We start from the raw sequence: 57,319 nt of genomic DNA, 5'->3' as shown, positions 1-57,319 counted from the left end.
CGACGGGATGGAGTACGGGAACAGCGCCGACGCCATCGCCCCGGTGGCGAACAGCCCGCCCAGCAGGCCCAGCGAGAGCCCGTAGACCTGGAAGAAGTCCGACCACGGGCCGATGAACGCCGCGGTGCCGACGACGACCAGCGTCACGTACGGCACGGCCACCAGCGCCAGGGTCAGCGCCCGGGCCCGCAACTCCTCGAAGGCGTCCCGGGGGGTGGCGATCGTCGAGGCCACCATCCAGAACGCCGAGGTGTCCTGGCCGAACTGGTTGTACATCTGCAGGCCGAGCAGCGCCGACGCGGAGAGCGAGGTGTAGATGCTGCCGTTGCCCTGCGCGGCGTAGAGGATCGGCACCAGCAGGCCGAAGCCCAGGGACATCGCCCAGGACATCTTCGACTTCGGGTCGCGCCAGGCGTAGCGCAGCGTCCGCAGCATGACCGTGCCCGTCCGCCCGCCGGGCAGCAGCCGGGCGAGCCCGCGCTCCTCGCCGCCGGCCCGGCGCGCGCTGTCCTTCTCCACGGCCTGGAGGGTGGAGGAGTCCGGCGCGGTCATCAGGGTGGTCAGGGTCCGCTGCCACCACCACAGGAGCAGCCCTAGGGCCAGTGCCGTCAGCGCCAGGCCGGCCGCCGCGCGCCCGTAGGCGCCGTGCCCGACGTCGTCGACGGCGCCCAGGGCGGCGGCCGGCGGCACCCAGCGCAGCACCCCGCCCATCGGCTCCAGCACGGACAGGCCGTCGGGGCCGCCCAGCCGCTGCGCGACGATGTTGATGCCCTGGAAGCCGAGGGCGACGAAGAGGCCGCCCAGCACGGCGAGGTCGCGGCCCCGGCGGCTGGTCAGCAGCCGGACCGAGGCGGTGGCCACGGCCCGCGCCAGGGCGACGCACACCAGCACCACCAGGACGACGGCCAGGACGCCGACGAGCGCGGCCGCCGTCCCGTCCGCGACGGCGACCACCGCACCGGTCACCACGGCGAGCGTGCCGAGCGGGCCGACGCCCACCAGCGACGTCGCCAGCAGCGCGCCGATCAGCGGGCGGGGCCGCAACGGCAGCATCACCAGCCGGGTCGGGTCGAGGGTCTCGTCGCCGCTGGGGAAGAACAGCGGCATCACCGCCCACCCCAGGGTGAGGAGCGCGGTCAGGATGACGGTGAGCGCGCCGGCGTGCGCAGTGCCGCGCAGCGCCACCAGGCCGAGGACGACGCCGGCGGTGAAGAGCAGGCCGAAGACGGCCGAGACGACGTAGGCCACGGTGCGCCCGGTGGACTGGCGCAGGCCGTTGCGCAGCAGCGTCAGCTTCAGCCGGACGAAGACCGGGACCAGCGAGGGGGGAGCGGCGGCGGTGGCGTGGGTGCTCATCGGGCGCCGCCGCCCAGCCAGTCGAGGTTCTGCCCGGCGGCGCGGCCGCGCGCGCCGACCAGTCCGAGGAACGCGTCCTGGAGGGAGGGGGCCTCGCCGCGCACCTCGGCGAGCGGGCCCTGCGCGCGGATCCGGCCGGCGGCCATCACCGCGACCCAGTCGCAGAGCGACTCGACCAGCTCCATCACGTGACTGGAGAAGATCACCGTCGCCCCGGAGGAGGTGTAGCGCTCCAGGACGCCGCGGATGGTCTGCGCGGACACCGGGTCGACGCCCTCGAAGGGCTCGTCCAGGAAGAGGATCTCCGGGTTGTGCAGCAGCGCGGCGGCCAGGCCGATCTTCTTGCGCATGCCCGTGGAGTAGTCCACGACGAGCTTGTGCTGCGAGCCGGCCAGGTCCAGCACGTCCAGCAGCTGGGCGGCGCGCTTGTCCACCTCGGCGCCGGGCAGGCCCCGCAACCGGCCTATGTAGGCGAGGAGTTCGCGCCCGGAGAGCCGCTCGAACAGCCGCAGGCCCTCGGGAAGCACCCCGATCCGGGACTTGACCGCCACCGGGTCCCGCCAGACGTCGTGCCCGCCGATCTCTACCAGCCCGGAGTCCGGCCGCAGCAGGCCCGTCACCATGGACAGGGTGGTGGTCTTGCCCGCGCCGTTGGGGCCGACCAGCCCGATGAAGTGGCCCGCGGGCAGCGTCAGATCGATGCCGTGGACCGCGGTCTGCTCGCCGAACCGCTTCCACAGGCCCTCGATGCGGACCGCGGGCGGGCCGGTGACGGCACCGCCCGGGGTCGCGGACGACCCTTCCTGCTCTTGCTTCTCTACCGGTTCGCTGGCCACGGCCTGCCCTTCGACGTCCCCGCAGGGGCCTGGTCCCGGCCCCCGTCCAGGCGTCCCACGATACGGGCAGGCGCTGACAAACCGGCTCGGCCGCGCGTCAGCGGGCGCGCAGCGCCGCCGCGTCGCGCGCGCAGGCGTACGCCAGCGGGCTGATCAGCTCCTCCGCGTCCGGCAGCCAGCGGTTGCTCGCGGTGGGGCGGCGCGCCCACTGCACCGCGCCGTGCGGGCCCACCCGGGTCGGCGGTGCGGCGATGTACTCGCCCTCGCCGCGGCAGATCAGGTCGAGTGCGGCCGGGGCCCAGCCCAGGGTGCGCACCAGGTCCGGGACCTTCGCGGCGGCGCCGGGGAGGACGAGGAAGAGCATCCGGCGGTCGGGGGTGCGGGTGACCGGGCCGAGCGTCACGTCCAGTCGCTCCATCCGGGCCAGCGCCAGGCAGCCCGCCGTCTCGGGGACGTCGAGCGCCTCGAAGGTCCGACCGGTCGGCAGCAGGATCGAGGCCCGCGGGTGCTTGCCCCACATCCGACGGAGCGCCGTGGCGCTGCCGGTGGCCGTGCCCGCCCAGCCCGGTGCGGTCGGATGGGCGCCCGGCGACGGGCAGTTGACGGCGCTGCACGAACAGCGCGGGCGGTCGCCGTCGTGCTCCAGCCATGCGCCGGGGAACACCTCCCAATGGCGTTCCTCGGCGTAACGCACCGCAGTGTCGATGAGCTGCTCGCCGCGCTGTTTGGGGATCTGCGGGGCTCCTGTGACTCCGATGGTCTCTTCCACGCAGAGGACAACTCCCCTTGTCACCAAGGGTTACGGCCGAACGGGTGACAGCCCCGGCGCATCGTTCCGGCACGTGGGGCGCATGGATGCACCAGTGGGGGCGCGTGTGCGGATGGGGCCCGGGGAGCGGGTAGCCACCTGCGTGACGGGCGGAGAGGCCGCCCGACGGTCGGCCGCGGAGCACCAGGGGAGCCCTGCGCCGCGGCGCCGTGACCGGTGCACGGACACCGCACGCCCCCTTCTCGTGAACCAGCCCTTCGCGGTGCGGACTTCGGGACGCCGCGCCCCGCACGACGATGCACGGGCATCGGGCACATCGCACGCATCCCGGGCATCCACTGCGAAGCGCGTCCCTCACTCCGTACCACGCATATCCGGGATTTCTCGGATATCCGGGATATGTACGGGGAATTGATCGCGGGGACGGCGTTCGCCGGTGAACGTGCAGCAGCAGTACAGGGGGTACCACCATGGCCGCCAGGCCACTCGTCGCGCGCCAGCCCAACGAACGGCTGCAAGCGCTCATCCAGGAAGCCGGCTGCTCCAACGCGGGGCTGGCCCGCCGCGTCAACATGTGCGGCGCGGAACACGGACTCGACCTGCGCTACGACAAGACCTCCGTGGCGCGCTGGCTGCGCGGGCAGCAGCCACGGGGCCGCGCGCCGGCCATCATCGCCGAGGCGCTGGGCCGCAAGCTCGGCCGCACGGTCACCATCGACGAGATCGGGATGGCCGACGGCAAGAACCTCGCCTCCGGGGTGGGGCTGCAGTTCTCGCCTACCGTCCTGGGCGCCATCGAGCAGGTCTGCGAGCTGTGGCGCAGCGACGTGGGGCGGCGGGACTTCCTCAGCGGGTCCACGGTCGCCGCCTCCGCGCTGGTCGAGCCCAGCCGGGACTGGTTGATCACCGGCGCGGACAGCCAGGTGTCCCGCAACGCCGGTGCCAGGGTCGGCGTTTCGGACGTCGCGGCCGTACGGGCGATGACCTCGGCGCTCAGTGAACTGGATCACCGGTTCGGCGCCGGGCACGTCCGGCCGGTCGTCGTGCACTACCTCAACAGCGTCGTCTCGGGCCTGCTGGCGGGGTCGTACCGCGAGGCGGTCGGCCGGGAACTCTTCGCCGCGGTGGCCCGGTTGACCGAACTGGGCGGTTACATGGCCGTCGACACCGGCCAACCGGGCCTGGCGCAGCGCTACTACATCCAGGCGCTGCGGCTGGCGCAGGCGGCCGGCGACCGCGGGTACGGCGGTTACGTGCTCGCCGCCAGCATGAGCCACCTGGCCGCCTCCCTGGGCAATCCGCGGGAGATCGCGCAGCTCGCCCGGGCCGCCCAGGAGGGTGCGCGGGGGCAGGTCACGCCCCGGGCGGAGGCGATGTTCTTCGCCGCTGAGGCGCGCGGTCACGCCCTGTTGGGCGACGCCCGGGCCTTCCAGACGGTGGCGGGCCGGGCGGTCTCCGCGATGGAGCGTGCCGAGGCGGCGGCCGACACCGGTGACGACCCGGACTGGATCGGTCATTTCGACCCGGCCTACCTGGCCGACGAACTCGCGCACTGCCATCGCGATTTGGGCCAGTCGGCGCCGGCCGCCCAGCGGGCGCAGGAGGCGTTGGACGGCCATCCGGCGGGCCGGGCGCGGCGCCGCGCCATCGGGCTGGTGCTGCTGGCCAGCGCCCAGGTGCAGCAGCGGGAGGTCGAGTTGGCCTGCCACACGGGCACGCGGGCGATCGAGCTGTTGGGTGGTCTGCGTTCGGACCGCGGTGCGGAATACCTGGAGGACTTCCGGCAACGCCTGGAGCCGTATCAGGACGAACCCGTCGTAAGGGAATTCACCGCACGGATGGAACTCCGCGCCGCAGCGTGAGCAATGCCTCAACCGACGCCTCAAGGGGCATGCCGACGGTGTCCGCCGGTGGGGGAAAGGGGGAACGGGCCGAGGTGCGTTCGGCCCTGTGGCGCCGGGGCGGGCCGGGTTTCCGGCCCGCCTCCCGCGCGTTCGGCGGCGCCGACGGCGCTCGGTGTCCGGGGCCGGCGCGGTGACCTGGACACATGGTCGAACGTTGCTGCGAACCGGTAGCGTGCAGCCGACGATTCCGTAGGTCTGCACGATGGTAGGAGTCCCGGTGACGCAGAGCGGACAGGGTCACGACCCGCAGAATTCTGCGGCCGGACCGGCCAGGGAGGGCATAGTGCTGCCCGCCGGCGGCGGTGACGCATGGGCGCCCGACCAGCAGGCCGCGCCGCCCGCCGGGCAGCCGTGGGGCCAGCCCTGGGGGCCGGGCCAGCAGCTGCCCGCGCAGCAGCCCGGCGCCGCGCCCGGCGGGCCGCAGACCTACGGACAGGGAGCGGGCTACCCGGCCGCGCAGTCGCCGGCCCCGCAGGGCCCCGCCCCGTTCCAGCAGCCCGCCGCGCCGCAGCCGCTGCCCCCGCAGGACCAGGGCTTCCCACCACAGGACCAAGGCTTCCCACCACCGGCGCAGGGCTTCCCGACGCCGGCCCACGGGCAGCCGCCGATGCCGGCCGCGCCGCCCTCGATGCCGCCGCAGGCGCCCCAGCCGGGCGCGCCGGCCGCCGGGCCGCTGCCGCCGATCGCCACGGCCCCCGAGGCGCCCACCGGCCTTCCCTTCGGCGGCCAGCCGGGCCAGCCGGGCCAGCACGGTCAGCCCGCGCCCGGCGCCCTGCCGCCCCAGCAGACCCCCTACGCCGAGCAGCCCACGGGCCCGTCCGGCGAACTGGTCCGCGCGACCCCGCAGACCGGCGCGCCGCTGCCGCCGGTCGCGAACGCCTCGGAGGCGACCACGGTCCTGCCGCCGGTCTCCGGGGGTGCCGCCCCGCCGGTCGGTGACGCGGCCACCCAGATGCTGCGGCCGATCAAGGCCCACCAGGGGCCGCCGCGGCCCGGCCAGCCCCTGCCGCAGCAGTCCCAGCCGATGCCCGGGGCCGACGGTTCCGAGGCCACCCAGCTGATACCGCCGGTCGGCGGTGCCGCGGGCGCCGGGATGCCCACGCCGCCGCCCGGCGGGCCGTTCGGCGGTCCGCCCGGGGCGCCCGCCGACAGGCCGACGCCCGCCGAGTTCGACGGGCTGTTCCGCGACGGGCCGGGCGTCCCCGGTGCCGTCCCGGCGCCCGACGCCACCGCCCAACTGCCGCGCTTCGACGACCAGGCCCGTCCGCCGTACGGCGGGCAGCCCGGCCCCGGTGGCCCGTTCGCCCCCGCCGGCGGGCAGGACCAGTACGCCTCCTACGACGACGGCGGCGGCCGTCGCAAGCTGCCCCCCGCCGCGATCATCGGGGGGATCGTGGTCGTGCTGGCCGGTGTCGGACTCGGCGTCGGCTGGGCGCTCAGCGGCGGCAGCGACGACGGCGGGCAGAAGAAGGACGCCGGCACCAGTGCCGCCAAGTCGGCCAAGGACGGCACCTCCAAGCCGGCCGGCAACCCGGCGGGCGACCCGGCCGAGGGCCAGGCCAAGGGGCTGGACGCGTTGCTCGCCGACAGCAACAACAGCCGCTCGGCGGTCATCGGCGCGGTGCAGAACATCAAGACCTGCACCAACCTCGACGGCGCCGCCAAGGACCTGCGGTCCGCCGCGGGGCAGCGCAACGACCTGATCAAGCGGCTCCAGCAGCTGCCCGTGGACCAGATACCCAACAACGCCCAGTTGACCGCCGCGCTGACCAAGGCGTGGCAGTCCTCGGCCGCCGCCGACAACCACTACGCGGCCTGGGCCGACAAGACCGCCGGCAAGGGCGGCTGCGACAAGGGCCACGCCAAGGGCGGCAAGGAGCCCGCCCAGGGGAACGCGGCCAGCGGCGCGGCCACCCAGGCCAAGCAGCAGGCGGCCGCCCTGTGGAACCCCCTCGCGCAGAAGTACCACCTCCGGGAGCACCAGCCCGAGCAGCTGTGACCGCCGCCGGCGGCGGTGCGGGCGTCACTCGTCGTCGGTGCGCCGCCGTTCCAGCGTCGTGGTGACGTCGACGAACCCCTCCTGGGCGGCGACCAGTTCGCCGTGCCGGACGACCTGGTACGTCACGTCCGCGTTGACGATCCGCGGGAAGTCCGCGACGGCCAGCATGTCGTCGTCGCGCCAGCGCAGCTTGGGCGTGAGGCCGCCGGTGTCGATGGCCTGGTCGCCGCGGTCCAGGGCGGCCTGAAGGGCGTGCGCGGTGACGTCGGTCACGCCGGCGTCGGCCAGTTGCTGCACCACCGCGTGCAGCACGGTGTAGGCGATCCAGGTCGTCTGGACGCCCTGGTCGGCCGGGTCGAGGCGGGCGTCGTCGAACGCCTCCTGGGTGATCACCTGGCGCATCGGCCGCCACCGCGGATCGCTGGCCACCGGGTACCAGCCGGTGACGTCCGCGCCCTCCAGCGGGCCGGAGGCCCCGCCGCTGCGGTTGACCATCGACTGGTCGACGCTGCCCAGGACGGACCCCAGCTGCACCCTGGGGCGGGACTCCTGGAGGCGCCGGAACGCGTCGAAGAAGGTGTCGGTGCCGTCGCCGAGCGAGGCCGCCACACAGGAGCCGGTCGCCTGCCCGCCGGTCCTCGCCGTCCCGTAGGCGGCGGGATCCGCGCCCACCGCGTCGAGGGCGGCGGCGACCTGCGGCGAGTAGTCGGTGCTGACCTCGGGCGCCTTGACGTCGGCGGCGCCCTTCCGGCCCCCGCCGTTGAGCCCGGCGTCGAGCAGCCCGGTCATCTGGTCGCCCTGGATGGTGTCCGGACGGACCAGCGCGACCCGCCGGCAGTCCGCCGCCAACTGGCGGCCGTTCCCGGCCAGGAGCGCGGCCTGGCCGCCGTTGACCGGGTAGGAGAGCGGGCTGGCGAACTCCTCGGCGGAGGCGCCGTACCCGCCGATGAACGGGATGCCGGCCACCTCCAGCGGGGACATGAACGAGCGGCCCCACTGGCTGTACGAGCCGACCACCGCGACCGCCCCGGCGTCCACCGCGCGCTGGGCGCACTTGGTGGCCTCCGCCGAGTCGTTGTGCTCGTTGCAGGTGAGGACCTTCAGGGGGTGGCCGGCGAGGCCGCCGCGGGAGTTGACCCAGCGGGCGTACGCCTGCGCCATGGCCGGCATCCCCGGCATGTTGGTCGTGCGGGTGCCCTCCGGGGCCCACGTCATCACCGTGATCGGCTCCTGCCCCCCGGCGCCCGCGCCGGGGAGGGAGCCGCAGCCGGACAGCAGCGACGCGAGGACCGCCGTGCACGCCGCCGCGGCGGTCGCGGAAGCGCGTGGGAAGGGGCGGGGGGAGGAGCGTCGCCGTCCGGTCATGGCCCCGCAGCCTTCCGCTGCGGCCGGAACGGGTGCGTGACGGGGGGACAACGGATGGTGACGTCGCGGTGAACTCCGGGGGGCCGATCGAGATCAATCGGGAGGAACGTACGATCGCTTGCTGTGCAAGGTTCGGAGAAGTCTTCCCGTCGCGGCCGCCGCTCGACCACCATGGACGGCATGCCGTTCTCTGACATGCCGTGGTGGCGCTGGCGCAGCAACGTGCGCTCCGCGCTGCACATGCTCTCCGACCCCGCCTTCCAGCAGCACACCTGGCTGACCGGCCGGCCCGGGTACGGGGACGTCACCGACGCCGTCTACCGGCTCGTCGAGGACACCTGGTTGGACAACTGGTCCGCCGAGAAGTACGTCGGCACGATCTTCCGCGACGCCCAGGAGGCCCAGCTGGTGGACCTCGCCGTCCTCCGGGTGCTGCGCATCATGCACCAGGTGGGGGCGGACGCGCCGGTCACCGCCTATATGGCGCACCCGGGGTGGCCGGACGCCGTGCGGGCCGCCCGCGAGGCGCACGTCCACCTGGCCACCGCCGACGGCGAGGACCCGGACACCGCCCCGCACTCCCTCGACGCGCTGGCCGCCCTGACCGGGGGACCGTCGGCCCCGGCGTGAGCGCGCCCGGGGGCCGCCCTGGTCCGACCTGCCCGGCGGATATGGGACCCTATGAGGTCATGAGCGAGTCGCAGCCCACCCAGCCCGATCAGCGCGATCGGAACGATCAGTACGTCCTCACCCTGTCCTGCCCGGACAAGAAGGGCATCGTGCACGCGGTGTCCAGTTACCTCTTCATGACCGGCTGCAACATCGAGGACAGCCAGCAGTTCGGCGACCGGGACACCGGCCTGTTCTTCATGCGGGTCCACTTCACCGCGGAACCGCAGGTCGACGTCGAGAAGCTGCGGGCCAGCTTCGCGGCGGTGGGCGACTCCTTCGGCATGGACTGGCAGATCCACCGGGCCGACGAGAAGATGCGCGTCGTGCTGATGGTGTCCAGGTTCGGGCACTGCCTCAACGACCTGCTCTTCCGCTCCCGGATCGGCGCGCTGCCGGTCGAGATCGCGGCCGTGGTGTCCAACCACACCGACTTCGCCGAGCTGGTCGGGTCCTACAACGTCCCGTTCCACCACATCCCGGTCACCCGCGACACCAAGGAGCAGGCCGAGGCGCAGCTGCTGGAGCTGGTGGAGAAGGAGCACGTCGAGCTGGTGGTGCTCGCCCGCTACATGCAGGTCCTCTCCGACGACCTCTGCAAGGCGCTGGCCGGCCGGGTCATCAACATCCACCACTCCTTCCTGCCGAGCTTCAAGGGCGCCCGCCCCTACCACCAGGCGCACGCCCGCGGTGTGAAGCTCATCGGCGCCACCGCGCACTACGTGACCGCGGACCTCGACGAGGGCCCGATCATCGAGCAGGAGGTCGAGCGGGTCGGCCACGACGTCACCCCGGACCAGCTCGTGGCGATCGGCCGCGACGTGGAGTGCCAGGCACTGGCGCGGGCCGTGAAGTGGCACAGCGAGCGCCGGGTGCTGCTCAACGGCACCCGCACGGTCATCTTCGCCTGACGCGGGCGACCGCGTACGGCCGCGGCGCGGGGCGCCGCGGCCGGCCCGGCGGCGTCCCGTCTCACAGCCGGGACAGCGCCGCCGTGGCGAACAGCACCTCGCGGATCGCCTCGCGCTCGCCGGTCTGACCCGCCGCGGTCTCCTCCGGGGAGATGTGCCCGGCGGCCAGCTGGCAGAACTCGTCGCTGTCCAGCGCGATGTGGGCGACGGTGTACTCCGGCGAGCCGACCGCCGCCGGCGAGTCCAGGGCTATGTACCAGTCCCCGCCGCCGCTGCCCTCGACCTCCAGGTGCAGCGAGCGGCCCGGTGCGCCGGCGGCGACCAGCCCGTGTGCGGGTGCGGCCAGCCCGGCCTGCCGGCGCTGGGCGAGCGTGCTCGGCAGCAGCCGGGCGGCCAGGTCCACGAGCCGGTGGAGGTGGCCGGCGGCGGGCGGTCGGTACGGGTAGTCCACCGCTTCGGCGATGTCCCCGGCGTGCACCCACGTCTCGAAGGCGCGGTCCAGGAACGCGTCGCGCAGCGAGAGGCTGAACCTGCCGTAGGGGACGGAGAGTTCGGCCACCCCGCCGCCGGCGAACGACGCCGTCCTGATCAGTGCCTGACCCTGCTCGCGCCACGGGTCGTGCGGTGCGTGCGGGTCCGCGTCCTCGCCCACGGCCTGCCAGTACGCCTCGGTGCGGCGGCGCGGACCGGGGTGTTCCGGGGCGGCGGTGCCCAGCGGGTCGGGCAGCCCGAGGGCCGTCGCGGCCATGCCGTCCACCGCCATCAGATGGCCGATCACCCCGGCGACCGTGGTCGGGTGCTCGACCGGCTCCCGGCCGTCGAACCAGCGCAGCCGCACCGGGGCCCGCCACTCCGCCTCGCCCATGTCGCGCAGCAGGGCGTCCAACTTGGCGGTCTCGGCGTCGTACGGCGTCACCCAGTCCGGCACCGGGATGCGCGCCGGCCGGCGGCCCAGGCACCCCTCCAACACCCGCGACCGCAGCAGCGGATCGAGGTCGAGGCTGTCGGCGGGGTGCAGCAGGCCCACCGCGTCGCGCAGTCGCAGCGCCTCGTCGGCGCAGGCGGCACAGTCCGTCAGGTGCTCCTCGACGGCGGCGGTCTCCTCCGGCGAGCACGCGGACAGCGCCCAGGCACCCAGCAGCGACTTGAGCACCTTGTGGGACGGGGCGGCCGGTGCCGGGTGGCGCCGGCCGGTGTCGTCGCCGGTCACGGGGGCGTCATTGCTTTCGTACTCCGCGGGGACGTGGTGGGGCGGGGCGGGATCCGGGACGGTGCCGGGCGGGTCGGTGCGGACGCGGGCGGCGGACGGGAGGTCCGGGAGCGGGCCGTGGTCCTCCGCGGCGGGGCGCGGGCCCGGTATCCGGGGGCGCTCGCCGGAGCCGCCGGGGCGCCCGCGGTCGTCCCACTCGTCGGGGCCCCTCACAGCGACCGTCCGTGGCCCGGGCCGGGCGGGGCGGAGTGCGGCGGTCGCGGGGCGTGCGGCCCCCGGGCGGCGCGGCGCATGGGGACCGCCGGGAGGGCCTGGTGGTTGTGGGCGGTGGACAGCAGTTGGAGGCCCAGGCGGAGCCGGCGGCGCGCCTCGTCCTCGGTGACACCGAGGTCGGCGGCGGTCTGGCGGTAGTCCCGGCGCTGGAAGTACGCCAGCTCCAGGGCCTCGCGCAGCGGGGCGGGCATGGAGGTGACGATGTAGTCGGCGCGGGCTGCGGTGGACGCCTCGTGGATCTTCCGCTCCAGCGCGCGCTCCGACTCGGCGGTCGCGGGGCCGTCCGTGCCGTGGTCGCGGGCGGAGTCGGACTCGGTCTGGCGCAGCCGCTGGACGGCCTGGTGGCGGGTGATCCCGGCCACCCAGGAGCGCAGCGAACCCTGCTTGGGGTCGTAGGAGTCCGGGTGCTCCCAGACGTAGGCGAACACCTCGCGGGTGATGCGGTCGGCGGCGTGCTCGTCCTCCAGGACGCGGTAGGCGAGGCTGTGCACGAGCGAGGCGAACCGGTCGTAGAGCTCACCGAGCGCGGCCGCCTCGCCGCGGGCGAGCCGCTGCTGCATCCGCCTGTCCCAGCGCGGTGGTGCGTCGTGTGCCATGGGACCCCCATCCCTGCCCGTCGCGGCCGGGCTCACACCTCGGCCGGCGCTCTGCCGGGACCCCGGCCGCGCGTCGTACGACGGCCCCGGTCCCTCCGGGGCCGCGCTCGGTCGGGCCCCGTGCTGTCACTCCCGCCCACTCTCGTACCCTTCCGTACCCCTCCGCTCACGATCGCCGGGCCGTCACTCGATCCGGCGGTCGCCGTGCGGACGGTGTGACGCCGGACGTGCGCACGCCGTGACGGGCGCCGTGTTCTCGAATGTAGTGGGCGGGTCCGACAACACAGGCACCTTTGCGGCAAAGCTGGTCGGAACGGTGTTGCGGATGGTAAGGGCGGCATGACGTTGTGGCGGATCTGGTGACGCTTCCCGCTCGAAGTGGACCGGTGCGGACCGTTCGTGCCTGTATCGACGCATGCGTTATGCGGGTGTGACCGGTTGCGGGCGAAAACTCGCCGCGCTCTGGGCATAGCCTTGGGGAGGGTTGGCCCGCCGCGCCATGGAATCGAAAGCGTTTCACGGGGGAGAGGCCGGGCAGTCGAGCCGGGAAGGGTGGGTTCCGTATTGCAACCGGGACACATCCGGTCCGAAAGCGAGCGAAAGGCTTCGAGCGCGTGTCGTTGAAGGTGGCAGAGGACGAAAAGGGCCCCTGGGCCGTACTCCAGGTCTCCGGAGAAATGGACCTGGTCACATCGCCCGCGGTGCGCCAGCACGTGCACGACGCGGTGGCCGACGGCCGGCGGTCCCTGGTGCTGGACCTGTCCGAGGTCCGGTTCTGCGATTCCAGCGGGGTGGGCGTGCTGATCGCCGCCCGCCGCCTGATGCGTTCCTGTCAGGGGCGGCTGAGACTGATCCTGCCCGCCCAGGGCGCCGTCGACGGCTCGCACGTCAACCGCGTGCTCGCCGCCCTGGGCGTGCGCCGGCTCTTCGAGGTCTACCCGGACCTGTCCACCGCGGTGGACGAGGCGGCAGCGCCCCTGTCGGCCTGAGGCGGCCGGCGCCGGCCGGTCGCGCGGTGCGCGGGCCCACCCCGGCCCCCCGCAGCGGTGCCCCGCCCTCACCCCGCCCCGTACGGCAACTCCGCCCGTACGACGAAGCCCCCTTCGGACGTGGGGCGCGCCTCCAGCGTCCCGCCGAGGCTCTGCGCCCGTTCGCGCAGCCCCACCAGCCCGTGCCCGCCGCCGGGCAGTCCCGGTACCGTCGCCGTCGCGTCCGGCGGCCCGTTGCGGATCTCCACCCGTAGCCCCTCCCGGGCCCGCTCCGCCGCGTCCGCGCCGGCCGGTGCGCCCAGTTCCACCGCGTCGACCCGGACCCGCACCCGCGCGCCCGGCGCGTGCTTGCGGACGTTGGTGAGCGCCTCCTGGACGGTGCGGAACGCGGCCCGCTCGACCGTCCTGGCGCCGCGCGACCGGCCCGCGCCGGACCCGCCGTCGTGCGCCGCGGCGAGCCCCTCGTACGTCACGTCCAGCGCGCTCATCTCGATCAGCCGGGGCAGTTCGTCCAGGTCGGGCTGCGGGGCCAGTTCGCCTGCCACCCGGGCGTCGCCGCCGGCCGCGCGCAGGACGCCGACCATGTGCCGCAGCTCCTCCAGGGTGCGGACGGACAGCTCCCGGATGGTCCGGGCCCCGTTGCGCGCCGCCTCGTCCTCGGTGCTGACCTGCACCGCCCCGGCCTGCAGGCTGATGAGGCTGACCTGGTGGGCCACCACGTCGTGCATCTCGCGGGCCAGCCGGGCCCGTTCGGTGGCCTTCACCCGCTCCGCCAGCAGCCGGTCCTCGCGCCGCATGCTGCGGGTCAAGTCCTCGACGCGGGAGGCGAGTTCGCGACGGGTGCGGACCAGCAGGCCGAGCGCGATCGGCGCCGCGGAGGTGACGCAGGCGTCGATCAGGACCAGGGTGTTCTCGCGGTACGCGGTCGGCTCGAAGTCCGAGATCGGGTACGGCAGGAAGTGCGCGGCGACCAGCAGCAGCGCACAGACCCCGAGCCGGGCCGGACCGGGGGCGCACCGCCACCGCACCGGTCCGGCGGCGGGGGAAGCGGCGAGGGTGTACAGGGCGATCATCGGCGCGAACCAGATGTAGCCGATGTAGAGCCCCGGCAGGGTCACCAGGAACACCAGCAGCGGCCAACGGCGCCGCAGCAGCAGGGCGGTCGCCGCGACCACCGAGACGCCCAGCTCCAACGCCATTTCCAGGCCGTTGACCAGCAGCGCGTCGGCGATCGCCAGCAGCACCGGCACCACCACCGGGACGATCCGGCGCAGCCGGCCGGCCAGCGGCGTGCGCAGCAGCCGGCGGACGCCCCGGCCCGGCCGCGACCGGGCGGCGGCCCGGCCGGGGTCCGTCGCGTCCCGTGCCGCGCCGCCCGGGCCCGCCTCGCCGTCGGATCTCACCCGGTCCCCCGCGGGGCCCCGGCCACCAGGCCCGCCCGGTCGGCGACGATCGCCGCCTGCACCCGGTTGATCCCGCCCAACTTGGCCAGGAGCGCCCGCACGTGGTCCTTCACCGTGCTGGGCGCCAATCCCATCCGCTCCGCGATCTGCGCGTTGCCCAGCCCCTCGCCCAGCAGCGCCAGCACCTGCGACTCGCGCGGCGTCAGCCCGCTCACCGCCCGGGCCGCCGCGGCCTGGTCCTCGGCCGTCAGGTAGCCGCCGATCACGGCTCGGGTGACGCCGGGGTCCAGGACGCTGCCGCCCGCCGCCAGCGTCCGCACCGCCCGCACGAGTTGTTCCGGGTCGGAGTCCTTGAGCAGGAAGCCGGCCGCGCCCTCCCGCAGCGCCGCCGTCAGGTACTCCTGGGCATCGAAGGTGGTGAGCATCGCCACGGCCGGCGGCTCGGGCGCGGCGCGCAGCTGGCGCAGCACGGTCAGCCCGTCCACGTCCGGCATCCGGATGTCGAGCAGGACGACCTCGGCCGCGCACCCCCGTACGGTCTCCGCGGCCTCCGCGCCACCGCAGTCCGCCACCATCTCGATGTCCGGGGCGGTCCCCAGGATCATCCGCAGTCCGGACCTGACGAGCCGCTCGTCATCCACCACAGCGACACGGATCACCGGCCGCCCCTTTCTTCCACACACCGTCCGAGCCCGGAACCGCCCGGCGCTGCGCGACTCCGTTCCCCTGCCGCCGGGTCCCCCTCCAGAGGGTCCCGCACCCCCGCCGACCGGCGGGGGTCCTCGCCCGACCTGCGGACGATGGTGCGGGGCGGACCCCGCGGGCAGAGTGGTTCTCATGCTGCACCACTGAAGAGGCCACAAGCCCGAGAGGCGTTGCAGTTCACATCGACGGCCGCCGCGGCCCCCACACGCGGCGGACGTCCCCGGCGTGCGGGGGCGGCCCGGCGGGAGACCTCTCCCGGCCGGTCGCGGGGGCCTACGAGGCCCCGTCGCTGCCGCCCTCGCCGCCGTCCTTCCGCCCCGCCGGCCCGTCCGCGTGCCCGGCCCCCTCGGTCACCTCGACCGTCTCCGTGCCCTCCGCGCCGTCGCGCCACCGGTACTCCGCCAGCAGGTCCCCGCGGGACTCCGCGACCCGTACGGCGTCCCGCAGCGCCGTGCTGAGCTGCGCCGACAGGAACCGCAGCTGTCCCGCGTCGGCCGCCGGATCGTCGATCAACGGCTCGGCGTGTTCCAGCAGCCCGAGGCCCATCGCCAAGTGCACCTCCTCCACCTGGTCGGCGTGGCGGGACACGCGCCCGGCGCCCGCGCGGTCGGTGAGCAGGTAACAGGTCTGGCCGTCGGGCCCGGTCCAGGGCAACAGCCGGGCGACGGGGCGGTCGGAGAGGTGCGACACGTGGCCTGCCTTCGTGGGGTGGGGTGGGAGCGGCCGGGGCCGGGGCCGTCGTCCTGACGGGCCAACACGCTAGGCGGCTGCGGACCGCGCGGACAGGGACGTCCCGTGCCACTTCGCCCCGGGGGTAGGACGCCGCGTCCCACCCCCTGAGCGGGGCTACGCGTCGAGGTCGAGGCGGTCGGCGAGCTCCGCCAGCGGTGAGGTCCGCCGCCGTTCCCGCCCGCGGAGTTCGGACACCAGGCGCAGGCTGGTGGAGTGGTACCGCATCCACTCCGGGGCGGTCCGCTCGGCTGTCAGCAGGGCCGTCACCGCCGCGTCGTCCTGGTTCAGGTCGGCGTGGGCCAGGGCCCGGTCGACGTGGAACCGGGCACGCCAGGTGGGCGGCAGCGCCCGCAGCTCCGGTACGGTCCGCGCGGTGCGCAGGGCCTGCGCGCTGTCCGCCATCTCCACCAGGAAGTTGACCTTCGCCACGCCCACGTTGGTGGGGCCGAACGGCGTGGCGTAGTCGATCCGGTCCGCCCCGAGGCCGGCCGCCGCCGCATCCGTCAGCGTGAGCAACTGCCGCACGGTGTCGTGGCGCTCCCTCCGGACGGCCGCCGTCGCCGCGCGGAGCAGCAGGATTCCCCACAGGGCCAGTTCCACCGGCGGGGAGCGGAAGCCGGGCTCGATGCGCTCCGCGGTGCCGAGCGCGACCCGTTCGGCGTCGGCCAACCGGCCCTGCTTGGTCAGGACCCAGGCGAGGCTGGCGAAGCCCACCGTCTCCAAGTGCGGGTCGTCCCCTTTGGCCGCGGCCGTTCGCGCCCGTTCGAGCGCGGTGAACGCGGCGTCCTCCTTGCCCAGCGCGGCCAGTGTCGTCGCGGCGATCTGGTACGCCTCGGCCAGCACGGACTGGGCGGCGGACGCCGTGTCGCCGGTGGAGGCGTGCGCCACCGCCTTGGCGTCGCGGATCAACTGCGGGAGCAGCGTGCCGATTTCCGCCATGCGGCCTTCCCGACGGATGCGCTCCGTCGAGTGCAGGGAGGCCCGCAGCGACGCGAGGTCCGGCGGCTCCTCGGGGTCGGGTTCGTCCCCGAGGAGTTCGGACACCGGAGCAACGGCCTGACGCAGCGCCAGTACGGACGGCTGCTCGCCGTCGCTGCGCACCTCGAAGGTGGCCGGCTTGCCGACCAGCGTGGACGTCTCCACGTCCAGCGCGGCGGCCAGGGCGTTGAGCGTGCTCAGCCGCGCCGTCCGGCGCACGCCCTGTTCGAGTTTGCGCACGATGTCGACGGACAGCCCGGCCCGCTCGGCGAGCCCTTCCTGCGTCAGCCGGCGCCGTGCGCGCAGCCGGGCGATGCGCTCCCCGATATCGGGCTCCTCGTGGAACAACTCCATGGCCACCCCCGCGAGACGGACGTATCGACCACGCTACGCCTGTGGGCGAACGGGCGCGGCATCACGGAGCACGGTCGTCGGCGGGGACGTCGTCGCCCCGCCCCGCCCCCGTCCCCATCACCAACACCACCGCCGACGTCATCGTGGCCAGTTCGAAGGCCGTGGTGGCCATGGAGAGCGCGCCCTCGGGGGTTTCGAAGGACTGGTTGAAGAAGTCGGTGACGGTCAGCCAGACCACGGTGCGGACGGTGAGGTACAGCTCGACCGACGCGAAGACCAGCAGCGCGCCGCGGACGTCGCGGCGGGCGCGGAAGGCCAGCACGCCCAGCACGAGGAAGCCCAGCACCGAGCCCAGGGTGGTGAACTCCGTGGACGCGGCCAGGTTGAGGGTGCCCAGCACCGAGCCGTCGACCGCGCCGCGGAGGTAGCGGGCGGTGTCCATGCCCGCCGTCGTCAGGTCGCGGACGGTCCAGGCGAGCCGGGCCAGCCCCATGACGAGGAAGAGGACGCCGCAGATGCGGGACAGCCGCCGGTCCCGGGCGCACGGCGCGGGGTGGGGCGCGGCGGGGGCGGACTCCGCGCGCCGGCGCCGGCGGTGCTCGGCCGCCGGGAACATCGTGGTCAGCACGGCCACCGCCACCACCAGGCCCAGCACCCGGGTGGCCAGTGCCCACCCGCCGAGCGGGTCGGTGGCGTACTGGTCGCGGTAGGCCGCGTCGAACAGGCCGACCGCCTCGCGCAGCGAGACGGCCAGCAGGAAGCACCCGGAGAAGAGCGCGGCGCTGCGGGCCGCGCGCCGGTGGGCGACGGCGAGTCCGGCGGTCGCGAGGAACGCGGCGGCGAAGGCCCACTCGTAGGGGCCGACCAGTTGGGAGGCGGGGGAGGCGCCGGGGTTGAAGAGTCCCTCGACGAAGTCCCAGAGGGAGCCGTCCCCCTGGACGATGCCGTAGACCGTCCAGGCGGCGAGCGCGGACGCGTAGAGCGTCAGGAAGAACGCGGTGGTGTGGTACGCGCCGTGGTCCTCGGGGGCGGCGCGGGAGGGGGCGCCGCCCGGACGGACGTCCAGCACGTCGCCGTCCCGCATGACCATGCCCGATCCCCGTTTCCGTGCCGCTCGTCGCCGTGGCGGAGTCGTCGCCGGTGCCGCCGCCTCACTGTGTCAAGGACGGGTCCGGGGGCGGGGGAGGTTCCGCTCCGTGTGTCGCGAGTTGATCAAGATCCGTGCGGGGGCTCACGGTACGCGGTGCGGCGGGGCGTGGATCCGTTCCGGGCGGGCCGCGGTCACCGCACGCGGCGGGCGGTGACCGCCACGAAGTCGCGGATGCCGCGGCGGGTGGCGTCCCGCAGGGTGGTGAAGGCGGCGAGGTCCGGGGCCCAGTGGATCTCCGTCACCTGCTCCAGGATCTGTTCGCTGCATTCGAGGACGGCCGGGTCGTCGGAGACCATCTGGGCGCGGAACATGGCTTCTTGGGCCGCGCACCGGGCCTTGTAGACCTCCTCGCGCAGCTCCACGGTGTCCTCGCCGCAGCGGCCCTCCTCGTGCCGCACGAACCAGCGGTGGACCAGGACCCGCCGGTACTCCAGGAGCGCCGCCGCGTACGCGCAGTACGCGTCCATCCGCTCCTGGCGGAGCCGTTGCGCGCGGGCGAACTGCTCGCTGCGGTCGGCGGACCGCCGCTGGAAGTGGTGGGTGGTGGCGGAACCCAGCAGGGTCCCGAAGACCGCGACGACGCTCGCTATGACTGCCTCCATGACAGCCAGTGGATCACAGGGGAGGGCGGTTCCCGGCCGATTTCGCCGCCGGCGCAGGTGGGGCGGGGGATGCGCCCACATGGTGGTAACGCGCGCTGACAGGTGCGGAGTTGGGGCGTGCGCGGGGCGGGAGCCGCCCCCGTCCGCCCGGTGGCCGTGCGGCAGGATGTGGCCATGGGGATCTTCGGGGGAGAAGGCCGACTGATCGGTGACCGGTACCGGCTGGAGATACGTCTGGGCCGCGGCGGCATGGGCACGGTCTGGCGGGCCACCGACGAACTGCTGGGCCGTCACGTGGCGGTCAAGGAACTCAACGTGGACGACCTGGTGGCGGAGCCCGAGGCGCGGGTGCAGCGCGACCGGGCGATGCGGGAGGCACGCACGGTCGCCCAGGTCAAGCATCCGCACGTGATCGTGGTGCACGACGTGGTCGAGCAGGACGGGCGGCCGTGGATCGTGATGGAGCTGGTGGAGGGCCCGTCGCTGGCCGACCGGCTGGCGTCCGGCGGACCGCTCCCGCCGGCCGAGGCGGCCCGGATCGGGCTGGCGCTGCTGGGCGCGCTGCGGGCCGCGCACGTCCGGGGCGTGCTGCACCGCGACGTCAAACCGGCCAACGTGCTGCTGGAGCGCGGCACGGAACGGGTGGTGCTCACCGACTTCGGGATCGCCCAGGTGCCCGGCGTGACGACGTTGACCGATGCCGGCGGCTTCGTCGGCTCGCCCGAGTACACCGCCCCGGAGCGGATGTCCGGACGCGGCGCCGGCCCGGAGGCCGACCTGTGGTCCCTGGGAGTGCTGCTGTGCGCCGTCCTCAGTGGCGCGACGCCGTTCCGCCGGGACTCGATGGCCGGGGTGCTGCACGCCGTGGTCTACGAGGACATCGAACTCCCGCCGACCGTCGACCCGTTGGCGGACGTCGTGCGGGGCCTGCTGGAGCGCGATCCGCGGCGGCGGCTGGACGTCGACGCGACGGAGCGGCTGCTCGGCGGTGCCCCGCCGGTGGCCGGGGCCGGGCCGGTGGCGGCGCCCCGCTCCGCCGAGGGCGACCCCTTCCGGCCCGCCAGCACGCCGGTGGTGCCGACGCCGGGCGCCGGAGCGGGGACCGGCACCCCCGGGGTTCCGGCAGCCCCTGGTGCCGCAGGCGCCGCAGGTGCCCCGGGCCGTCCCGTCCCCGACCGTCCCGCGTCCGCCGGTGCCCCCGCCGACCGGGCGCCGGGCGCCGCCCGCCCCCAGGCCCGCCGTACCCGCCTCGCCCTGATGGTGGCCGCCGCCGCGGTCGTCCTCGCAGGGGCCGCGGCGGGCACGGCCGCCTACCTGGCCGACGGGAACGGTGCGGGCACCACCGACGCGTCGACCGCCCCGCACCGCGGCGCCTCCGAGCAGGCCGGCGCCCACAAGGGCAAGAAGGGGCAGCGCGACCCCCAGGGACCGGCGGACCCGCAGGGCAGCGCCCCGGACGGCCCCGCCCCCACGGTCACCGTCACCACGTCGATCGCCCCGGGCGGCGACGGATCCGCACCGCCCGGATACCGGACCGTCCACGACCCGGCCGGCTTCAGCATGGCGGTCCCGACCGGCTTCACCCGCTCCTACGAGAACGACCGGGTCTACTACTACTCCGAGGGCAAGCGCTTCCGGATCGGCGTGCAGCTCCAACAGCCGGTGCCCGAGGGCCCGATCGGCGCGATGCGCACGGCGGACGCCAAGGGGCCCACCACCTACGACGGCTACCGCGACGGGCGGGTCGTCGAGACCACCCACAACGGACACCGAGCCGGTCGCTGGGAGTTCGTTTGGGACGGCAGCGCCCAGGACGGCGACGCGCGCTACACCTACGACCTGAGCTGGAACGAGGGCGGCCGGATGATGGACGTCTGGATCTCCTCCCCGGTCGCCTCCCGGACCGAGGCCGAGCGGCAGTTCGACGCCGCGATCGCGTCCTTCCGGCTCGCCGGGCGGTGACCGCCCGACGCTCGGCGCTCCCCGACGTGCCGCGGCCGTCGAGGGCGGCCCGTTCCCGGCCCATCCCCCCAGACCAGCCCGGTTGCGGCCAGCAAACGCTGGCGCGATTGTGCGTAGCCCGTGAAAACCTGTTACTCCCGGGTACACAAAGCGGTCCCGGGCGCATACGCTCGCCCGCATGACGGACTCGCAGGACACCGGTACCGCCTCCGCCACCGACGAGGCCCCCCAGGACGCCCCGGAATCCCCGGCGGCCCCTCAGGCCGCAGCCGGGGACACCTCCGGCCCGGGCGCAGACGAGCGCGCGGGAGGCAACCCGGTGGTGCGCGCCGCGCCCGGCACCCGCACCGCCGCCGACGTGGTCCCCCCGGAGGTGGCCGCCCGCCTCACCCGGTGCGTGGTGGCTGGGGGAGGGCGCACCGCCAACCACACCCCGTTCACCGGGGAGAAGCTGGCGGACCTGCCCGAGTCCAACCCCGAGGACGTCGCCACCGCCTTCGAGCGGGCCCGCGCCGCGCAGGAGCGCTGGGCGAAGGTCCCGGTCCGGCAGCGCGCCGCGGTCCTGCTCCGCTTCCACGACCTGGTCCTGCGCCGCCAGGCCGAGGTCCTCGACCTGATCCAGCTGGAGACCGGCAAGGCGCGGCTGCACGCCCACGAGGAGGTGCAGGCGGTCGCCGTCGCCGCCCGCCACTACGGCCGCAAGGCCCCCGCCTACCTCCGCCCCAAGGGCCACACCGGCGTCGTACCGACCCTGACCAAGGTCACCGAACTCCGCCAGCCGCGCGGCGTGGTGGGGCAGATCGCCCCCTGGAACTACCCCTTCGAGCTGACCGTCGGCGACGCCCTGCCGGCCTTCGTCGCCGGCAACGCCGTGGTCATGAAGCCCGACACGGAGACCGCGCTGACCGCCCTGTGGGCCCGGGAGCAGCTGATCGAGGCCGGGCTGCCGGAGGACGTCTGGCAGGTCGTGATCGGCGAGGGCCCGGTCGTCGGCCCGGAGGTCGTCAAGCACGCCGACTACGTCTCGTTCACCGGCTCCACCCGCACCGGCCGCGAGGTCGCCCAGGGCGCCGCCGCCCGGCTGGTCGGGGTCTCCCTCGAACTCGGCGGCAAGAACGCCATGGTGGTGCTGCACGACGCCGACCTCGACAAGGCCGCCGCCGGCGCCGTCCGCGGCTGCTTCTCCTCCGCGGGCCAGCTGTGCATCTCCATCGAGCGGCTCTACGTCCACGAGTCGATCGCGGACGCCTTCGTCGAGCGGTTCGCCGCCCGGACCAAGGCGATGCGGCTGGGCAACGCCCTCGCCTACGGCGCCGACATGGGGTCGCTGGTCGGCGAACGCCAGTTGGAGACCGTCACCCGGCACGTCGAGGAGGCCGTCGCCAAGGGCGCCCGGGTGGTCGCCGGCGGCCGGCCCCGCCCCGACGTCGGCCCGCTGTTCTACGAGCCGACGATCCTCGAAGACGTCGAGGCGCCGATGGCGGTCTGCGGCGAGGAGACCTTCGGCCCGGTCGTCTCGATCTACCGCTTCCGCGACGAGGACGAGGTGGTGACCCGCGCCAACGCCACCCCGTACGGCCTGAATTCGAGCGTCTGGACCAAGGACGGCCGCCGCGGCCGGGCGATCGCGGCCCGCCTGCGCACCGGCACCGTCAACGTCAACGAGGCGTACGCCGCCGGCTACGGCAGCGTCCAGTCCCCGATGGGCGGGATGGGCGACTCGGGCCTGGGCCGCCGGCACGGCTCCGAGGGCATCCTGAAGTACACCGAGGCGCAGACCGTCGCCCAGCAGCGGCTGATGCCGCTGGGGCCGGCCTTCGGGATGGACGACGAGAAGTACGCGGCGTTCATGACCCGCAGCCTGCGCGTGATGAAGGCGTTCCGCCTGCGCTGAGCCGCACGACGCAGCCGTCCCGGGGACCGGTGGCCCCCGGGACGGCGAACAGCCAGCCCCTCCGGCGTTTTTGAGGAGCGGGGTCCGGGGCGGCGCCCCGAACACGGATACGGAGGTACCGGTGCCACAGGAGAACTCTGCCCACCACCACGCCCCGACCGAGGAGAGCGGCATCCCCGACGCGACCGCCCCCGACGGCACCGCGGCCGACGCGACCGCCCCCGACGACGCCGGCTACGACTACGACGTCCTCGTCATCGGCTCCGGCTTCGGCGGCGCGGTCTCGGCCCTGCGGCTGACCGAGAAGGGCTACCGCGTCGGCGTCCTCGAAGCCGGTCGGCGGTTCACCCGCGAGACCCTGCCCAAGAACTCCTGGGACCTGAAGAACTACCTGTGGGCCCCGGCGCTCGGCCTCTACGGCATCCAGCGCATCCACCTGCTGGGCAACGTGATGGTGCTGGCCGGCGCCGGGGTCGGCGGCGGCTCGCTCAACTACGCCAACACCCTCTACGTCCCGCCCAAGGCGTTCTTCGACGACCCCCAGTGGCGCGGGATCACCGACTGGCAGCAGGAGTTGACGCCGTACTACGACCAGGCCCGGCGGATGCTCGGGGTCCGGCTCAACCCGACGATGACCCCGTCCGACGTCCACCTGAAGGCGACCGCACGGGCCATGGGCGTCGGCGACTCCTTCCACATGGCACCGGTCGGGGTGTTCTTCGGGGACGGCAGGGACGCGATCGCCGACGGCGCGGCCGGCGCGGCCGGTACGGACGGCCGGGACACCGAGGACGCCGCCGCGGGGGCCGCCCGGCCGGTGACGGCGCCGCCCGGCGGTGAGGTCCCCGACCCGTACTTCGGCGGCGCCGGCCCGTCCCGCCGGGCGTGCACCGAATGCGGTGAGTGCATGACCGGCTGCCGGCACGGTGCCAAGAACACCCTCAACGAGAACTACCTCCACCTCGCCGAGCGGGCCGGCGCGGTGATCCACCCGATGACCTCCGTCGTCGCCGTCACCGAGGACTCCCGCGGCGGCTTCGCGGTCCGCACGCTGCCCACCGACAACAAGAAGAAGGGCGCGGGCCGGACCTTCACCGCCCGCCGGGTCGTCCTCGCCGCCGGCACCTACGGCACCCAGACCCTGCTGCACCGCATGAAGGACAGCGGTCTGCTGCCGTACCTCTCGGCCCGGCTCGGCACCCTGACCCGCACCAACTCCGAGGCCCTGGTGGGCGCCCAGACCACCGGCCGGCGCTACCGCAAGGCCCACGGCACCGACCGGGTCGACTTCACCAAGGGCGTCGCGATCACCTCGTCGATCCACCCGGACGAGAACACCCACATCGAGCCGGTCCGTTACGGCCGGGGCTCCAACTCCATGGGGAGCCTGACGATCCTCCAGGTCCCGTACCGCCCGGCCGGCCGGGTCCTGGGCTGGGCCGGCAACATGGTCCGCCACCCGGTGCTGGCGCTCCGCTCGCTCTCCAACCGCCGCTGGTCCGAGCGCACCATCATCGGCCTGGTGATGCAGTCCCTCGACAACTCCCTGACCACGTACCGCAAACCGGGCGGCCTGGGGAAGGGCCTGCTCACCGCCCGGCAGGGCCACGGCGCCCCCAACCCCAACCAGATCCCCGAGGCCACCGAGGCGGCCACCCTGCTCGCCCAGGAGATCAACGGCTTCCCGGGCAGCAACGTCGGCGAGCTGATGGGCACCCCGCTCACCGCGCACTTCCTCGGCGGCTGCCCGATCGGCGCGGACGCCGACCACGGCGTCATCGACCCCTACCACCGGCTCTACGGCCACCCGGGCATCTCGGTCGTCGACGGCGCCGCGGTCTCCGCCAACCTCGGCGTCAACCCGTCCCTGACGATCACCGCCCAGGCCGAGCGCGCCATGTCCCTGTGGCCCAACAAGGGCGAGGCGGACCCGCGCCCGGCCCCCGGGCGGCCCTACGCGCGGGTGGCGCCGGTCGCGCCGGTCCGCCCGGCCGTCCCCGCCTCGGCGTTCGGCGCGCTCACCCTGCCGCTGCTGGCCGTGCCGGAGGTCCCGCCCAAGAAGTAGCCGCGGACGCGCTGGAGGGCCGCCCCAGGGGGACGGCCCCCGCCGTCAGCGCGGGAGCGCGTCAGACGTCCCGCGGCCCGTTACGCGGCGATGCCGCCGGTGGCCTTGCGCCGCCGGACGACGAAGATCGCCCCGGCGCCCACGGCCATCGCCACGCCGCCCACCAGGCCGATCGTCGGCAGCGCGGAGGAGGCACCGGTCTCGGCGAGGTTGCCGGTCACCGGCAGCTTGTCCAGGCCCTCCTTGGGCTTGCCGGTGGGGACCGGCTTGGCGGTGCCCTGCGGCCCCGGCTTGTTGCCGGGCTTGCCGGGCTTGGCCGGCGGGACCTCACCCGGCTTGCTGCCGGCCGGAAGGATCGCGAAGTCGTACCAGTTCTCCTTGGACGAGCCGCAGGACCCGTCCCCGTTGAAGTAGTCGCCGGCGATCAGCGCGAACCCGTCACCGGGCTTGGCCGTCTTGTCGGCGCGGATCCGCAGCGTCAACTCGGCGGTCTGGTGCGCGTCCAGCTCGAACCAGCCGAAGTAGTCGCCGTCGGACCACTCGCCGAACGTCGTCCACTTGCCGGTGTCCGGGTCCCGGTACTCCAGGTGCAGTTGGGACTCGGGGCGGGTGTCGTCGTCCTCCAGCGACACCGCCAGGATGAACGGGTAGACCTCGTCCAGCTTCTTGTCGGTGGTGTTGCGCAGCTTCACGCTGAACCGCGACCAGTCGGCGCCGGCGACCAGCTTGGAGGGCAGGCCGGCCACGCTGACGTCGAGCGCCGCGTCGTCCAGGGTGCAGTCGCCGTCGTAGGAGGTGGTGGGAGTCGGGGTGCCGGGCGCGGTCGGGGTGCCCGACGCGGTGGGCCCGGGCTTGCCGGTGCTGTCCGCGGTGGCCGGGGCGGTCGGGGTGGCGCTGCCCCCGCTGCCGGTCTTGGGACCGGTGTCCTCGGCGGGCGCGGTCTCGCCGCCGGACGCGCCCGCACCGTCGACGGCGGTGGGCTCGGCCGACGGGGTGGCGTCGGCGCCCTGCTCCGGGCCGGTGGCGGCCGGCGTCGGCTCGGCGCTCGCGGTGGCCGCGGTGTCGGAACCGGTCGCCTGCGCGGCGGGTGCCGCCAGGAGGGCGGCGGGGGCTATGACGGCCGTCGCGGCGACGGACGTCAGGGCACGGCGAAGCTTCATCCAGAAGACCTCTCGGGGTCCAAAGTGCCGCGGCGCGGCGCTTCGTGGTGGTGCTGGCCGTCGCGGTGGGGCGCGGTATGGCCGTGCGATGTCAGGTACGTGACACCGGTTGGCCGAAAAAGGTTGTCCACTCCTCCGAGAAGATCGTCGTGATCTCACTCACAGATGTCACAGCATTCACACAGGCACCACATGGCCGGCGCACAGCGAAGGGCCCCGGGAAATCCTCCGCGAGGGGGGAACGCGGAGGCCACGGGGCCCTTGGCTTTCGGTGCCGGCGTCAGGGCAGCGCCGGCACCGACGGGCGGCGCTGGGGGGGGGGGGTAGCGCCGCTGGCTCATCGGGGTGGTGCGGGATGGTGCGCGGTGCGTCTTTCCCCTGCCGGTCTGGACCAATGACGTGCACGGTAAAGGTCCGTACCGGAAGCGGTCGACGGTTCGTCAAGCATCGTCCTGGATGCGCCTCACCTGGCGCAACCGTTTCGACGGATGCGGTCGGTCCCGGGCGTCCCCAGGACCGACCACCCCATCGGTGTGACCGGGCTGCTGTCCCCTGCTGACCGGTCACGGCCCGGAACGAGGTCCCACGACGCGGGCCGCTGCCAGCGGCCGGCGTCTCATCGCTCCGGCTTTCCGCCCACGGGGCGGCGTCTACGCGTAGTCCTGCAGGCCGCGCCTGGCTGGCGTGGCACCGGGAACAACGACCCCTCTCCGGGGGCGGTCACGCGCCGTACGGGTGAGTCGGCACCCGAACTCAGATCCAGCCGGTTCCCCGCGCGGAACCGGCGCCCCCGGCGATCGGATCCGGCCGCGGACGCCCGCCCGCGCCGGCCTCAGGCCCGGCCCCGGGACAGCTCCAGCAGCGTCATCGCCAGCGCCGTGCCCGGGCGGCCGAGCTGCTCGCGGTAGTGGGCCAGCACCTCCATCTCGCGGGAGAGGCTCAGTCGGCGCCCGCCGGAGGCGATCCGCTCGCGCTGGATGACCGCCGAGACGGCCATCCGTTCCTGCACGAGCCCGATGATCCGGCCGTCGAGATCATCGATCCGGCGCCGGGCGTCCCGGATCGTCCCGGCCGCCTCGGGGGTGCTGGCGCCGGTGTCCGGAACGGTGGTGGGGGCGGACGGCGACGTCGTCGATGCGGTGTTGCTGGTCATGGTCGTTTTCCGTTTCTCCGAGGGGCGGGTGGGCCCCGGGAGCCGCGGAAGCCGCTGACGGTCCCGGACAGACACAGGCGCCCCGGACCGTTGTCGGCCCGGGGCGCCTGGGGAAGTCGCGTGTCAGTTGATCAAGCAGCACGACCATGGCAGCCGGACGGGCCGGTGCCATAGGTAAAGGTGAAGCTGTACTGCTGGAACATGGTGTTCAGTATGGGCCCGTTAGAATCGAAAGTCCAACCCCGCTCCACACCGCCGGAAGGCCGCCGAAGTGCCATCAGCGCCCCCTGCCGCCGCACCGGACGTCGTCCTCGTTGTCGACTTCGGCGCACAGTACGCCCAGCTCATCGCCCGTCGGGTCCGTGAGGCCCGGGTCTACAGCGAGATCGTGCCGTCCACCATGCCGGTGGCCGAGATGCTCGCCAAGAACCCCAAGGCGATCATCCTCTCCGGCGGTCCGTCGTCGGTCTACGCCGAAGGTGCCCCCAGCCTCGACCGTGCCCTGTTCGAAGCCGGTGTCCCGGTCTTCGGCATGTGCTACGGCTTCCAGCTGATGGCGATCACCCTCGGCGGCACGGTCGACAACAACGGTGCCCGTGAGTACGGCCGCACCGCACTGACCGTCAGCAAGCCCGGCTCCACCCTCTTCGAGGGGACGCCGGCCGAGCAGTCCGTGTGGATGTCGCACGGCGACGCCTGCTCCGCCGCCCCCGAGGGCTTCGCCGTCACCGCGTCCACCGACCTGGTGCCGGTCGCGGCGTTCGAGAACGACGAGAAGAAGCTCTACGGCGTCCAGTACCACCCCGAGGTGCTGCACTCCACGCACGGTCAGCAGGTGCTGGAGCACTTCCTGTACCGCGGTGCGGGCATCGAGCCGACCTGGACGACCACCAGCGTGGTCGAGGAGCAGGTCGCCGCGATCCGCGCGCAGGTCGGCAGCAAGCGGGCGATCTGCGGGCTGTCCGGCGGCGTGGACTCCGCGGTGGCCGCCGCCCTGGTCCAGAAGGCCATCGGCGACCAGCTGACCTGCGTCTACGTCGACCACGGCCTGATGCGCAAGGGCGAGACCGAGCAGGTCGAGAAGGACTTCGTGGCGGCGACGGGCGTGCAGCTCAAGGTCGTCGACGCCGCCGAGCGCTTCCTGAACGCGCTCAAGGGCGTCTCCGACCCGGAGCAGAAGCGCAAGATCATCGGCCGGGAGTTCATCCGGGTCTTCGAGCAGGCCCAGGCGGAACTCGTCGCCGAGGCCGGCGCCGAGGGCGAGGAAGTGGCCTTCCTGGTCCAGGGCACGCTCTACCCGGACATCGTCGAGTCCGGCGGCGGCACCGGCACCGCGAACATCAAGTCGCACCACAACGTCGGCGGCCTCCCCGACGACATCGAGTTCGAGCTCGTCGAGCCGCTGCGCCAGCTGTTCAAGGACGAGGTCCGGATGGTCGGCTCCGAGCTGGGCCTGCCGGAGGAGATCGTCCACCGCCAGCCGTTCCCCGGCCCCGGCCTGGGCATCCGGATCGTCGGCGAGGTCACCCAGGAGCGCCTGGACCTGCTGCGCGAGGCCGACGCCATCGCCCGCGAGGAGCTGACCGCGGCCGGTCTGGACCGCGAGATCTGGCAGTGCCCGGTGGTCCTGCTCGCCGACGTGCGCTCGGTCGGCGTCCAGGGCGACGGCCGCACCTACGGTCACCCGATCGTGCTGCGCCCGGTCTCCTCCGAGGACGCCATGACCGCGGACTGGACGCGCATGCCGTACGAGGCCCTGGCCCGCATCTCCACCCGGATCACCAACGAGGTCGCGGACGTCAACCGCGTCGTCCTGGACGTCACCAGCAAGCCGCCGGGCACCATCGAGTGGGAGTGACCTCCCGCTGATGCCCGACGGCGACGCCGCCGCCCCTGTTCGGGGGCGGCGGCGTCGCCGTTTGTGGGCGTTTCGCGAGGGGGCCGCGCTGTGGGGGGTGGTTGACGACCGGCGGGCGGGCGCGGAAGATGGTTTCCGTATTACGGCAATCAAAATCCGCGATGTGGAAGTGAGTGGGTCGCGCGCTATGAGCACCATCGGTTTCCTCGGCCTCGGCATCATGGGCAGTCCCATGGCGGTGAACCTCGCGAAGGCCGGGCACGCCGTGCTCGGCTGGAACCGCAGCCCCGGCAAGGCCGACGCCCTTCTCGCCGCGGGCGGCCGGGAGGCGTCGTCGATCGCCGAGGCGGTCCGCGACGCGGACGTCGTCATCACCATGGTCCCGGCGTCCCCGCAGGTCGAGGCCCTCGCCTACGGCCCCGACGGGATCCTGGCCCACGCCAAGCCCGGCACCCTGCTGATCGACATGTCGTCGATCACCCCGCAGACCTCCATCGACCTCGCGAAGAAGGCCGCCGAGCGGGGTGTCCGGGTCCTCGACGCCCCGGTTTCGGGCGGTGAGGCCGGCGCCGTCGAGGGCGTGCTGTCGATCATGGTCGGCGGTGAGCGGGCCGACTTCGAGGCCGCCCGGCCCGTCCTTCAGGCCGTCGGCACGACCCTGGTGCACTGCGGTCCGCACGGCTCCGGCCAGACCGTCAAGGCCGCCAACCAGCTGATCGTGGCGGTCAACCTCCAAGCCGTCGCCGAGGCCGTGGTCTTCCTGGAGAAGTCCGGGGTCGACCTCGCCGCGGCCCTCGACGTCCTGGGCGGCGGGCTGGCCGGCTCCGCCGTCCTGGCCCGCAAGAAGGACAACTTCCTCCAGCGCGCCTACGCCCCCGGCTTCAAGCTCGAACTCCACCACAAGGACATGGGCATCGTCACCGACGCCGCCCGCACCGTCGGCGCCCCCCTCCCGGTCGGCGCCACCGCGGCCCAGCTCATCGCCTCCGCGGTGGCCCGCGGCGACGGGGAGCTCGACCACTCCGCGCTGCTCCGCGGCGTGGAACTGCTCAGCGGCCGCGCGCCGGAGCAGTAGGCCCGGTCCGCCGGGGCGCGGGTGCGGGGCCCGGCCCGGGCCCCGCGAGGGCGCCGCGGTGCGGTTCGTGGCGGCGCGGGCCTGGCCTTGGCGGGATACGGCGGGTAGCTTCCGCCCGAGCGCCGTGAGCCGTGCGCGCCAGGAGGAGGACCGCGATGCCCGAACCGACGCCGATACCCACCGAGCACCTGCAGTTCGCGATGCCGCCGACGCACGCCGGCGTCGAGGAGGAGCGGCGCCACCGCAAGGAACGCCTGGTGGCGGCGTTGCGGCTGTTCGGACGGTACGGGTTCGAAGAGGGCGTCTCGGGCCACGTCACCGTGCGGGACCCGGAGTTCACCGACTGCTTCTGGGTCAACCCCTTCGGGATGTCGTTCGCGCTGCTGACCGTCAGCGACCTGGTCCTGGTCAACGGCGACGGGAAGGTCGTCGAGGGCCGCCACCACGTCAACCAGGCGGCGTTCACCATCCACGCGCAGGTCCACCGGGCCCGCCCGGACGTCGTCGCCGCCGCCCACTGCCACTCCACCTACGGCCGCGCGCTCTCCGCCCTAGGGGAGCTCCTGGACCCGATCACCCAGGACGTCTGCGCGTTCTACGAGGACCACGCCCTCTACGACGCCTACACGGGCGTGGTGGTGGACGAGGAGGAGGGCCGCCGGATCGCCGCCGCGCTCGGCCCGCACAAGGCCGTGATCCTGCGCAACCACGGCCTGTTGACGGTCGGCGACTCGGTCGACGCGGCGGCCTGGTGGTTCCTCACCATGGAGCGCTGCTGCCAGGTGCAGCTGACGGCGAAGGCGGCCGGCAAACCGGTGCTGATCTCCCCTCAGGACGCCGTGCGCACCCGGGAACAGCTGGGCACCGACCTGGTCGCGTGGATCAACTACCAGTCGCTGTACCAGCAGATCGCGCGCAGCGAACCGGAGATGTTCGGCTGACCGGTCGGCCAACGGGCAAGGGCGGAGCAGCGACGGGGGCGGTGCCGTGCGGACCACCGGGCCCGCACGGCGCCGTCCCCGTCCGTCACTTCTGCGGGAACAGCGCCAAGAACGGGTCGGCGGCCGCCGCCAGCCCCCGGCTGAACGGCGCGTCGAAGTCCCAGACCAGGAAGAGCAGGAAGGCGATCAGCGCGCTGAACACGCCGGCCATCAGCATCTCCCGCCCCGAACGCCGGATCTGGAGCGTGTACATCACGCCGATGGAGATCACGCCCCCGGCGATCAATCCGAACCACACCACGCCCGGCAGCGTCGAGTCGGCCGCGTCCGCCCGCGCCATCCGGGCGCTGTCCGCGGCCGCGACCTGGTCGACGAGCGGCTGGTAGGACTCCCGCTCGAAGTCGTCCCGGGGGTGGTAGTCGGTGACGTCGGCGCGGACCTTCTGCAGCAGGTCGGCGCCGTGCTGGGTGAGTTCGCCGTGTTCGGCCATCACCGGCCACTCCTTGTGGACGACGTAGCTGACGTAGGAGTCGACGTCCGCGCGGATGGTGTCCCGTACGGGCGCCTGCCAGGCCCGGGCGCGCTCGCTGACCTCGTGCAGCGCCTGCGCCTCGGCCCGCACGGTGTCCTCGGCGGTGCTCCTGGCCTCCCAGACTCCGGCGATGGCCAGGCCCAGCACGATCGCGTAGACCACCCCCACCATCATCGTCAGGTACTCGATCACGTCGGGCGTCTCGGACGGGTCGTCGTCCTCGCCGATCCGGCGTTCCTTGAGGACGGTGATGGTCAGGACGACGCCGCAGACCGCGGCCATGGCGATGGTCAGAACCAGCCATTGCGACATGGGGACCTCCTACGAGGAACTGCGCCCGCTGGAACGGGACGTGGAGCGCGAACGGGGACGGAGGGCGACGCCGGCCAGGACCGCCGGGGTGGTGATCAACAGCGTCCTGGTCACCACGGAAGGTCCATGGGACGGCTGGTGGCGGGTCGCGGTGTAGTGGAAGGGACGCGCCGGCGTCGGGCGCGCCAGGGGCCGCGCGGGCTGCGGGGCGGGCGGTGGCGGTGGCGGCGGCGGTGGGGTGCGGCGGACCGGCGGGGCCGGCGGCGACGGCCGGGGCGCGGGGGCGCGCTCCGGGGCGTGCGTCGGATGGGGGCGCGGCGCCGCGGTCCGCGGGGGCGGCGGGGCGGGCGTCGGCGTGGGACGGGGCGGCGGCGTGGGGGTGGTGCAGGGGATGTGCCAGCCGGGTGGGACGGGGAAGTCGGTGGGCAGGTGGACGGGGGGAGTGGTGCCGGCGTAGGCGCAGTTGTCGCCGGACGGCCGGTTCAGGAGCCCGGGGCGGGCAGCCGCGGACGGGGACGTGACCAGGGCCAGCGCGGCCGCCAGCGTCGCGGTCGCGGCCGCGGCCAGCGCCGCGGCCCGGACCGCGGTGGCGAACGGCCACCGGGTCCGGCGCCGGCCGGTGCCGCTCTCGTTTCGGGGAGGTCCGTGTATCTCGCGCACGGCGGGAAGCTTGCGCCGCGCCCGGGCCGTACAGCCGCCGACCGGGGGCGATTCGCCCGAACGGGGGAAGCGGGCGCCGCTCCGTCCGGACGCCGTGCGGATCGCCGGATCGCCGGGCGCACAGGTGAGCGTCAACCTGCCGCCACCGAAAGGGACTTCCGTGACCTGGACGATTACCGGCCGGGCCGGGGGTCTGAGGCACAATTCCCGTCTGAAGACGAGAAGTTGATACGAGTGGCGGCGGGGCGGTACGGACGTGTCGGTGGAGTCGGCGAGCACAGTGGCCGGAAGGGGCGAGCCGGGTGGCGGCAAGAAGCCCGGTGACGGCGGCGCGTGCGGGTGCGGACGGTGCCCGCACGGGGCCCGTGAGGGGCACCGGCAGGCGCTCGCCGCGTTCGTCGCGCTCCGGGAGGACTTCGCCGTCGGGCGCGGGGTGCCGGCCGGACTGGCGCACTCCGCCGGGGCCGCCCGGCAATGGGTGTCCGACGAACTGACCCTGTCCGCGCGGATACTGGCCGAGCGCGGCGCGGCCGAGGGCGCCTCCTGGACGGTGACGGTCCGTCGGCGCACGGTGGTGGCGGTGTGGGCCGCGGTGCTGGCGCTGCTCCTCGGACAGGCGTTGACCGCCGTCGGGGCGGGCTGGTCGGTGGGCCGCACCGCCGCGCTGACCGCGGCCGTCGTGCTGGCCCTCGGGACGACGGCGACGGCCTGGCTCCACCGCGAGCAGGGCGGCGCGCTCGGCCCGTTGATCGGCGAGGACCGCCGACTGTCCACCTCCCGGGCGGTGGCCGCGGCCTGGGTGGCGGCGGTGCTCTACGCGGTCCTGACGCTCGCCGTCCACCTGGCCGTCGGCGGCGGCCCGGACGCCCGGCGGCGGCTGCTCTCCGGTCTCGGCCTGGTCCCCTCCGGCGGACTGCTGGCCATACTGGCCATCGGCTGCGGGGTGGCGGTGCTGGCCTACGGGATGACCGCCGGGCGGGTCCGGGCCGGGCGGGTGCAGAAGATCCCCGCCGACCGTCCCCGGGCGACCGACCTGCTGGCGGACGACGGCGGCCGCGGCAGCTTCACCGACGCGCAGTACGCGCTGGTGAACGCGGCCCTGCTGGCCTTCGCGCTGGTGCGGCTGGCCACCGACCCGGCCCGACTGCCGGCGCTGCCCTGGGTGTTGGTCGTCCTGGCGGCGCTCTCCGGCGTCACGTACCTGGCGGGCAAGGCCGTCGCCGGCGGCCGGCCGGTCATCCTCTCCGTCGTGCGCTCCCGGGAACTGGGCGACCTCGCCGCGCCCATCCGCACCGGCGACGACATCGAGATCCGCGGCACCGGCTTCGTCCCGCCCGGCGCGGCGACCCCGGACCGGCTGGCCCGCACCGTCGTGCGGATCGGCGGGGTGCACGTGCCGGTGCCGCTGATCCCGGTGCCGGGCGGTTTCGCCAACCCGACGGACGGGGTGCTGACCGTGCCGGTGCCCGTCGACGTGGAGCCCGGTCCCGTGGAGGTCCGGGTGATCACCGCGGCCGGGGCGGAGACGCGGGGCTACCGCATCGAGGTCCAGGACTGAGGCCGCCGCGCGGGGCGACCCGCGCGGCGCCGGCCACCAAACACCCCGGACGGCACGTCAATTGGGCGCGAACCGGGCAGCGGTCCGCACTGCGGGTGATCCGGTGGTCGGCGTGCGGGGGAATCTCGCGCGCACCCGCGTACGCATCTCGCCAAGCCGTGCGGGCGGCGGCACAATCGTTCGCTCCCGGTGGCAACGGAGAGGCGGACGTCATGGCTCACGCACAGCGCACACGCCCGGTCGACGTGGGCGGTGCCCGGGCCGGCGGAGTCCGGGGCGGGCTGGCGCGCCACGCGCTGCTCCCGCTGCGGCTCTTCCTCGGCGGCACCTTCCTCTACGCGGGACTCCAGAAACTCACCGACCCCGCCTTCCCCGCCGCCAGCGGGAAGGGGTCGCTGGGCGAACTGCTGGGGCAGGTCCACGACACCGCCGCGCTGCCGCAGCTGGTGGGGTTGGCCCAGCACGGCCCGGTGGGCTTCGCCTACGCCCTCGCGGGCGGTCAGGTACTGGTCGGGATCGGGACGCTGCTGGGGCTGCTGGGGCGGCTGGCGGCCTTCGGCGGCGCACTGATCTCGCTGAGCCTGTGGCTCACCGTGAGCTGGCCCGCCAGCCCCTACTACTACGGCAACGACCTCGCATACCTGCTGGCCTGGACGCCGCTGGTGCTGGCCGGCACCGCCACCTTCTCGCTGGACGCGGCGCTGGCCAACCGCCGGGAGCGGCACGGGACGCAGCTCTACGGCTGACCCCGCACACGGGCCCACCGGCGCCGCCACCGGCCGTTCACGACGGGGGCGGTGGGGCGTCCCGTTGGTGGTGGCGGCGGACCGTGGCCCAGACGGCGGTGGTGATCCCGGCGAGCAACAGGCCGGCCGGGAGGGTGAAGAACAACCAGGGGCCGGGGGCGCGCCAGAGGCCGAGGGCGTCGAGGCCGTAGCCGACGCCGACGACGAGGGCGGCGACACCGGTGATCAGCCGGCCGGGTTCGAAGGGGTGGCGCGTCACTGCGGGGCTCCCTGGGGGGTCGGGGCCGGAGAGGGGGCGGACGGGGGGACCGGAGCGGCCCGCCGGACGTCGATCTGGCCGGCGCCGACCTTCAGGTCCAACTCCAGCGCGCCGTGCGGACGCTCGCCCTTCTTCAACCCCTCGGCCGGCAGGGTGATCTGCCGCTCGCGATGGCCCGCGACGACCTCCACGTCGTTGGCCGCATCACCGGGCAACTGGATGTCGCCCACGCCGAGCGAGAGGCGGAGGGTGGCGGTGGTCCCCTGCGGCAGCGTCACCTGGAGCCGTCCGGCACCGACGTCGGCGCCGGTGCGGACCGTGCTGCCGGGCTTCAGGGGGAGCCGGGTGAGGTCCAACCTGCCCTCGCCGGAGCCGACGGCGTAGTGCGGTCGGACGTCGGCGACGGTGGTCGGGGCCCAGGTGCGGCGCTGCCAGTCGGCGGTGATGCCGGCCGGCAGCACCGTCGCGCCGGCCAGCAGCGCGGCCGTCAGTACCATCAGGAAGACCGTGCCGCCGCCGGTGCGGCCCAGCCAGGCGCTCAGCACCAGGCCCAGGCCGAACACGGCCAGCGCGCAGGCCAGGCCGGCCTGGAGGGACGGGGCCAGCGCGGCGTGCCGGGAGACGGCGAGCGCGGTGCCGGCGCCGGCCAGCGCGGCCAGCAGGAACGTGCGGCCGCCGATGCCCCGGCCGCGGTCGGGCGGCCGGACGTCGGCGACGGCGGGGCGCGGGGCGTCCGCGCGGGCGGCGCCGACGGGCGGGCGCGGTTGCTCGGGCGCCCCGTGGGTGGGTTCGTAGCCGATGTCGAGCCGGGTGTCCTCCGGGCCCCAGAGGTAGGCCCGCTGGAGCAGTGGCTCGGTGCGCGGACCGCGCCACCAGGACGGGGTGTTGGGCGCCGGCGGCGCGGTGGTCTCCGGCGGGGCGTCGGCGACCGCCTGGGCGGTGGCGGCGTCCACCGATTCCGGGCCCCCGGACTGGGCGCGGCGGCGCTGCTGCGACCAGTAGGCGGCGCCGGCCACGGCCAGCGTCACCATGATCGCGAAGGACATCATGCTGCCCTTGCCCAGCGTGGTCAGGAACAGGGCGCACCCGGCCAACGCGCACAGCAGGGCGGTCAGCGCCGAACCGTCGACGCGGCCGGAGAGCAGCCGGCGGCCCTCGTTCTCCTCCTCGCCGTCGAGGGGGACGAGGAGCCAGGCGAAGCCGTAGAAGATCAGGCCGAGGCCGCCGATGGACAGCACGGCGAGCACGACCCGGAAGATCACCGGATCGATGTCCCACTGCCGGCCCAGACCGCCGCACACCCCCGCGACGACCTTGTGCCGCCGGCTGCGGCGCAGCGCGGAGTGCGGCGGGGTGGGGCCGGCGGGGCCGGAGTCCGCCGGCTCCGCGGCGGTGGGCGCATCGTTCATGGAGCCATGGTGACAAGCGCGGCGGGGTCGCGGTATCGGTGACAACCCTGGCTGATCCCTGAGATCCCCCGAAGCGACCCTGAGGGTCCCCGCCCCGATGCGCCGCCGGCCAGCCGACACCGGGAACGGGGCCGGACCGCACCGGGGCGGCGGCCTGAGGCGGTCCCGGTCCGCCGGTCAGGGCTTCCGGGCCGTTGTCGGGGTGGCACAAAAGCGGCACTGTGCGGCGCGCGGCGGTGTCATGTGCCCCGGGAACGGGCCGCGAACGCCCGGCGCGCAGTGGTTCATAAACGAAAAAGACCCGTTGCGGCGGTGGCCGGCGGTCTCTTCGGCCCTGCTGAAGACTATCGTTGCGACCTGAATACGTACGGGTTTCCGGAGGGGCGTGCGGTGGCGGAAGCGGCGTCGGTAGAAGAGGGGCGACTGGTCGCCGGGCGATATCGCCTGGTTGAGCGGATAGGCCAAGGGGGCATGGGCACCGTCTGGCGGGCCAGGGACGAGGTGCTCGGGCGTCAGGTGGCGGTCAAACGCCTGCACGTTTCGCCCCAACTGGGCGCGGACGAACTCGCCACCCGTCACGAGCGCACGACCCGGGAGGCACAGGCCGCCGCGCGCATCAACCACCCCAACGTCGTCGGCGTCCACGACGTCGTGGACGACGAGGGGCTGCCGTGCATCGTCATGGAGTACGTCCCCTCCGCGACGCTCGGCGACGCCATCAAGGAGGCCAACCGGTCCGGCACTTACCTCACGCCGCGGGAGACCGCCCGGATCGGCCGCGGCATGATCGCCGCGTTGCGCGCCGCACACTCCGCCGGTGTGCTGCACCGCGACGTCAAGCCGGGCAACGTCCTGCTCGGTGAGGACGGCCGGGTGGTCCTCACCGACTTCGGGATCGCCGTCGCCACCGGCACCTCCACCCTCACCAAGACCGGCGAACTCGTCGGCTCCATCGACTACCTGGCGCCCGAGCGGGTCAAGGGCGCCACACCGGGACCCGCCTCCGACCTGTGGGCGCTGGGCGCGACGCTCTATCAAGCCGTCGAGGGCAAGCCCCCGTTCCGCAAGAACACCGCGGTGGAGACGGCCTACGCGATCGCCGTCGACCCGCTGGAGGCACCGCGCAACGCCGGTCAGCTCGCCGCACTCATCGAGGCGCTGCTCGCCAAGGAGCCGAACGACCGGCCCACCGCCGAGGTCGTCGAGCGGGCACTGCGAGCCGCCGAGGCCGAGGCGGACACCGCGCTGATGGGCTGGCCCACGCTGGCCCTGGGGACGGTCAGCCGCGGCCGGCCCGCGACGGGCGAGTCCGCCGGGGCGACCACCCGTCCCGTGGCGCACTCCGGCGCGCCACCGGCCACCGGCAGTGACACCGGGACCAGCCGCGCGACCGGCCCCACCGCCGGCGCCGACGCGGGCAGCCCGACGATCACCGGAACCGTGCCCAAGAGCCAGACGGGCCACGGCTCGGTCACCGCGAGCACCGTCGGGGCCGGCGCCACCGGAGCGGTGGCCGCGGCCGCCCCGGCCACCCACCTGCCCGCCGTCCCGGCCGAGGCCACCGGCCCGGTGCCGATGGCCGGCGCGGCCTCGGGAGCGTCCACCGACGCGCGCACGGACGTGCTGACCTCCGGCCCGCGCCCCAAGCGGCGCCGCGGCCGGATCGTGCTCTGGAGCGTCGTCGGCGTCCTCGTCGCCGGCGGCGGCGGAGGCACGGCCTGGTACCTCAACCACCGCGGCGACACGTCCTCGCTCGGCAACGGGCCCAGCGACAACACCTCGGTCACGCCCAGCGAGCCCAGCCCCAACGTCGGCCCGCCGCCATCGACGCCCACGGGCTACCGCCGGGTCCAGGAGAAGGACCTCGGAGTGTCCTTCCCGGTGCCGTCGGACTGGAAGCGGCAGGTCCTCGACGGCGGCCGCCAGATCGTCTACTACTCGGACCCGGAACTGGCCAGGCTGACCCTCAACGTCCTGGACTTCGCCTCCGCCGACCAGGTGGAGCACTTCAAGAGCGTCGAATCGGACCTCAAGGTCCAGTACCCCAGCTACAAGCGGCTCCGCCTCCAGGACACCATCTTCCAGGGCGACCCGGCCGCCATCTGGGAGTTCTCCTTCCAGGGCCGGGCTCGCGAGTACCGCGGCATCGACCTGGGCTTCGGCCGCGAGGGCGACAAGGAGTACGCCATCTACGTCTCCGCCCCTTCGGCGAACTGGACGAAGTTCGAGCAGATCTTCTCGAATGTGAAGGACGGCTTCCGCAAGGACGGGTCGGCGGGCTGAGCGAACACCGCGGCCGTCGGCTCGATGCCGGCATGGAGACGGCCCTTTGCCCTTCCCCGTGGAGGCCCGGACGGTTCCTGGAGGATTCAGGGCAAGGTGCTTACGCGCAACTGCGCACCTGGGGAGGGACTGGCCCCCGTCCTGGGTGGTGAACGGAGCTTCCTGCGCTGATGACGGGCGAGGTCGCGTTCCTGGCGGGGCAGCGGCCCGAGGCTGGCTGTCGAACGCACTCCCTGATGCCGGCCAACCCTGAGGAACGAGAAGTGGCGTACTGAGCTTCAATGCCGCCTATGCCGAGAACCGGGCGTTTCCCTCTTCTGCTGCACCGGTTTCCGTGGGGTAGCCGTGAGGATGCCGGAGTTCTCAAGAGCCTGTGCTTATTAGTGGCTGGACTGCCTCTCGCTTGAACTCCCATGGTCGCCAATTACGCACCCCACCCCAGGCGCTTGTTCTCTTTTGCGTCGCATTTTGTCCGAAAATGAATCGGCCCTGGATCGGCATCCCGGTGTCTCGTAGTGTTTTGGCGGTGTCTGCGATGCGCGCGGACTCTCCACATGGAATGAGGTTCCGGCAGTGAGTGGGATGAGGCGTCGTCTGGCAGTTGTCATGGGGGTTCTCACGGCGGCGAGCGCCCTCCCGATGGTTCTGGCGGGCCCCGCCCAGGCGGACAGGCTCGACTGCATGAACTACCTCAAGAGCAAGGGGTATGTCGTGGGGCCCAAGGTGGTGGATGCCTGTGGGCAGACCGAAGGCGGCTGCCTTTTTGCGCTTCCCCAGATCAAGGTGAAGGGGCCGGACGCCATTGAGGCGTGCTACCGGATCAACCGGTAGCGTCCCTCTACCGCTGGCATTCCCGGCATGGGGCCACGACGTGACCGATGCTCCATGTGGTTTTGTGTGCTCCCTTTCCGAAACTCCAGGCGGTTAAGGAATTTACGCCAAGTGTGAGGAGCGGGGCGTCACACGTCGCTGCACGCGGTTTCGGTGACGAAAAGGGCAGACGCAATCCGAAGAACGTGCAGCTATAGAGACCACTTCGCGGCGTCCGCTGCGAACGATCGCGTCGGGCAAGTGGGATGTTCGGCCGTACTGAAGGCATCCCTGGCTGCGACGTGGATCGAGGCGCGCGCTGCCGCTGGCTCAGGGACAGCTCAGGGTCCTCCCTGATGTCCCCGGGCCCCCGCGCGTGTGACGATCTGAGGCATGACCACAGCGCCGCCCCGCGCCGAGACGATCCACGCCTCGGCGTCGGACCCCGACGATCCGCCCGTGCGCAAGCTCTACCGCAGCGCCGAGGGGCGGCTGCTCGGTGGTGTCGCGCGGGGGCTGGCCGGGCACCTCGGGTTGCCGGTCACGTGGGTGCGGATCGTCTTCGTGGCGCTCTTCATGGCCGAGGGCATGGGCGCCCTGCTCTACGCCGCCTTCTGGTTCTTCGTGCCGCTGGGCGTCGGTGGCGTGGAGACCCGGCAGCCCGTCGCGGGGGAGGAACGGCGGCGCCTGCTGGGCCGCAAGCCGGACAAGGGGCAGCTCCTCGCGCTGGTCGCGCTCCTGGTGGGGGCGTCGATCGTGGCCTCCCGATTCCAGCCCGGCCGGGCCAACGCCTACCTCTGGCCGGTGCTGCTCATCGGTGCCGGCGTCGCGCTGGTCTGGCGCCAGGCGGACAACGCCCGCCGCGCCCAGTGGCTGGAGCTGGGCCGCCGCAAGGGCCTGCTGCCGATGGTGCGCGGCGCCGCCGGCGTGCTGCTGGTGGGCGCCGGGGTCACCGGCATCGTCGTGCTCCAGGGCTCCGTGCAGAACCTCGGCTCGGTGCTCCAGGCCGCGCTCGCCGTCGTCGTCGGCATTGCCCTGCTGGCCGGCCCCTACCTCGTCCGGATCACCCAGGACCTCTCCGAGGAGCGGCTGATGCGCATCCGGGCCCAGGAGCGCGCCGAGGTCGCCGCGCACGTCCACGACTCCGTCCTGCACACCCTCACCCTGATCCAGCGCAACGCCGACGACCCCCGGGAAGTGGCGCGGCTGGCCCGGGCCCAGGAGCGCGAGCTGCGCGCCTGGCTCTACAAGCCCGAGGGCCGCGGCAAGGACGAGGACGAGGAGCCGACGACGCTGGCCGAGGCGGTGCGGGCGGCCGCCGCGGAGGTCGAGGACCACCACGGGGTGCCCATCGAGGTCGTGGTGGTCGGGGACTGCCCGCTCGACGAGGCGCTCGGTGCCCAGATGCAAGCCGCGCGCGAGGCGATGGTCAACGCCGCCAAGTACGGTGGCGAGGGCGGGGCGGTGCAGGTGTTCGCCGAGGTGGAGGGCCGCACGGTCTTCGTCTCGGTGCGCGATCACGGCCCCGGCTTCGACCTGGACGCGGTCCCCGCGGACCGGATGGGGGTGCGGGAATCCATCATCGGCCGGATGGAGCGCCACGGCGGCACGGCCCGGCTGCGCGCCGCGCCCGACGGCGGCACGGTCGTCGAGCTGGAGATGGAGCGGTCCGAGGAGCGCGGGCCCGGCGAGCGGCGGGCCGGCGGGGCGGGGAAGCCGGAATGAGCGCGGCGGCTCCGGCGGCCGGCCCGGAGCGCACCAGGGGCGGCGGACCGGTGGCACCGGGGGCCGGGGCAGGGATCATGACGGGGCAGACACCGAAGGACGGACGGACGAGATGAGCAGCGACGACGCACAGCAGGCCGAGACCGGCGGCGAGGACGGGGGCCGCACCGTACGGGTCGTGCTGGTCGACGACCACCGGATGTTCCGGGCCGGTGTCCAGGCCGAGATCGGCCGGACCGAGGTCACCCGGGTCGAGGTGGTCGGCGAGGCGGCCGACGTCGACCAGGCGGTCACGGTGATCACCGCCACCCGCCCCGAGGTCGTCCTCCTGGACGTGCACCTTCCCGGGGGCGGCGGCGTCGAGGTGCTGCGCCGCAGCGCCGCGATGATGGCCGACGGCGAGCGGCCGGTGCGGTTCCTGGCGCTCTCCGTCTCCGACGCGGCCGAGGACGTCATCGGGGTCATCCGCGGCGGCGCCCGCGGCTACGTCACCAAGACGATCACCGGTGCCGACCTGGTCGACGCGGTGTTCCGGGTGGCCGACGGCGACGCGGTCTTCTCGCCGCGGCTGGCCGGGTTCGTGCTCGACGCCTTCGCCTCGACGGACGCCCCGCCGGTGGACGAGGACATGGACCGCCTCACCCAGCGTGAGCGCGAGGTGCTCCGGCTGATCGCCCGCGGGTACGCGTACAAGGAGATCGCCAAGCAGTTGTTCATCTCCGTGAAGACGGTTGAGTCACACGTCTCGGCCGTCCTGCGCAAGCTCCAGCTCTCCAACCGCCATGAGCTGACCCGCTGGGCGGCCGCGCGACGCCTGGTCTGACCTGCGGTTTCGTCGGGATCGGGGGGCACGGGGGCGGATGATCGGGTTCCGCCCCCGCTGCGGGGGGCGTGCAGGGGGCGCGTAAAGAAGGGCCCAAGACGGGCAACCGGGATCGCGTGGATCGCCATCTAAGGGCGCGGAGAGGCTCGCTGCCCGAAGGCGGGGCCGGAACCACGCCCACGCCCTGCGCGCATACGTCCTGGAAACGAGATCCCGATGAGCCTGACGGGTACGCCCTTCTTCCTCTTCTCGATCCTGCTGCTGATCGTCGCCCTCGTGCTGCCGTTCGCGCTGTGGGGTCGAGTGGCCGGACCGGCCCTGATACGTGGTCTGGCACGGCTGTTGATGTTGTTGTTCGCCCAGGTGATGGCCATCACCGTGGTCTTCGTCATGGTCAACAACGCCAACAACCTCTACGACAGTTGGGGCGACCTGCTCGGTACCGGCAACCACATCGACCAGGCCCGCAACCTCGGCCCGGACGGCCTGGGCGGCAAGAACCTCAACGACGAGCCCAAGGTCCACCAGCAGTTCCGGCCCGCCGACGACCCGGTGATGGGCCCCGGCGTCCAGATGACCGACCTCAAGGGCCAGGTCTCGGGCGTCAACGGCGAGGTGTACGTGTGGCTGCCGCCGCAGTACAACGACCCCGCCTACCAGCACAAGAAGTTCCCGGTGGTCGAGCTGCTGCCGGGCTACCCCGGGTCCGCCAAGTCCTGGTTCGGCTCGCTCAAGGTCAACGAGCAGCTGGGGTCGTTGATGCAGAGCGGAGCGATCAAGCCGTTCATCCTGGTGGCGCCGCGGACCAACGTCCTGCCCAACGCCGACAGCGGGTGCGTCAACATCCCCGGCACGGTCAACGCCGACAGCTGGCTGACCGTCGACGTCCGCCAGATGATCGTCGACAACTTCCGGGCCGGCGACAAGCCCGACTCCTGGGGCCTGGCCGGCTACTCGGCGGGCGCGCACTGCGCCACCAAGCTGGCGCTGGCCCACCCGGACCGGTACCGCGCCGCGGTCGGCATGTCCGGCTACAACGACCCGGCGATAGAGCGCGATTCGCTCGCCGGCAAGGACCCCAAGCTGCGCGTCGAGACCAACCCGCTGCATCTCCTCAAGGCCGCCAACGCGGCCGGCAAGCCGCCCCGCACCGCGCTGTACATCTCGGGCGCGAACGGCGACGGCTACCAGGCCGGGATCGGTCTCAAGCAGCTCGCCAAGAACCCGACGACGGTGACGGTCCAGCAGATCTCGTCCGGTGCGGGCGGTCACACGGTGCCGGTGTGGAAGCACCAAGTGCCGGAGATCTTCCGGTGGTTCGGGCTGTTCCTGCGGGGATAGCCGGCCGGGCGACCGGCGGAGTTCACCGTTCGGGTGAACCTCCGCCGGAACCTGCGGAAGCGGGCACAGAGCCGCGCCCGGGAGCGTTGTGCGAGTGACGGAGATCGCGCACGACGGAATCGGGGGTGGCGGATGCGGAACGACGACGGTGGGCGCCGCGGCGGAGCGTCGACGCCGAGGGGCCGCAACTCGCCCCGGGCGGGCCGAAGACGGCCGGGCGGCCGGCGCCCGTGACCGCGGAAGCGTTTCGGCGGGAGCGGCCCGGCGCTCCTATCCCGGACGGGTCGCGCCCGCGAAGGGCAGTCGGTCGATCGGGGCGATCTCGACGGGGGTGCCGGCGTGCGGGGCGTGGATCATCTCGCCGCCGCCGATGTAGAGGCCCACGTGGCTGATGCCGGCGTGGAAGAACACCAGGTCCCCGGGGCGGAGCCGGGGCCAGTCGACGCGGGTGCCGGAGGTGATCTGCGTGTAGGTCGTCCGGGGCAGGGTGACGCCGCCGGCCCGCCACGCGGCCAGGGTCAGCCCGGAGCAGTCGTACGCGGCCGGCCCCGTCGCGCCCCAGGCATAGGGCTTGCCGAGGGCGGCATGGGCGAAGGCCACCGCGCGGGCGGCCCGGTCGTCCACGGGCGGGACGGGGGCCGCGGGCACGCCGGGTACCAGCGGCGCGGTGCCGGCGGCGGGCGTGGGCGGTGCCAGGTGCTCCGGGGCGCGTTCCAGGGGGGTGGCGGCCTCGGGGGCCGGGGAGCGTTCCGCGGCGGTCGCGGGACGGCTGCCGACACGGCGGACGCTGCCGAGGCGGCGGGCCCAGCCGGTCACCGCGGTCGCCTGGTGGCTGCCGGTGCGCTCCAGCACCGTGGCGCCGTCCAGGTAGCGCTGCGGGTCCGCGGCGAGCAGCAGCCCGCCGCGGGTGCTGCGGGCGGGGTGGGTCCGGGCCGGCGGGGGTGCGAGCGGCGGCCGCTCTGTGGCCGTGTGGTGCGACGCCATGGCGGCCGTCACTTCCTTCCCTGCGGGGCGAATGCGACCGGTGGGGTGCGGGTCCGGTCGTCTGCAGGAGGAAGCTAGGCCCGGGGTCACGGCGTCGAACCCCCTTGCCCGGCATTGTCCGTTTCCGAGCGGCCGCCGCGCGGGGATGACCGATCGACGGTCGGCGGGAGGCCGGGAGCGGTGGGCCCTGACCGAAGCCGGCATCACGGGCGCCCTGCCGGAAAGGGCGTGCTATGGGGCGGATACGATCCAGCACTATGGACGTAGTAATCAATGTCTTCGTCGCCCTGCACATCATCGGCATCGCCTCCCTGCTGGGTGGCTTCCTGACCCAGATGAAGGCCATGGGCGCGGGCACCGCCCGCTTCGTGCCGGCCATGCTGCACGGCGCGCTCACGATGCTGGTCACCGGCATCGTGCTGGTCGGTCTGAACCAGATGCAGGACCACTCGCTCAACAACATCAAGATCGGCATCAAGATGGCCGTCCTGGTGGTGATCCTGGCGCTGGTCTACGTCAAGCGCGACGAGGAGAAGCTCCCCAAGCCGCTCTTCGGCGCGGTCGGCGGGCTCACCATGCTCAACATCTTCATCGCGGTGCTCTGGACCTGAGCACCCCGGCGCCCCGGCCCCGGCCCGACGGCCCCGGCCCCGGCACCCGCCCGGCGGCCCCGGCGCCGCACCGCCGCATCAACGGCTCACCGCGCGGTCATCCCGCTCCGTACTTCCGGAGGCGGCGGATGACCGCGCGGTGGCGTGTGGGGGGTGGCTGTGGGGGGTGGGTCCGTCGCGGACGCGCGGTGCGCGCCCGTCCACCGGCTAAGCGGGCCGGACGCTGCCGTAGATCGGCATGCCGTAGATCGACTCCACCCGGACGCTGGCGCCCGGGTGCGGGGCGTGGATCATCTCGCCGCCGCCGATGTACATCCCGACGTGGCTGATGTCGTTGAAGAAGAACACCAGGTCGCCGGGTTGGAGATCGCTGCTGGAGACCCGGGTGCCGACCTTGACCTGGTCCCAGGTCGTCCGCGGCAGGTCGACCCCGGCCGCCCGCCACGCGGCCTGCGTCAGCCCCGAGCAGTCGTAGGAGCTGGGCCCGGTGGCGCCCCAGACGTACGGCTTGCCGATCTGGGCGCGGGCGAAGGCGATCGCCTTGCCGGCCTTGGTGGAGTACGAGCCGCCGTCGGACGTGCCGCCGCCGGAGCCCTGCCCGGAGCCGCCGCCACCGGGCTGCTGCTGCCGCTGCTGGGCCTCCTTGCGGGCCTGCTCGGCGGCCTTGCGCTGGGCCTCGGCCTCCTTCTGGCGCTCCAGTTCGGCCAGCCGCGCCTTCTCCTGGGCGGTCAACCGGGACAGCAGCTGGCGCGCCTCGGCCAGCTTGGCCTGAACGTTTCTCTTGTTCTCCTTCAGGGACGTCTGCGACTGCTGGAGGCTCTCCAGGCTGCTGGTGGCCTGGGCCCGCTGGCGGGTGGCGGCCGCGGCCTGTGCCTGGTAGTCGGTGATCGCCTGCTTCTGCTGGGCGGTCAACTGCTCCATCAGGTGGTTGCGGTCGACGAACTGCTGCGGGTCCTTGGCGAGCATCAGCTGGGCGGTCGGGTTGATCCCCCCGCTCTGGTACTGCGCCGAGGCGAACGCGCCCAGCCGGCGCCGGGACTCGTTCATCTTGTCCGCGCGCCGGGCCGCCTCATCGAGCAGACGGTTGACCGTGCGTTGTTGGCCGTCGGCCTTCACCTTGGCGCCGTTGTACTTCTGGGTGGCGACCTCGGCCTGCTGGTAGAGGTCGTCGACCTTCGTCTTGACCTCTTCGATGGAGGGCTGGGGCGCCTTGGGGGCCGCGTTCGCGGTCTGCGAGAGCAGGGTGACCGAGGCGAGGGCGGCGGTGGTGAGCCCGGTCGCCGTACGACGGCCGCCGGGGGTGGCGAGTATGGGGGTGCGCGGCTTGCGATGGGACGCCAAGGCCGGCGACTCCTTCCGTGGACCGCCTACCGGGTTAGCTGTCGGGTTCGGGCGGTCTGCTGACGGAAGGCTTGCCCTACGGCTGCTGCGTCCGCCTGGCGGCGGGCGCACCGGTCGATTCACCCCGGTGGTGCTGGTGGGTCCCCGGCTCCGGGTGCCTCGCGGCGGGACCGGACTCGGCGGGGGCGGCCCGTGCGAACGCTGTCGTCCGCGGGGACTGCGGGCTGCCCGAGCGAGACCGTAGCCAACTCGTGTGGCCCCTGTGAAGGCTGGTGTTCGATATGCCCGAAACCTTTTCGTGACCTGAACGCGAGCGGTGCCGGTTTGCGGGCAGAACGGACACGGTAGCGCCCGCGGCGGAGCGGTGCCGGCCAATCCGGCACTCCGGGACCGGTTGTCAGTGCGGCGGCCTAGACTCGGTGGGCGATGAGCAGCCTCTTTGACGACAGCTTCCTGGCGGATCTCGGCCCCCCGGACGAGGAGCCCCCGCCGCCGCCCGAGGACGAGCCCGGCCCGGCCCCGGAGGAGGTCCCCGCCGACCTCTTCGGCGGGCGGTTCGACGCGCCCGTCTCCAGGGAGTCGTACTACCGCGACGGCGCCGCCCGCCCGGCCATCGACCCGGCGGCGCTCCTGGAAGGGCTCAACGACCAGCAGAAGGCCGCTGTGGCGCACAGCGGCGGCCCGCTGCTGATCGTCGCCGGCGCCGGCTCCGGCAAGACCCGGGTGCTCACCCACCGCATCGCCCACCTGCTCGCCGAGCGCCACGTCCACCCCGGCCAGATCCTCGCGATCACCTTCACCAACAAGGCCGCGGGCGAGATGAAGGAGCGCGTCGAGGAGCTGGTCGGCCCGCGGGCCAACGCCATGTGGGTCTCCACGTTCCACAGCGCCTGCGTGCGGATCCTGCGCCGGGAGTCCAAGCGGCTCGGCTTCACGTCGTCCTTCTCGATCTACGACGCGGCCGACTCCAAGCGCCTGATGGCCCTGGTCTGCCGCGATCTGGACCTGGACCCCAAGCGCTTCCCGCCCAAGTCCTTCAGCGCGAAGGTCTCCAACCTCAAGAACGAGCTCATCGACGAGGAGAGCTTCGCGGGGACGGCCGCCGACGGCTTCGAGAAGACCCTGTCCCAGGCGTACGCGATGTACCAGGCGCGGCTGCGCGAGGCCAACGCCCTGGACTTCGACGACATCATCATGACGACGGTCCACCTGCTCCAGGCGTTCCCGGACGTCGCCGAGCACTACCGCCGCCGCTTCCGCCACGTCCTCGTCGACGAGTACCAGGACACCAACCACGCCCAGTACACCCTCGTCCGCGAGCTGGTCGGCCCCTCCCCCACGCTCGGCTCCGCTCGCGCGGGGGGACCCCCATCGGTCGACATCCCCGCCGCCGAGCTGTGCGTGGTCGGTGACGCCGACCAGTCGATCTACGCCTTCCGCGGCGCCACGATCCGCAACATCCTCCAGTTCGAGGAGGACTACCCGGACGCCACCACGATCCTGCTGGAGCAGAACTACCGCTCCTCGCAGACCATCCTCTCCGCGGCCAACGCCGTCATCGAGCGCAACGAGAACCGCCGCCCGAAGAACCTCTGGACGGACGCCGGCGCCGGCCCCAAGATCACCGGCTATGTCGCCGACACCGAGCACGACGAGGCCCAGTTCGTCGCCGACGAGATCGACCGGCTCACCGACGCCGGCGACGCCAAGGCCGGCGACGTCGCGGTCTTCTACCGCACCAACGCCCAGTCCCGGGTCTTCGAGGAGATCTTCATCCGGGTCGGGCTGCCCTACAAGGTCGTCGGCGGCGTGCGCTTCTACGAGCGCAAGGAGGTCCGCGACATCCTCGCCTACCTCCGGGTGCTCGCCAACCCCGAGGACGCCGTCCCGCTGCGCCGCATCCTCAACGTCCCCAAGCGTGGCATCGGCGACCGCGCCGAGGCGATGATCGAGGCCCTGGCGCTGCGCGAGAAGATCACCTTCCCGCAGGCGCTGCGCCGCGTCGACGAGGCCTACGGCATGGCCGCCCGTTCCGCCAACGCCGTCAAGCGGTTCAACGCCCTGATGGAGGAGCTGCGCACGATCGTGGAGTCCGGGGCCGGCCCGGCCACGATCCTGGAGGCCGTCCTGGAGCGCACCGGCTACCTCGCCGAGCTCCAGTCCTCCACCGACCCCCAGGACGAGACCCGGATCGAGAACCTCCAGGAACTCGCCTCCGTGGCCCTGGAGTTCGAGCAGGAGCGCGGCGAGGGCGCGGCGCCGGCGGCCGACGCCGGTGCGGCCGACGCCGAGGTGACCGACGTCGATGCGGTCGCCGCGGGCCCCGGCACGCTCGCCGAGTTCCTGGAGCAGGTCGCCCTGGTCGCCGACTCCGACCAGATCCCGGACGAGGACGAGGAGGGCGCCGGCGTCATCACGCTGATGACCCTGCACACCGCCAAGGGCCTGGAGTTCCCGGTGGTCTTCCTGACCGGCATGGAGGACGGCGTCTTCCCGCACATGCGGGCGCTCGGCCAGACCAAGGAGCTGGAGGAGGAGCGCCGGCTCGCCTACGTCGGCATCACCCGCGCCCGCGAGCGGCTCTACGTCACCCGCTCCACGATGCGCAGCGCCTGGGGTCAGCCCTCGTACAACCCGGCCTCGCGCTTCCTGGAGGAGATCCCGGACGCGTTCCTGGACTGGAAGCGCACCGGCCCCGCGACGCCGTCGGCGTCCATGGGCGGGCTGTCGTCGGGCGGTTCCTCGGGCGGCGGCTTCGGCGGCGGCATCGGGGCGTCGTTGTCGTCGACGCGGTCCAAGGGGCCGAGCGGCTTCGCGACCCGGCGCACCGCCGACCGCCCGGTGGTCTCGCTGGCCGTCGGCGACCGCGTCACCCACGACAGCTTCGGCCTGGGCACGGTCGTCGGCGTCAAGGGCAGTGGCGACAACGCCGAGGCCACCATCGACTTCGGCGGCGAGAAGCCCAAGCGGCTGCTGCTGCGGTACGCGCCGGTCGAGAAGCTCTGAGCCGTGGGAGGCCCCGGCGCCCGCCCGGGGCCTCCTTCTGGAGCGACGACGAAAGGACGACGAAAGGAGCCCGCCGCGGTGTGCGGCGGGCTCCTTTTCCGGTGTGCGTGTGGCGCGGGGTTCAGTTGGGGTTGAGGCCGTGGGCGCGCAACCACGGCAGCGGGTCGATCGCCGCACCGCCGCCGGGCCGCACCTCGAAGTGCAGGTGCGGGCCGGTGGAGTTGCCGGAGTTGCCGGAGTAGGCGATGGTGTCGCCCGCCTTCACCGAACCGGAGCGGATCTTGGTGCTGCTCAGGTGGCAGTACCAGGTCTCGGTGCCGTCGGGTGCGGTGAGGATCGCCATGTTGCCGTAGGCGGAGTTCCACTGGGTGCGCATGGTGCCGTCGGTGGCGGCCACGACCGTGGTGCCGTAGCTGACCGGGAAGTCGATGCCGGTGTGCACCGACATCCAGTTGACCCCGGCCTGGCCGAAGAGCGCGCTCAGGCCGTGCTGGGTGACCGGCAGGACGAACTTGGGGCGCAGCGCCTCCTTGCGGGCGGCCTCTTCCTCCTTGCGCTTGCGCTCGTCGGCCTGCCGCTGCTTGAGGTCCAGCCGTTCCTGGGTGCGGCTGGCCCGTTCGCGGAAGTCCTGGGCGCTGGCGCTGAGTCCGGCGAGTTGGCTGTCCAGCTTCTTGTTGGCGGCCGTCGTCCGCTTCGTGACACCGGCGTCCGGCGCGGCCTGGGTCGTCTTGCCGTCCTGGTCGTCCCCGCCGAACTGGCTGACCGAGGCCGCGGCCGCCGCGCAGACGCCCATCGCGGCGACCGAGGGCACCGCGACGGTCAGCAGCGCCGAGCGCTTGGCCTGGCGGCGCCGGCCGCGGTTGCCGCCGCGGACCGCCTTGCCCGCCGGGGGACCGCTCACCCGCCGGCCGGTGGGGGCGTCGTCGTCCGGGACGACGGTGACGGGCATCGCCTGGGTCATCGCGTCGGCGATCGCCGCCGAACCGCTCGCCGCGGCACGGGTGTCGGGCGCGCTGTCGGGGTCGTCGACGCCGTCGGTCTCCGTGGTGTGCGCGACGAGGGGGGCGTCCCACAGGAGGGTGTCCTCCGCGGGCGGGCCCGCCTGGGCCGGGATGCCGGGTGCCGGGTCGGGCGTCGGGTCGGTGTAGTCGGCGTAGTCCGTGGTGGACCAGACCGCGGTGGCCTCGTGGCCGACGGGTTCCTGGACGGCGGTGGCGGCGGCCGCGAAGGCGGCGGAGTCGTAGCCCGCGGCCCCGTAGCCGGTGTCGTACCCCGCGGTGTCGTGCCCGGTCGTGGCGTAACTGCCGGTGGCGTAACCACCGGTGAGGCCGTCCACCGTGCCGTACGTGGCGCCGGGGTCGTAGCCGCCGCCGTACGCATCGCCGCCGTAGCCGTCGGTGGCGAAGCCCCCGGTGGGGTAGCCGGCGGTGGCGTAGGAGCCGGTGTCGTAGGTGTCGCCCGCGTACGCGGCGGGGGCGTGGATGCCGGTGTCGTAAGTGCCGGGGTCGTACGCGGTGCCGCTGTGGTGGGCCGCGGCGTCGTAGCCCCCGCCGGGCCCGTAGGCCGCGCTGTCGTAGCCGCTGCCGTAACCGGAGTTGTCGTACCCGGTGGCGCCGGTGTCGTGGCCGGGGGCGTCGTACCCGGTGTGGGCGTACGGGTCGTAGCCGGTGCTGCCGTAGCCGGTGTCGTACCCGGCGTTGTCATACCCGGTGGTGGGGTAACTGCCGGTCGGGTAGGCGTCGGTGGGGTGGCCGCCGGGGGCGTAGGCGCCGTGCTCGTAGCCGCCGGGGTGCGCGCCGAAGAGGGGGTCGTCGTCGCCGTATGCCGAGGGTGCGTAGGAGGCATCGGAAGCGGGGGCGGTCGGAAGCTGAGCCCCCGACGGGTGACGGTCGTCCACCAACTTCTCTTTCGCCTCGGCTGCAGGAGAATTAGCGGCGACTGTACCCGGCGGTACGCGACGGCGACAATCTTCCCGAGGTTTCGGGCTCGGCGGGGCCGGGCAATTGGCCCGCTTTCGGCAACGGCCATGCGCGTTCTTGGCGCCCCGTTCGAGGGTCGTTCGACGAGGCGGCCGGCACCCGGCGCCCAGGGGACGCTCGGGCGTCGGGAACGTTGCCGTCCGGGGGACCGGTCGCGACCCGGCCCGGGCCCGTGGGCACTTCGCCGCTCAGGCCACCGACACCGCGCCCCGGGCGGCCCCGTCCGCCGCCGTGGTGGCCAGCGCCGCCCGGATGCCGGCCACGACGGTGGCGTCGACCGGCAGCGCGAGGTGGCCGACGCCGATCACGCGGACGTTCTCCGCCCACAGGTCCGGGTGCTCGATCCGGGCGGTGGCGGCCGGCACCATCACCTGGTCCTGCTGGCTCCAGAAGGCCACGAAGCGCGTCCGACACCGCGGTGCCGGCAACGCCAACTCGGCCACTACCGCGGAGTCCGGACGCATCTGCCGGACGATCGGATGCGCCGACATGAGCGGCGCGACGCGGGTGCCGGCGTGCGGGGTGCCGAGCGTGACCAGCGTCCGGACGCGGGCGTCGCCGCCGCACCGCTGTACGTAGTAGCGGGCGATCAGGCCGCCGAGGCTGTGGCCGACGACGTCCACCCGGCGGTGTCCGGTCCGGGCGCAGACCTCCTCCACGTGGCGGCCCAGCAACTCGGCGGCCCGCCGCAGATCGCAGGTCAGCGGGGAGTAGTTGAGCGCTTCGACGTGGCGCCAGCCGTGGCGGTGCAGGGAGCGGCGCAGGGGGACGAAGACCGAGCGGTTGTCGACGAAGCCGTGCAGCAGGAGCACCGGCGGGTGCGCGCGGCCCTCGGTGGGCAGGCGGGCCGCGGAACCGTCGGCACCGGTCCCGGCCGGCGCCGGCAGCGGTCGTTCCTGGGCCATCCCGGTGGGATAGCGGAGGAGGTGGGTGACGAGCACGCCCAGCTCCACGAGCGTGCTGCGCAGGAGAAGGGGTGCGGAGAGAACAGGCAGGGCCCCCATGGCCGACCTCCCGAACGGCATGCGGAAGGCGGCGACGACCCCCGAATGCCCTTGTGGGGAAGCCGTGCACGGCGGCGGCGCTGCGGCGGCTCGCGCGCCGGCCCGGCTGCGGCTCCCCGGGCGCCCGGCCCGCGCGCCTCGCCGGCCGTCCCTGGCGGCGGTGCGGCACGCGGGACGCGGCGCGTGGCGAATGTGTCCCAGGTGCAGGTGTCCCGTGTGTGATTTCCCCCTCGCCGGATGTCACGAAACGGTTGGGTACGGGATGCTGTAGATAACGTTCGTTCACGCTCGTGGCCGCCGGATCGCGGTGGCGCGACCGGATGTCGGCTCGGCGGCCCCGCCCTGGCGGTGCCGCGCATGGCTTGGAGGTAGTGATGAGTGTGGCGCGGCAAGACGGGGTGCAGGCGGAGGGGCGGGACGCGGGCCGGTCGGGTCCGATCCGGGTCGTCGTCGCCAAGCCGGGGCTGGACGGACACGACCGGGGCGCCAAGGTCATCGCCCGGGCGCTGCGCGACGCCGGCATGGAGGTGATCTACACCGGGCTGCACCAGACGCCGGAGCAGATCGTGGACACCGCCATCCAGGAGGACGCCGACGCGATCGGGCTGTCCATCCTCTCCGGGGCGCACAACACCCTCTTCGCGAAGGTGCTCGCCCTGCTGGAGGAACGGGACGCGGCGGACATCAAGGTCTTCGGCGGCGGGATCATCCCGGAGGCCGACATCGCTCCGCTGAAGGAGCAGGGCGTCGCGGAGATCTTCACGCCGGGGGCGACCACCGCCTCGATCGTGGAGTGGGTCAACGCGAACGTCCGCCCGCTGGCCGTCTGAACCCTCCGGCCATCGGGCGTCGGACGTCCGCGGCGCGCGCCGGCCCGGGGCTGCGGGCCGGCTGCCGTGCGTCATGACGGCGCTCCGGTCCGCAGCTCGGCGTGCAGGGTGGCGCGCAGGCGGAGCGTGCCGACCAGGCGCAGGAACGCCTCGGACCAGTAGCCGCTGGAGCCCGGGGAGGCGCCCTCGGGCTCGTCGGTGACGGCCGTCAACATGTCCAGCCGGCCGGCTTCCGCCGGGTCCAGGCAGCGCTCGGCCAGGCCCATCACGCCGCTGAAGCTCCACGGGTAGCTGCCGGCGTCGCGGGCGATGTCCAGCGCGTCGACCACCGCCCGGCCCAGCGGCGCGGGCCAGGGGACCGCGCAGACGCCCAGCATCCGGAACGCGTCCGAGAGGCCGTGGACGGCGATGAACTCGGCCACCCACAGGGCCCGTTCGTCATGCGGGAGCACGGTCAGCAGCTTCGTCAGGTCCCGGGCGGAGCCGGCCGGCGCCATCTCCGGCGCGGCCAGGACCGGGTCGCCGGGCGCGCCCAGCAGTGCCCGTGCCCACTGCGGGTGCCGCTGGCGGACCGCGGCCCGGCACCAGGCGTCGTGCAACTCCGTCCGCCAGTCGCCGGCCACCGGGAGCGCGACGATCTCCGCCGGGGTGCGGCCGTCGAACCGTCCGATCCAGCGGTCCAGCGGTGTGGCCTCCACCAACTGGCCCAGCCACCACGCCCGTTCCCCACGCCCCGAGGGGGGCTTGGCGGTGACGCCGTCCCGCTGCATCCCGGCGTCGCAGGCACGCGGCGGGTCGACGGCCAGCATTTCGTGGTGTCCGGCGCCCTCGGCGGCCGGGGCCAGCCGGACGCAGACCAGGCTGCGCCCGGCCATCCGTGCCGCGAGCGCGGAGCCGGGCAGGGCGGAGAGCAGCTCCGCGGCGGTGCTGCGGACGGTGCGGCTGCGGTCGGTCAGGGCCCCTTCCAGGAACGGTTCGTCGGTCGGTGCGAGGGCCTCGCCGAGGGAGTCCACGAACATCAGGCGGTCCTCGGCGCGTTCGGTCGCCCAGGTGGTCGTCAGCAGCTCCAGTCCGGCCTGCGGATCGCGGCGGCGCACCGCGGTCAACAGCGCCACCCGTTCCGCGAACAGGCCCTCCGCCCACCGTCGGCGGATCGCCTCGGGGGCGTCGTCGCCCGGCAGGGCCAGCGGGCCGCCGACGCCCCGGAGCGCGAACCGCCAGGAGTCGTTCAGCCGCGCCAACCACAGGCCGCGGGGGCCCGCCAGGGCGAGCGCGGCGGACCGCAGGTCCGTGCGCGACCGGGCGGCGTCCAGGAGTGCGGGGAGCAACGCCTCCGGGGCGCGGTAGCCCTGCTCGCCGGCGGCCGCCAACCACTGGGGCAACAGCTCGGTGAGGTCGGGGTCGGTGCCGCGCCGGCCGGTGGAGCCGGGGCCGCGGTCGGCCAGCAGGAGCGCGAGCCGGCGCCGGGCGGCCGGCGGCAGCGGGGGGCGGGGATCGGCGGGGGCCGGGGCGGGACGCTCGCCGGCCGGGGCGGGGCGCAGCGCGGCGCGCCGCCGCACGGTGCTCACCGCCGCCGCGTCCAGCAGCGCCGCGGCGGGGCTCTGCCCGGCCCGGACGGCCACCGGCGGGGTGCGCCGCCCGGTCCCGAGGAGCGCGGCGCCGACCAGGTCGGGCCAGGGCGCGGGGGCGGCGGCCGGGGTGACGGGGGTGGTGGAGGTGGTCTGGGGGGTGGGGGTGCTCGGCATGCCCTGCCTCCGGTGGTGGGTGGTGCACGGACGACGGGCCGCGCGCGGGGCGGGACCGGGGGTGGACGAGGGGAACGGGGCGGACGGGGCGGACGGTGGGGTGGTTCGGTGCGGTGGTGGCACGTCACCGGGGCGGCGGGGCACCGCGGCGGCGGTTATCGGGACGGCGGTCATCGGGGTGGCGGGGCGTCGCACCGGCCGGCCACCGGGGCGCGGGGCGTCAGGGGGGTGCGGCATGGGGTGCGTCATGGGGACAGGGACACCGGGGCGGGGTCCCAGAGGGTCAGGGGCAGGAAGCCGCGGTGGCCGCATTCGCCGAAGACCGTGAGCGGCCCGCCGCCCGAGACGGCCGCCAGCTGCCACTGCGCCGTGCGCCCCAGGCAGCGCGGGTCCAGCGGGAGGGCGGATTCGCCGTCCGCGTCGGCCAGTTGCCAGTCGCCGCGGGACCGGCCCGGTATCGGGGTGACGTCGGCGAGGACCACCGGCCAGGCGTCCAGCCAGGGGTCGTCGCGCAGCGCGCGGCCGTACGCGGCCAGGGCGGCGTCGATCCCGCAGCCGGACGGGACCGGGCCGGGGATCGCGGGGGAGTGCCGCTCCCCGAGGGCGACCCGCAGCGGCCGGGCTCCCGGGTAGTAGGCCAGGTCGGCGTCGAGCAGGAGGCCCGGCGGCAGGGCCACGTCCAAGGGGCGGTGGGGGCCGCCGAAGGAGAGGTGCAGCGCCATCCGGCCGGTCCGCTCGCCCCGGAGGAAGATCCGGCGGGAGGTCAACGCGCCCTCCGTGCCGTCGTGTTGGGCAAGGACCAGCCAGCGGTCCCGGAGCGTCACGGTGTCCGGGCCGGAGAGGACGTCCGCGGCCTCCGTGGTCACCCCGACGCGGGTGCGGACCGTCGCGGCGAGTGGTGCCGGCAAGGCCTCGACGCCCAGGAAGCCCTGACCGAGGAGGTGCAGCAGGGCGCACTCCTCCAGCAGTCGGGAGGGCCAGTCCGCACCGGTCGACGGGAGTGCGCCCAACTCCCGTACCCGGGCCGCGAGTCCCGGTGCTTGGGCGTCGACCATGCGGGCGGCAGTCTCGTCCCAGGAGTGCTGGTCGCCGGTCGGGGGCCTGCCCGGGCCGGCGGGTGAGGAGGGGGAGAAGGGGGTGAGGGGGGAGAGGGGGGCCTCGGAGGGGCCGATCGTCGTGAGGCCGGCGTGCAGCAGGTCCTGCAACCGCTGCTCCAACTCCGCGGCGCCGGACCCGATCCGCTGCGAGCGGCGCTCCGCCCGCCGCCGGGCCGCCGCCGGATCGGCCGGTGCGCGGGAGGGCGCACCGGTCGCCGGTCCACCGGCCCCCGCCTCCTCCGTCCGGCCGCCGCCGGGCCGCTCCCGGCGCTCCGCCAGCCACTCGGCCGCCCACGACGGTGGCGGACCCTCCGACCGATCCCCTTGCGCGGCCCCCTCGGTGACGGGGACGGCGGGAGCGGCGGTGGCGACCCACCGCAGCAGCAGCCCGAGCGCGTGCTTGCAGGGGGACTTCCGACTCGGACAACTGCACTCGAACGCCGGGCCGTTGAGATCGACGACGGTCTGGTACTGCTGCGCTTCGTGCGCGGTGGCGCCGCTGGCCCCGCACACCCCCCACACCGCGTCCCCGGCCGCGCCGACGGCCGACCAGCGGCCGGTGCGGGCGAGCCGTGCGGCCGCCGCGTGCGACGCCGCGTCGGGCGCCAGGGCGCGCACCCGGTCCGTCGTCCAGCGTTCCCCTCGCGGATTCATCCGACCCCCCTGCGGATTCCCGTCGAACCCCTGCGGATTCGTCGCCTTCGACGCTACGGCGCACCACTGACAATCGCCCCGAACCTCGGCAACTCCGCAGGTGGGAAGCGGTTTTCGGGGCATTGTCAGTGGTCTGGTGCAGGCTGGGAACCGCAAGCGGCCGGCGGGTTTTCCGCGGGGTGCCGGCCGCGCATCGTGCGACGAGGGGGAAGCATGTCCGAGAACGCCATCACGACGGCGGGCGAGGCCCGCGGCGCGGCCGGGGAAGCGCTGCGGCCGCACGTCGAAGTCGCCTTCGCGCAGGAGCTGTCGGCGCTCGCCGCGGCCGACGACCGACCCCGCCCCGAGCGCTGGCGGCTCTCCCCGTGGGCGGTCGCCACGTACCTGCTCGGCGGCACACTCGGCGACGGCACGGTCATCACGCCGAAGTACGTCGGCCCACGGCGCATCGTCGAGGTCGCCGTGACGACCCTCGCCACCGATCGCGCGCTCCTGCTGCTCGGCGTGCCCGGCACCGCCAAGACCTGGGTGTCGGAGCATCTCGCGGCGGCGGTCAGCGGCGACTCCACCCTGCTGGTGCAGGGCACGGCCGGCACACCGGAGGAAGCGCTCCGCTACGGCTGGAACTACGCCCAGTTGCTCGCCAACGGGCCCAGTCGGGACGCCCTGGTGCCCAGCCCCGTGATGCGGGCCATGGCGCA

At 74.0% G+C, this 57,319-nt stretch carries 45 protein-coding genes, 1 pseudogene and 1 riboswitch (2 of these 47 running past the window's edge); of the genes and pseudogenes, 22 read left to right on the top strand and 24 right to left on the bottom strand.

Annotation, left to right across the window (positions count from 1 at the left end; genetic code table 11):
• From ACLJT4_RS03175 to ACLJT4_RS03165, 3 genes are all read right to left on the bottom strand, one after another.
• Positions 1-1,356, bottom strand: the 5' portion of a protein-coding gene (locus ACLJT4_RS03175; protein ID WP_411120878.1) for a transporter. 267 nt of this gene lie to the left of the window's left edge; the window shows 1,356 of its 1,623 coding nt (coding positions 1-1,356); the start codon lies at positions 1,354-1,356; its stop codon lies beyond the left edge, outside the window.
• Positions 1,353-2,192 (bottom strand): ABC transporter ATP-binding protein, encoded by an 840-nt coding sequence (locus ACLJT4_RS03170; RefSeq protein WP_411120877.1) that lies wholly within the window; start codon positions 2,190-2,192, stop codon positions 1,353-1,355. The genes ACLJT4_RS03175 and ACLJT4_RS03170 overlap by 4 nt, the downstream gene beginning before the upstream one ends.
• 97 nt (positions 2,193-2,289) lie before the next feature.
• A complete protein-coding gene (locus ACLJT4_RS03165) occupies positions 2,290-2,961 on the bottom strand; it encodes a bifunctional DNA primase/polymerase (protein ID WP_275463331.1) in 672 nt (223 codons plus the stop codon).
• A 470-nt stretch (positions 2,962-3,431) separates the two neighbouring features.
• Here ACLJT4_RS03165 and ACLJT4_RS03160 point away from each other — a divergent pair, with 470 nt between their 5' ends.
• Positions 3,432-4,823 carry a transcriptional regulator gene (locus tag ACLJT4_RS03160; RefSeq protein WP_411120876.1) on the top strand — a complete coding sequence of 464 codons (1,392 nt, stop codon included), beginning with the start codon at positions 3,432-3,434 and terminating at the stop codon, positions 4,821-4,823.
• A gap of 259 nt (positions 4,824-5,082) precedes the next feature.
• Positions 5,083-6,864 carry a hypothetical protein gene (locus ACLJT4_RS03155; RefSeq protein WP_411120875.1) on the top strand — a complete coding sequence of 594 codons (1,782 nt, stop codon included), beginning with the start codon at positions 5,083-5,085 and terminating at the stop codon, positions 6,862-6,864.
• Between the two features lie 24 nt (positions 6,865-6,888).
• Here the strand turns inward: ACLJT4_RS03155 and ACLJT4_RS03150 are convergent, their stop codons facing one another.
• Positions 6,889-8,229: an ABC transporter substrate-binding protein gene (locus ACLJT4_RS03150; RefSeq protein ID WP_411120874.1), complete on the bottom strand. Its 1,341-nt coding sequence runs from the start codon at positions 8,227-8,229 to the stop codon at positions 6,889-6,891.
• Between the two features lie 171 nt (positions 8,230-8,400).
• Here ACLJT4_RS03150 and ACLJT4_RS03145 point away from each other — a divergent pair, with 171 nt between their 5' ends.
• Positions 8,401-8,859 carry an SCO4402 family protein gene (locus ACLJT4_RS03145; RefSeq protein ID WP_020930437.1) on the top strand — a complete coding sequence of 153 codons (459 nt, stop codon included), beginning with the start codon at positions 8,401-8,403 and terminating at the stop codon, positions 8,857-8,859.
• 59 nt (positions 8,860-8,918) lie between these two features.
• Positions 8,919-9,809, top strand: a complete 891-nt coding sequence (gene purU, locus ACLJT4_RS03140; protein WP_411120873.1) for a formyltetrahydrofolate deformylase — start codon at positions 8,919-8,921, stop codon at positions 9,807-9,809.
• Positions 9,810-9,870: 61 nt separating this feature from the next.
• On the opposite strand, the gene ACLJT4_RS03135 is transcribed toward purU, so the two are convergent.
• Positions 9,871-11,232: a zf-HC2 domain-containing protein gene (locus tag ACLJT4_RS03135; protein WP_411120872.1), complete on the bottom strand. Its 1,362-nt coding sequence runs from the start codon at positions 11,230-11,232 to the stop codon at positions 9,871-9,873.
• On the bottom strand, positions 11,229-11,888 hold the full coding sequence (locus tag ACLJT4_RS03130; RefSeq protein ID WP_411120871.1) for a sigma-70 family RNA polymerase sigma factor: 660 nt from the start codon (positions 11,886-11,888) through the stop codon (positions 11,229-11,231). The genes ACLJT4_RS03135 and ACLJT4_RS03130 overlap by 4 nt, the downstream gene beginning before the upstream one ends.
• A gap of 614 nt (positions 11,889-12,502) precedes the next feature.
• On the opposite strand from ACLJT4_RS03130, the gene ACLJT4_RS03125 reads away from it, so the two are divergent.
• Positions 12,503-12,877, top strand: a complete 375-nt coding sequence (locus ACLJT4_RS03125) for an STAS domain-containing protein (protein ID WP_037634995.1) — start codon at positions 12,503-12,505, stop codon at positions 12,875-12,877.
• 68 nt (positions 12,878-12,945) lie between these two features.
• Here the strand turns inward: ACLJT4_RS03125 and ACLJT4_RS03120 are convergent, their stop codons facing one another.
• From ACLJT4_RS03120 to ACLJT4_RS03095, 6 genes are all read right to left on the bottom strand, one after another.
• Positions 12,946-14,280: a sensor histidine kinase gene (locus tag ACLJT4_RS03120; protein WP_411120870.1), complete on the bottom strand. Its 1,335-nt coding sequence runs from the start codon at positions 14,278-14,280 to the stop codon at positions 12,946-12,948.
• The gene (locus tag ACLJT4_RS03115) at positions 14,277-14,939 is read right to left on the bottom strand and encodes a response regulator (protein WP_411120869.1); all 663 of its coding nucleotides are present in this window, start codon (positions 14,937-14,939) and stop codon (positions 14,277-14,279) included. Before ACLJT4_RS03115 ends, ACLJT4_RS03120 begins: the two co-directional genes overlap by 4 nt.
• Before the next feature lie 319 nt (positions 14,940-15,258).
• A complete protein-coding gene (locus ACLJT4_RS03110) occupies positions 15,259-15,675 on the bottom strand; it encodes a hypothetical protein (protein WP_411120868.1) in 417 nt (138 codons plus the stop codon).
• Between the two features lie 156 nt (positions 15,676-15,831).
• Positions 15,832-17,049, bottom strand: coding sequence for a helix-turn-helix domain-containing protein (locus ACLJT4_RS03105; RefSeq protein ID WP_411120867.1), 1,218 nt, complete (start codon positions 17,047-17,049; stop codon positions 15,832-15,834).
• A 61-nt stretch (positions 17,050-17,110) separates the two neighbouring features.
• Positions 17,111-18,139 carry a hypothetical protein gene (locus tag ACLJT4_RS03100; RefSeq protein ID WP_411120866.1) on the bottom strand — a complete coding sequence of 343 codons (1,029 nt, stop codon included), beginning with the start codon at positions 18,137-18,139 and terminating at the stop codon, positions 17,111-17,113.
• A 191-nt stretch (positions 18,140-18,330) separates the two neighbouring features.
• Complete coding sequence (locus ACLJT4_RS03095) at positions 18,331-18,801, bottom strand: hypothetical protein (protein WP_411120865.1); 471 nt, start codon at positions 18,799-18,801, stop codon at positions 18,331-18,333.
• Between the two features lie 174 nt (positions 18,802-18,975).
• On the opposite strand from ACLJT4_RS03095, the gene ACLJT4_RS03090 reads away from it, so the two are divergent.
• The 3 genes from ACLJT4_RS03090 to ACLJT4_RS03080 all read left to right on the top strand — a co-directional run bounded on the left by ACLJT4_RS03090 (position 18,976) and on the right by ACLJT4_RS03080 (position 24,722).
• Positions 18,976-20,763 carry a protein kinase domain-containing protein gene (locus ACLJT4_RS03090; RefSeq protein WP_411120864.1) on the top strand — a complete coding sequence of 596 codons (1,788 nt, stop codon included), beginning with the start codon at positions 18,976-18,978 and terminating at the stop codon, positions 20,761-20,763.
• 178 nt (positions 20,764-20,941) lie between these two features.
• The gene (locus ACLJT4_RS03085) at positions 20,942-22,657 is read left to right on the top strand and encodes a succinic semialdehyde dehydrogenase (RefSeq protein WP_411120863.1); all 1,716 of its coding nucleotides are present in this window, start codon (positions 20,942-20,944) and stop codon (positions 22,655-22,657) included.
• 172 nt (positions 22,658-22,829) lie between these two features.
• Complete coding sequence (locus tag ACLJT4_RS03080) at positions 22,830-24,722, top strand: GMC oxidoreductase (protein WP_411121069.1); 1,893 nt, start codon at positions 22,830-22,832, stop codon at positions 24,720-24,722.
• A gap of 80 nt (positions 24,723-24,802) precedes the next feature.
• On the opposite strand, the gene ACLJT4_RS03075 is transcribed toward ACLJT4_RS03080, so the two are convergent.
• Together ACLJT4_RS03075 and ACLJT4_RS03070 are read right to left on the bottom strand one after the other, a co-directional pair.
• Positions 24,803-25,882, bottom strand: coding sequence for an LAETG motif-containing sortase-dependent surface protein (locus ACLJT4_RS03075; RefSeq protein ID WP_411120862.1), 1,080 nt, complete (start codon positions 25,880-25,882; stop codon positions 24,803-24,805).
• Between the two features lie 832 nt (positions 25,883-26,714).
• Positions 26,715-27,035, bottom strand: a complete 321-nt coding sequence (locus ACLJT4_RS03070; RefSeq protein ID WP_411120861.1) for a chorismate mutase — start codon at positions 27,033-27,035, stop codon at positions 26,715-26,717.
• A 271-nt stretch (positions 27,036-27,306) separates the two neighbouring features.
• Between ACLJT4_RS03070 and guaA the strand changes: the two genes are divergently transcribed.
• The 3 genes from guaA to ACLJT4_RS03055 all read left to right on the top strand — a co-directional run bounded on the left by guaA (position 27,307) and on the right by ACLJT4_RS03055 (position 30,909).
• Positions 27,307-28,893: a glutamine-hydrolyzing GMP synthase gene (gene guaA, locus ACLJT4_RS03065; protein ID WP_411120860.1), complete on the top strand. Its 1,587-nt coding sequence runs from the start codon at positions 27,307-27,309 to the stop codon at positions 28,891-28,893.
• Positions 28,894-29,080: 187 nt separating this feature from the next.
• A complete protein-coding gene (locus tag ACLJT4_RS03060; RefSeq protein WP_411120859.1) occupies positions 29,081-29,968 on the top strand; it encodes a 2-hydroxy-3-oxopropionate reductase in 888 nt (295 codons plus the stop codon).
• Positions 29,969-30,123: 155 nt separating this feature from the next.
• The gene (locus ACLJT4_RS03055) at positions 30,124-30,909 is read left to right on the top strand and encodes a class II aldolase/adducin family protein (protein ID WP_275463314.1); all 786 of its coding nucleotides are present in this window, start codon (positions 30,124-30,126) and stop codon (positions 30,907-30,909) included.
• Positions 30,910-30,994: 85 nt separating this feature from the next.
• Here ACLJT4_RS03055 and ACLJT4_RS03050 read toward each other — a convergent pair whose 3' ends face one another.
• A complete protein-coding gene (locus tag ACLJT4_RS03050; protein WP_016576019.1) occupies positions 30,995-31,753 on the bottom strand; it encodes a DUF4239 domain-containing protein in 759 nt (252 codons plus the stop codon).
• Positions 31,754-31,762: 9 nt separating this feature from the next.
• Positions 31,763-32,413 (bottom strand): hypothetical protein, encoded by a 651-nt coding sequence (locus ACLJT4_RS03045; protein ID WP_411120858.1) that lies wholly within the window; start codon positions 32,411-32,413, stop codon positions 31,763-31,765.
• A 256-nt stretch (positions 32,414-32,669) separates the two neighbouring features.
• On the opposite strand from ACLJT4_RS03045, the gene ACLJT4_RS03040 reads away from it, so the two are divergent.
• Together ACLJT4_RS03040 and ACLJT4_RS03035 are read left to right on the top strand one after the other, a co-directional pair.
• On the top strand, positions 32,670-33,971 hold the full coding sequence (locus ACLJT4_RS03040; protein ID WP_411120857.1) for a hypothetical protein: 1,302 nt from the start codon (positions 32,670-32,672) through the stop codon (positions 33,969-33,971).
• A 212-nt stretch (positions 33,972-34,183) separates the two neighbouring features.
• On the top strand, positions 34,184-34,717 hold the full coding sequence (locus tag ACLJT4_RS03035) for a DoxX family membrane protein (protein ID WP_016574770.1): 534 nt from the start codon (positions 34,184-34,186) through the stop codon (positions 34,715-34,717).
• A gap of 37 nt (positions 34,718-34,754) precedes the next feature.
• Here the strand turns inward: ACLJT4_RS03035 and ACLJT4_RS03030 are convergent, their stop codons facing one another.
• Positions 34,755-34,976 carry a hypothetical protein gene (locus tag ACLJT4_RS03030; RefSeq protein WP_411120856.1) on the bottom strand — a complete coding sequence of 74 codons (222 nt, stop codon included), beginning with the start codon at positions 34,974-34,976 and terminating at the stop codon, positions 34,755-34,757.
• Complete coding sequence (locus tag ACLJT4_RS03025; RefSeq protein ID WP_411120855.1) at positions 34,973-36,385, bottom strand: PspC domain-containing protein; 1,413 nt, start codon at positions 36,383-36,385, stop codon at positions 34,973-34,975. Before ACLJT4_RS03025 ends, ACLJT4_RS03030 begins: the two co-directional genes overlap by 4 nt.
• Positions 36,386-36,856: 471 nt before the next feature.
• Here ACLJT4_RS03025 and ACLJT4_RS03020 point away from each other — a divergent pair, with 471 nt between their 5' ends.
• From ACLJT4_RS03020 to ACLJT4_RS03000, 5 genes are all read left to right on the top strand, one after another.
• On the top strand, positions 36,857-38,668 hold the full coding sequence (locus ACLJT4_RS03020) for a serine/threonine-protein kinase (RefSeq protein ID WP_411120854.1): 1,812 nt from the start codon (positions 36,857-36,859) through the stop codon (positions 38,666-38,668).
• Between the two features lie 681 nt (positions 38,669-39,349).
• On the top strand, positions 39,350-39,499 hold the full coding sequence (locus ACLJT4_RS03015) for a hypothetical protein (protein WP_344576718.1): 150 nt from the start codon (positions 39,350-39,352) through the stop codon (positions 39,497-39,499).
• A 372-nt stretch (positions 39,500-39,871) separates the two neighbouring features.
• Positions 39,872-41,203 (top strand): PspC domain-containing protein, encoded by a 1,332-nt coding sequence (locus ACLJT4_RS03010; protein WP_411120853.1) that lies wholly within the window; start codon positions 39,872-39,874, stop codon positions 41,201-41,203.
• Positions 41,204-41,315: 112 nt separating this feature from the next.
• Positions 41,316-42,026 (top strand): LuxR C-terminal-related transcriptional regulator, encoded by a 711-nt coding sequence (locus tag ACLJT4_RS03005; protein WP_411120852.1) that lies wholly within the window; start codon positions 41,316-41,318, stop codon positions 42,024-42,026.
• A gap of 216 nt (positions 42,027-42,242) precedes the next feature.
• Entirely contained in the window at positions 42,243-43,367 is a 1,125-nt protein-coding gene (locus tag ACLJT4_RS03000) for an alpha/beta hydrolase (RefSeq protein WP_411120851.1), read from the top strand.
• Between the two features lie 270 nt (positions 43,368-43,637).
• Here ACLJT4_RS03000 and ACLJT4_RS02995 read toward each other — a convergent pair.
• A pseudogene (locus ACLJT4_RS02995) lies at positions 43,638-43,985 on the bottom strand (C40 family peptidase); the annotation flags it as partial.
• 623 nt (positions 43,986-44,608) lie between these two features.
• Here ACLJT4_RS02995 and ACLJT4_RS02990 point away from each other — a divergent pair.
• Entirely contained in the window at positions 44,609-44,962 is a 354-nt protein-coding gene (locus tag ACLJT4_RS02990) for a hypothetical protein (protein ID WP_016577317.1), read from the top strand.
• Between the two features lie 207 nt (positions 44,963-45,169).
• Here the strand turns inward: ACLJT4_RS02990 and ACLJT4_RS02985 are convergent, their stop codons facing one another.
• Positions 45,170-46,303 carry an NlpC/P60 family protein gene (locus ACLJT4_RS02985; protein ID WP_411120850.1) on the bottom strand — a complete coding sequence of 378 codons (1,134 nt, stop codon included), beginning with the start codon at positions 46,301-46,303 and terminating at the stop codon, positions 45,170-45,172.
• 7 nt (positions 46,304-46,310) lie between these two features.
• Positions 46,311-46,480, bottom strand: a riboswitch (cyclic di-AMP (ydaO/yuaA leader).
• A gap of 249 nt (positions 46,481-46,729) precedes the next feature.
• Between ACLJT4_RS02985 and pcrA the strand changes: the two genes are divergently transcribed.
• Positions 46,730-49,309, top strand: coding sequence for a DNA helicase PcrA (gene pcrA, locus ACLJT4_RS02980; RefSeq protein WP_411120849.1), 2,580 nt, complete (start codon positions 46,730-46,732; stop codon positions 49,307-49,309).
• A 121-nt stretch (positions 49,310-49,430) separates the two neighbouring features.
• Here pcrA and ACLJT4_RS02975 read toward each other — a convergent pair whose 3' ends face one another.
• Positions 49,431-51,206 carry a peptidoglycan DD-metalloendopeptidase family protein gene (locus ACLJT4_RS02975; protein WP_411120848.1) on the bottom strand — a complete coding sequence of 592 codons (1,776 nt, stop codon included), beginning with the start codon at positions 51,204-51,206 and terminating at the stop codon, positions 49,431-49,433.
• Between the two features lie 270 nt (positions 51,207-51,476).
• A complete protein-coding gene (locus ACLJT4_RS02970) occupies positions 51,477-52,292 on the bottom strand; it encodes an alpha/beta fold hydrolase (protein ID WP_411120847.1) in 816 nt (271 codons plus the stop codon).
• A gap of 374 nt (positions 52,293-52,666) precedes the next feature.
• Between ACLJT4_RS02970 and ACLJT4_RS02965 the strand changes: the two genes are divergently transcribed.
• The gene (locus tag ACLJT4_RS02965; RefSeq protein ID WP_411120846.1) at positions 52,667-53,122 is read left to right on the top strand and encodes a cobalamin B12-binding domain-containing protein; all 456 of its coding nucleotides are present in this window, start codon (positions 52,667-52,669) and stop codon (positions 53,120-53,122) included.
• Positions 53,123-53,193: 71 nt separating this feature from the next.
• On the opposite strand, the gene ACLJT4_RS02960 is transcribed toward ACLJT4_RS02965, so the two are convergent.
• Together ACLJT4_RS02960 and ACLJT4_RS02955 are read right to left on the bottom strand one after the other, a co-directional pair.
• Positions 53,194-54,867: a DUF5691 domain-containing protein gene (locus ACLJT4_RS02960; RefSeq protein ID WP_411120845.1), complete on the bottom strand. Its 1,674-nt coding sequence runs from the start codon at positions 54,865-54,867 to the stop codon at positions 53,194-53,196.
• A 245-nt stretch (positions 54,868-55,112) separates the two neighbouring features.
• Complete coding sequence (locus ACLJT4_RS02955) at positions 55,113-56,618, bottom strand: SWIM zinc finger family protein (RefSeq protein WP_411120844.1); 1,506 nt, start codon at positions 56,616-56,618, stop codon at positions 55,113-55,115.
• Between the two features lie 213 nt (positions 56,619-56,831).
• Between ACLJT4_RS02955 and ACLJT4_RS02950 the strand changes: the two genes are divergently transcribed.
• On the top strand, positions 56,832-57,319 hold the beginning of the coding sequence (locus ACLJT4_RS02950; protein WP_411120843.1) for an ATP-binding protein. 640 nt of this gene lie beyond the right edge of the window; only the first 488 of its 1,128 coding nucleotides appear in the window; its start codon is at positions 56,832-56,834; its stop codon lies beyond the right edge, outside the window.

It is taken from the genome of Streptomyces sp. x-19 (assembly GCF_046549115.1).
Taxonomy (GTDB): domain Bacteria; phylum Actinomycetota; class Actinomycetes; order Streptomycetales; family Streptomycetaceae; genus Streptomyces; species Streptomyces albulus_C.
This window is presented reverse-complemented; position numbering and strand designations above follow the sequence as displayed.

Coding starts and splice junctions, on each gene's coding strand:
- ACLJT4_RS03035 (WP_016574770.1), top strand. CDS start 34,184: ATGGCTCACGCACAGCGCACACGCCCGGTCGACGTGGGCGGTGCCCGG.
- ACLJT4_RS03090 (WP_411120864.1), top strand. CDS start 18,976: ATGGGGATCTTCGGGGGAGAAGGCCGACTGATCGGTGACCGGTACCGG.
- ACLJT4_RS03105 (WP_411120867.1), bottom strand. CDS start 17,049: ATGGAGTTGTTCCACGAGGAGCCCGATATCGGGGAGCGCATCGCCCGG.
- ACLJT4_RS02970 (WP_411120847.1), bottom strand. CDS start 52,292: ATGGGGGCCCTGCCTGTTCTCTCCGCACCCCTTCTCCTGCGCAGCACG.
- ACLJT4_RS03100 (WP_411120866.1), bottom strand. CDS start 18,139: ATGGTCATGCGGGACGGCGACGTGCTGGACGTCCGTCCGGGCGGCGCC.
- ACLJT4_RS03085 (WP_411120863.1), top strand. CDS start 20,942: ATGACGGACTCGCAGGACACCGGTACCGCCTCCGCCACCGACGAGGCC.
- ACLJT4_RS03060 (WP_411120859.1), top strand. CDS start 29,081: ATGAGCACCATCGGTTTCCTCGGCCTCGGCATCATGGGCAGTCCCATG.
- ACLJT4_RS03015 (WP_344576718.1), top strand. CDS start 39,350: ATGAACTACCTCAAGAGCAAGGGGTATGTCGTGGGGCCCAAGGTGGTG.
- ACLJT4_RS03095 (WP_411120865.1), bottom strand. CDS start 18,801: ATGGAGGCAGTCATAGCGAGCGTCGTCGCGGTCTTCGGGACCCTGCTG.
- pcrA (WP_411120849.1), top strand. CDS start 46,730: ATGAGCAGCCTCTTTGACGACAGCTTCCTGGCGGATCTCGGCCCCCCG.
- purU (WP_411120873.1), top strand. CDS start 8,919: ATGAGCGAGTCGCAGCCCACCCAGCCCGATCAGCGCGATCGGAACGAT.
- ACLJT4_RS03055 (WP_275463314.1), top strand. CDS start 30,124: ATGCCCGAACCGACGCCGATACCCACCGAGCACCTGCAGTTCGCGATG.
- ACLJT4_RS02990 (WP_016577317.1), top strand. CDS start 44,609: ATGGACGTAGTAATCAATGTCTTCGTCGCCCTGCACATCATCGGCATC.
- ACLJT4_RS03050 (WP_016576019.1), bottom strand. CDS start 31,753: ATGTCGCAATGGCTGGTTCTGACCATCGCCATGGCCGCGGTCTGCGGC.
- ACLJT4_RS03150 (WP_411120874.1), bottom strand. CDS start 8,229: ATGACCGGACGGCGACGCTCCTCCCCCCGCCCCTTCCCACGCGCTTCC.
- ACLJT4_RS03025 (WP_411120855.1), bottom strand. CDS start 36,385: ATGAACGATGCGCCCACCGCCGCGGAGCCGGCGGACTCCGGCCCCGCC.
- ACLJT4_RS03130 (WP_411120871.1), bottom strand. CDS start 11,888: ATGGCACACGACGCACCACCGCGCTGGGACAGGCGGATGCAGCAGCGG.
- ACLJT4_RS02965 (WP_411120846.1), top strand. CDS start 52,667: ATGAGTGTGGCGCGGCAAGACGGGGTGCAGGCGGAGGGGCGGGACGCG.
- ACLJT4_RS03070 (WP_411120861.1), bottom strand. CDS start 27,035: ATGACCAGCAACACCGCATCGACGACGTCGCCGTCCGCCCCCACCACC.
- ACLJT4_RS03010 (WP_411120853.1), top strand. CDS start 39,872: ATGACCACAGCGCCGCCCCGCGCCGAGACGATCCACGCCTCGGCGTCG.
- ACLJT4_RS03145 (WP_020930437.1), top strand. CDS start 8,401: ATGGACGGCATGCCGTTCTCTGACATGCCGTGGTGGCGCTGGCGCAGC.
- ACLJT4_RS03075 (WP_411120862.1), bottom strand. CDS start 25,882: ATGAAGCTTCGCCGTGCCCTGACGTCCGTCGCCGCGACGGCCGTCATA.
- ACLJT4_RS03000 (WP_411120851.1), top strand. CDS start 42,243: ATGAGCCTGACGGGTACGCCCTTCTTCCTCTTCTCGATCCTGCTGCTG.
- ACLJT4_RS03005 (WP_411120852.1), top strand. CDS start 41,316: ATGAGCAGCGACGACGCACAGCAGGCCGAGACCGGCGGCGAGGACGGG.
- ACLJT4_RS02955 (WP_411120844.1), bottom strand. CDS start 56,618: ATGAATCCGCGAGGGGAACGCTGGACGACGGACCGGGTGCGCGCCCTG.
- ACLJT4_RS03160 (WP_411120876.1), top strand. CDS start 3,432: ATGGCCGCCAGGCCACTCGTCGCGCGCCAGCCCAACGAACGGCTGCAA.
- ACLJT4_RS03020 (WP_411120854.1), top strand. CDS start 36,857: ATGGGCACCGTCTGGCGGGCCAGGGACGAGGTGCTCGGGCGTCAGGTG.
- ACLJT4_RS02960 (WP_411120845.1), bottom strand. CDS start 54,867: ATGCCGAGCACCCCCACCCCCCAGACCACCTCCACCACCCCCGTCACC.